Source organism: Pelagicoccus sp. SDUM812002 (assembly GCF_031127835.1).
In the GTDB taxonomy this organism is placed as follows: Bacteria; Verrucomicrobiota; Verrucomicrobiia; order Opitutales; family Opitutaceae; genus Pelagicoccus.
In genome coordinates this window covers 1-57,671 of record NZ_JARXHX010000015.1, presented here as the reverse complement: position 1 = coordinate 57,671, position 57,671 = coordinate 1, and the positions used below count along the sequence as shown (strand labels likewise).

Here is a 57,671-nt window from a genome sequence, read left to right as displayed (position 1 = left end):
CTCGAGCAACTACTCTGAAGTTCTAGGATGAAACAGGCATCACGATCTTGGATTTTCCTCATGGCCTGGCGGGATATGCGGCGGGCGAAACGTCAGCTCGCTTTGTTCGCGCTGGCAGTGGTCGCCGGAGTGGCAGCGCTGGTGGCGATTAATTCGTTTCGGGCGAATCTCGAGTCCGAGATGGACCGCCAGTCCCGCAGCCTGCTAGGCGCAGACGTGGAGTATGACGCGAATGTGCCTTTCAGCGATAAGGCGGAGGCCTTGATTTCGATGGTTCCCGCGGAGTCGATCGCTCGGGAAATCAAGTTTGCCACGATGGCATACTTTCCGACCAAGGACGACACGAGAATCGTGCGGACGCATGCCATGGAAGGGGGTTTTCCTTGGTACGGGAAATTGGATACACGCCCCGCTGGTTTGCGAGTGGCGGACAGCGACAGAGCTGTCGCTCTCTTGGAGGATAGCTTGTTGCTTCAATTCGATCTCGAAGTGGGCGATCCCATAAAAATTGGCGACCAAGAGTTTGAGATCATCGGTGAGGTCTTGCGGGTGCCGGGAGAGGGGTCGTTCACTGGCTCCTTTGCCCCCCGGGTGTTGATTCCCATGGCCTTCTTCGAGGCGACAGGCCTCTCCCAGTACGGCAGTCGTCTGCAGTACTACGCGTATCAGAAATTTGACGACTTGATGGTGGAGCCGAGTTTGGAAGTGCTTGAAGGCTTGAAGGACGAGTTGGAGGGAATGGATGTGGATGTAGATACGGTCGCGGATCAACGTCGCCGCATCGGTCGCACCTTGGATGGAATGAATAGCTTCCTCAGTATGGTCGGCTTCGTAGCGTTGCTGCTTGGTGGAGTCGCCATCGCGGGGGCGGTGCAGGTGTACCTCAAAGCTAAGACAGACGCGGTGGCTATCCTTCGTTGCCTGGGAGCCAGCACGAGTCAGGCAATGCTCATCTATTGTATTCAAATTTCCATCGTAGGTCTTCTGGGCTGTCTTAGCGGGGCGATTCTCGGCGTTTCGATTCAGTCATTTTTACCGGAACTCATGAAATCCTTCCTGCCACTCGAACTGCAAGTTGAGATCTCATGGAGCAGCATTTTCTCGAGCCTATTGTTTGGCTGGCTTTTCACTAGTTTGTTCGCGTTTTTGCCGCTGCTGCCTTTGCGTCGCATTTCCCCGTTGAGAGCGATTCGAGCCTCTGTCGAGGAGGGAGGCAAGGCCTGGAAAGACTTGGGGTTCCTAGCAGTCATGGCGGCTCTTTTGGTTCTGACAGGCGTGTTTACGGTGACCCAAACACAGACGCTTGGCCAGGCTTTGGGCTTCTTCGGCGGAATATTAGCTGCAATGCTTTTGCTAGCCAGTATCGGATGGCTACTTCGGTTCGCTTTGCGTCGAATGAACTTCGCAGGCTTACCCTATGTTTGGCGTCAGGGGCTGTCCAATCTCCATCGGCCCAATAATCGTACTACGATGCTTGTGGTAACCTTGGGGATGGGTGCGTTTTTGATCTATACGATCTACATCAGCGAACAAAGCATGCTCCGCCAGGGAGAGTTGGCTGACAATGAAGGGCAGCCAAACGTCATTTTATTCGATATCCAGCCCGATCAACTTCCGGGTGTGGAGAAGGTTATCGATGAGCTTGGCGTCGATGCCATTCGTCCCGCTCCGATCGTTACGATGCGCTTGCAGAGTTTGAACGGAGAAACGGCTCAAGAGTTGATCGACGATCCCGAGCGGAAGATCGAACGTTGGGCCGCTCATCGCGAGTACCGCTCGACTTATCGAGATTTCATCCGCGATGACGAGGAGCTTACGAGTGGAGTATTCACCGCGAATGCCTCGCTGGATTCAGGCAAGCCGGTTCCTGTTTCGGTTGAGCAACGCGTAGTCGATGCGCTGCAGTTGAAGTTGGGAGATCGGATCGTATGGGACGTGCAAGGTCTGCCCATCGATTCGGAGGTCACTAGTATCCGAAGAGTGGATTGGCGGGAAATGAAGCCGAACTTCTTTGTGGTGTTCCCAGCCGGGGTACTTGAGGCAGCTCCGGCATTTTACGTGACAGCGGCGCATGCTAACGACAAAGAAACACTAGTGGCGTTACAGTCCTCTGTGGTTAAACAATATCCGAACGTTTCTGCGGTGAATCTGACCATGGTGCTGGAGAGCCTGCAGGAGATCTTCGACAAGATCAGTTTCGTCATACGCTTCATGGCGTCCTTTACGATCGTGACAGGATTGATCGCTTTGATGGCTTCGGTGATTACCAGCCGCTACCAGCGTTCTCGCGAAAGCGCATTGCTTCGAACGATCGGCGCATCCGCAAAGCAAATACGCGGGATCATGGGAGTCGAGTATGCTCTAGTCGGCATCATAGCCGGCATCGCTGGGGTGGGGCTTTCGCTTCTTTCCGGATGGGCCGTGACCAAGTATGCCCTGAAGGTCGAGCTGTTTATCCCGTGGGGAGTCACGTTCGCTACGGTCGCGATTGTCGCTGCGATGACGCTGATAACGGGCATGCTCAACAGTCTTGGTATCGCCAAGCAGTCGCCAATGGAGTCAATCCGCAGCGACGGTTAGTCTTCGGAATTAGTAGAGAACGGCGGCTCTTGCATGGCGGACCGGGTGGAGCCTGTCCCTCCAGCGGAGGGAAGGTTTCCAGGTCGTTTGGGATGCAAGATACGCGTCGCAGCTGACCTAGACTAATCAATCGCTCGCCACGGTGCTTTGCGCTGGACCCAAGTAGCTAGGAGCGAGGCCTCCGGTGTTTATGATGATCTTTTGCAAGGTGGTGGCCGGATCTACCATGTAGATTCTCAACGTATGGTGTCCCGCTTTCTCGACTGTGTGTTGGGTAGTAGCGGGGCGAACGGCGGTCTTGACAGATTCCTGCCAAAGACCGTGAGCTCGATCTTCGTGCAGGTCTACGATTTGCGGCTTTTCACCGTTCAACGCTATGGCGAAGCGGAGGCCGCGATCGGGAGCGATAGGCCACGTTGGGTTCCAAAGCGTTTCGATTGAGATTTCACCTGAAGAGAATAGCGTGAGATCGTATTCAAGATAGGGTGCCTGGCTTGGGTCTTCGAAGGAGCGGTCGCCGATCGGAAAAACGGATACCGAGCTGCCCGTGCGCCCCAATTCTGGTATTTCCTCCCAAGAGAGTCCGTCGACGTCTCGCTTCGAGCTGTAGTTAGCTGCATCTATGGAAACGTAGCCATCAGCTTCGACAAAGCCTCTCAACTCCTCGTCCGAACGGTGATGGGCGGCGACGGCGATGCGGGCTCCGCCCCAACCAGTGCCGCGAACCAAAATGTGTCCATTGTGGGTGCCTTCGGGCAATTGACTCCAGTCGATAGATACTTGAACACGCTTGTCGGATTCTATTGTGCCAGCATCTTCGCTTAGCTGTATCCATTTGTCAGATGCAGTTGCGGAGAAGTCGAAGGGTACAGTGCCTTTGTTGAACACTTCGAAGTAGCGCTCCGTTTGTCCGTGAGGATCAAAGTCAGGCAACCGGTAGAACGCTCCTTCGGCTGGCCATGCGGAAACCATTCCTTCAACCGCGACTCCCATGTCGGCTACGGCATTGGGCTGATTTAAAGTGATGGGGGGCAGAGTATCCGCTGGTGGGTTGTTCCAGTGCGTGTAGCCGATGCGAGGTTGAGACATCATGTGGTTCCACTTTCCTCCGGTGGCGTCTCCGTGGTAAAGGTCCTGCAATTCCTTGTTCAAGGCGAAGTAGTCTTTGGTTTTCTCCGCAAACTCATTGGTGCTGGCTCGGCCTTGTTCGGCGTAGAGTTGGTTCTTTGCTTGGGCAATGTACATCTGAGTGATGGCTGCCGAAGCTTTCACTGGATAGTAGACGAGTTGGAAGAAAGCGGACTTGGCCTCCTCGGACGCGGAGGCGTACAGCCTTTCGGCTCTTTCGACCATGTCAGCAAGTTCCGCCTCGATAAGCTCCGCTTCGCGGTAGTTGAGCAAACTGTAGGTGCTCGCTTCTTGAAGCTCTGGCTTTCGGCGAGCATTGTGCCTAGTGTAAGCAGTGAGAAGCTCGCCAATATCCTCGGCATTTTCGGAGCCGAAAGCGCTTTCAGCAAAGAGCTTGGCGTATTCAGGAATGCGTTCCTTGGGCCAGTCATCGATGTCCCAAGCGAGATCGAGGAAGTAGGTGATCGGGTATTCTTGGGGTTTGAGGTCACCGACATTGGTCAACCAAATCTTGTTGGCGTCGTACTTGTCTGCGAGGTTCATCTGCTCCCAGACTTTTGCGATCTGGGTAACATTGGTCCAGCGGTAGGAGCGAGGTCCGCCCACGTAGTCGAAATGGTAATACACTCCTGCTCCTCCGGTGCGCTTGCGTTCCTCTGGAGTCGGGAGGCGGCGAATGTTGCCCCAATTATCGTCGCACCAAAGGAGAATAACGTCATCGGGCACTCTCATGCCGCTTTCGTAGTACCCCTGCACTTCTTTGTAGAGAGCCCAGACTTGAGGCACTTCAGTGATGTCTCGATCGTCGAAGACCTCTGTGAGGATTTCGCGCTGGGCGTCGACAATCTTTTCCAGCAAGTCAATATCCTCCGTCTCTGACATAGGAGTATCGGCTTGGCCGCGCATGCCGACCGTGTAGATGGAGTCGTAGGGCTTGTTGCGCTCAGCCCCTTCCTTCCAAAACGCGTCGAGACGGTCTGGGTTGCGAGCGTAATCCCATGGGCCTTCTCCGTGGCGGTCCCATTCCTTGTCGGCGCGCATCATGGGCTCATGGTGCGAGGTGCTCATGACGATGCCGTACTTGTGGGCGAGAATCATGTTTTGCTCGTCGTCATCTGCGAAAGCGTTGTTCCACATCGCCGGCCAGAGGAAGTTAGATTTCAAGCGTAATAAAAGTTCGAATACGTGGACGTAAAACTCGTGGGGGAAGTTTCCATAATTTTCATGGACCCATCCTGTCAGAGCGGGCGCTTCGTCGTTGAGGAAGATCCCACGGTACTGCACTTTGGGAGAATCTTGGATTCGAGTCCCTGCCTTGACGTAGAGCGTCGGCGACTGCTTTGCCGGAACATCGGCCCACCAATGCCACGGGGAAACGCCGATTTGCTCGGAAAGGTCGTAGACGCCGAATATTGCCCCCCGCATGTCGCTGCCAGCTATGACCAAGGCTTTTTTGATTCCTTTCGCTGGGTTTTCGACGAGCTCGATGTGATACCCCTCCCAAGTGCCTTGGATCGCGGATACGTCGATTTTGCCGTCGCCTGCAAGCTGGTCGATAAGTTTGGACTTGCCCAAGCTACCGACAATGACGGCTGTTTTACCCAACTTCTTAGGCGAATGGTGAAGCTCAGGTTTCTCGCCGGTGACGCGCTCGAAGTCGGCTCGCAGGTCTTCCGTTGCTCTTACGAGCCCCCAGTGGTCCTCCGAATCGACGTAGATATCGATGAGCTCACCATTGGAAGCAAGTTGCAGTCCGTCGGTCTCCTCGACGCTCGTCACGTATGCTGGATCTCCGAGGGAGAAGGCGTTTGAAGTCACTATCAGAGTGAAAAGAGTGGCGAATAGGATGCGGAATCGAGACGAGACGTTACAGTTATTGTGCAGCATTTTCAGTTGGGATGGGATATTACGTATTTAAAAGCGTGGCTTAGACCAGCGATTCACGGTTGAAAAATTCTTTTCTAGTCAACGTGCACCAATGTGGCAAGTGAAGCTAAACCTGTCGCAGCGCTTGAACCGGTGGAATTTGCCCAAATACCCAACGCTTCAAATTTTCGCGAGCGATGGTCTGATTGCTCGTTCTGAATGTGAGGTCGGGCTGGACTTGGAAGTCGAGTTTACGCAAATGTGCAGAGCGTGTACATGGACTTTGCCATAGCTCTTGGAATTGGAGTGATCCTCGATTTCGTGTTTGGAGATCCGAGAGGGATGCCACACCTCGTTCGTCTGGTGGGGGCTCTTGCCGTGAAGGGTGAGCAGTTCCTGGTTCGTTCGCTCGGACGCTCGATATTTGCGGGGGCGATACTGTGGCTTGGAATCACGGCTATCTGCACGGGCGGCTATTTGCTGCTGTCTTGGGGCGCGGAGATGGTAGGCCACTGGCTGAAGCTGCTGATCGATGGTCTGTTACTTTTTCAATGCATAGCCTACCGCGATTTGGTAAAGCATGTCGTGGCAGTAAAGCTCGGATTGGATCGTAGCCTCGCGGAGGGACGCCAGCGGGTCTCTTGGATTGTGGGGCGTGATACGGAACGCATGGAGGAGGAGGATGTTTGTAGAGCTGCCATCGAAAGCGGCGCCGAAAACCTAAACGACGCAGTGATCGCCCCGCTTTTTTGGTTCGCCTTGTTCGGTCCCATGGGAGCTTTGGTATTTCGAGTTTCCAACACCATGGACGCCATGGTTGGCCATCGAACGGAGCGATTTGAGAAGCTTGGAAAGGTGTCAGCCCGGATAGACGATGTCTTGAACGTCATCCCCGCCCGCCTGTGTTGCATGCTCGTCCTCAAGTTGGGCGAAGCGAGGCGTTGGCGGCGTTTGAAGTCTGACGCGACCCTTCACCCTAGCTTCAATGCGGGCTGGCCAGAGGCTGCTATGGCGAAGCGACTCGGCGTGGTGATTGGTGGCCGCATGTACGAAAAAGGGGAGCTCGTGCAGACGGCCGAAATGAATCGAGGAGCGCGGCAACCGATCCGGAAAGACGTCGTAAGGGCGACGCGTATCATGGGGATTGCATACGCTAAATGCTTGGCTCTCGTTCTCGCAGGATGGGCCTTCGCCTCTATGCTTTAAACTAATTACTAAATAGTAATTGATTAGGCTTGCTTATGTTTTTTGCATCCGGCTTAAGGGGATCGTTCTTTAAACATTGAATCGATTCGTCGACAGGAAACGCCGTTAGAACCGGCGACAGTCGCGCTACGGTAACAAGTCACAAGTCCCTGCAAGATTCTGGTAAGGTTTTGCGCTTCGCTTTTGCGGAGTAGGACGAGGTTTCTTCTTGAATCACAAGGGGATGCAAACTTGGAGTCCGACCACTGCCTACGAATCCTACCCGTCCCTGCAGTTGACTGCGGAGGCACACTAACTTGTCGCTAGAGCAAGAGGGTAAACGCGAATACTTCGCTTGGCAGTCGGCTAAAGGATGATCGATCTCGATTGAGAATTACATCCGTATCCCTCCGCCCTGTTCGATGTGAAGCGCCTTTTTCTAGCGGCGTTTCTCACATCGAATAATGAATCAAATATCTGAATACAAAACAAATACCGCCAGTGGACTTCTTGTCGCTGGTCTAAGCTTTGCTTGCTTGGCTGTTCCTGCGCGATCTCAGGAAAATGGCAGCGACGCTTTTTTCGAGCTCGATGCGATTTCGATTTCGGCGAATCGCATTGAAATTCCGGTCCAGCAAGTGGGGAGCACCGTAGACGTGCTCGATGCTTACGAATTGCAGAATGGTCAGGATATTTTCCTCGTCGACGCCCTCCGAGAAATTCCAGGACTGGTGTTACGAAACAATGGCGGCCCTGGGGGAACCTTTGGCATTACGACTCGAGGTCTGAGCTCCAATCGCCCAACGGTACTGCTCAATGGAATCGAAGTGAGCAATCCTTCGAACGGGCAGATTATGAATCTAGGGAATCTCTTCACGAACTCAGCCTCCAAGGTCGAGGTGCTTCGTGGGCCCCAGAGTTCCTTGTATGGAGCCGACGCCTTGGCAGGTGTAATCTCAGTCGATACGCTCGGCCCGGGAACCTCCAATGGTGGACGCGCTCTTTTCGGTTACGGTTCTTACGATACGCTGGACTACGGTCTTGGGCATTCCGGATCCAATGGCGCATTTAGCTGGCAGGTTGACGGCCTTGTCCACGAATCGGAAGGTTTCTCCTCCCAATCGCCCGAGTACGGCGAGGCTTGGGCGGACGACGACGCCTATGACAACACGACGCTCAACGGAGCGGTGAAGTACCAATTGAACGATAGCGTCAGCCTTCACGGCTCAGCGATATATATTGATACGTTTTCGGAGTTCGATCCCGGCGACCCTGCATGGATCTGGGGTGTTCCGAGCAGTGAAAACTATGCGACCACGGAACAGCTTTTCGTACGCACGGGCAGCGACTTTCAGCTCAGCGAGAAATGGGACAGTTCGGTTAATATAGCGTATTCGGATGTGGATACACTCTCTCAAACCGAAAGCGGTCCTTATTACGCAAGCGGAAAACGCTACAAGTACGACTGGATCAACACCGTCGAAGCGAACGAGAGATGGACCATGGTCGCGGGACTGGAATACGAAGAGGAAAAAAACCTCAGCGACGTGGGAAACCGAAACGATACCTCCCTGTTCGTCGAAAACGTAATCGAATATAGCGATGCCCTAGATGTCACGATCGGGGCACGTTACGACGACAATAGCGCATACGGAGAAGAAACGACCTACCGAGCGACCTTCAGTTATCGTATTGAAGATATGGATGCGCGCATCCGTGGATCCTACGGTTCTTCCTTTCAAGCTCCTTCTTTCTACGAACTCTTTAACGCCACCTATGGAAATCCTTCCCTAAAAGCGGAGTCCGGAAAAGGTTGGGACCTAGGCATTGAAAAGACCTTGGTGAACGGAAAGCTTCTCTTTAGCTCGACTGCTTTCGGCAACAACGTAAAAGACAAGATCGCTTGGGACGGTGTTTACAGGAACCTGAACGAGTACGAGTCGATCGGTCTGGAAAACGCGGTACGTTACCAATTGAGCGATTCGCTTCGTCTCAAAGCGGCCTACACCTACAGTGACGCAGAAGAGGATAACAGCGCGGAAGCCCTCCGGGTGCCAAGAAGCGTGGCTTCGATAGGCGGTAACTGGTCAGGTATGGATGGCAAGCTAGGCTTGAATCTCGATGCCTTGTTCATCTCCAGCCAATACGGCGACAGCAGCTCGCGCTCTGCCGGTACGAAGCTCGAAGGCTACGAAGTCGTAAACGTTGCCGCCACTTATCAAGTAAGTGATTTGAGCACGATCTGGGTCCGTTTCGGAAATGTATTAGATAGCGAATACGAAGAAATATCCGGCTACCAAACCGCCGGAGCGAATGTGCACGCAGGTGTGCGAATGAACTTCTAGTTTTTCTGTGCGGGGGGCGTGCGTGTTCATTAGGTCGTGCTCATGACTGATGGATGGGTACGCTCCCTTCTACTTGCTCATTCTATGAAAGCCTTATATTTCTTCATCCTCTCCTTTGCGTGCGCGGCCCTCACCGCTTCGGAGCTTCGTTATGCCCAAAATTTTTTCATCGCAGACTCAGAGACTCACCGGGAAATCACAGTTCGAAACACGTGGGTCGGCGCGGGCGATCACGAACAAGTCTACGCTTTGGTCCCGCGAGGAGAGGACGTTCCTGATCTGCCGAAGGGTGCGGTCGTCGTACGCACTCCGGTCAAGCGACTCGCAATCATGTCGACTGTATTCCTAGGACCGATACGCGACTTGGACCTGTACGACTCTTTGATTGGGATCGCGTATATCGATTACGCAAACGATCCGCGAGCCCACGAGTTGGTAGAGTCCGGTGCGGCGAAACCGATCCAATCCGGTACTGGCATGGATGTGGAGTCGATGTTGATGCTACAACCAGACCTCATCCTCACGAGCACGACCGGAAATCCGACGTTTGACGTGCACCCACAAATGGTCAGGGCTGGCCTGCCGGTGGCTGTGACCGCTGCTTACATGGAGCAACATCCGCTTGCCCGTACGGAATGGATCAAGTTTGTGGCCGCGTTCTACGGAAAAGACGAGGAGGCGGAAGAGATCTTTGACGGAATAGCGAAACGGTACGAATCCCTCGTGGCTACTGCTAAGAATGTTAAGCACCGCCCGAGCGTTTTTTCCAGCGCTCCTTACTCAGGCGTTTGGCATGTTCCGGGAGGAATGAGCTATTCAGCCACTGCTTTTCGTCACGCGGGAGCGGACTACCTTTGGTCGGACACCGAGTCGACGGGTGGCATCCCTCTCGATACAGAGGTGGTCTTGCAACGGGCAGGAGAAGCGGACTTTTGGCTGAACCCCAGCCACTACGCTTCGATTCGTGCTCTGCTCGCAGCGGATAATCGTTTTGCCGCATTCGAGGCCTTGCAGAAGGGACGCGTTTACAACAACACGGTTCGGGTGAATGCAAATGGTGGAAACGATATTTTCGAACGAGGCGTTTCCCACCCAGATGAAGTGTTAGCGGACCTGATCAAGGTTTTTCACCCCGAACTTTTGCCTGATCATGAGTTCGTATTCTACGAGAAACTGAAGTGATGCCAGGTAGCGACACTTCCAGTTCACGCAATGCGTTGCTTTTTTCGATCTTGGGCGTCGGAGTACTGGCCTTGGCAGTAGCCAATGTATGCCTCGGTTCGGCTACCATCTCCCTGGGGGACGTCTGGGCGGCTTTGGTAGATGGAGAGAGTGGTTCGTCCGTCACGCGTCAAATCGTGGTCGACTTTCGCCTGCCTCGGGCGATGACGGCACTGCTGGCTGGCTCTGCTTTGGCTGTATCCGGATTGCTGATGCAGACGATCTTCAGAAATCCCTTGGCGGATCCTTTCGTGCTCGGCGTTAACTCTGGAGCAAGCTTGGGGGTGGCGATCGTTCTCTTGGTGCTTGCTCCTGCGGGAGTCAGTCTTACGCAAGGTCTAGAGCTCAGCGGCCACCTCTTGGTAGTGCTTGCAGCTACCGGCGGAGCGGCGGTGGTGTTGGGAATTGTATTGTCCTTTGCTCAGAGGGTTGACGTGATGTCATTGCTGATTCTGGGGCTGATGCTTAGCTACGCGGTGGGCGCGGTCGTGAGCGTGCTCATGTTCTATAGTATGGCGGAGCGCCTGCAGTCGTTCTTCGCGTGGTCTTACGGGACATTTGGAAATGTGGCGTGGAGCCATATGCGCGTTTTCGGAGCCTGTATCGGCGCCGGTGCCGCCGCATCTTTGTTCCTCTGCAAGCCGCTTGATGCGATGTTGATGGGAGAGCGCTTCGCGGAGTCATTGGGAACGAAGGTGAAGTCGGTCAGGATTCTTTCGCTAGGGCTTGCTTCCTTGATGGCGGGTACGGTCACCGGATTTTGCGGGCCGATTGGATTTCTCGGAATCGCTGCTCCGCACCTGTGTCGCTACTTGTTCAAGACGTCTCAGCACAAGGTGCTCATCCCCGCGTCCCTTCTCGGCGGAGCGGGTATCGCTTTGGCGGCGGATCTTGTTGCCAAGGCTCCGGGGTTCGATGGAGCCTTGCCGCTGAATGCGGTTACGGCACTGGTGGGCGCTCCGGTGATAATAGTTGCGCTCATTCGGCAGCGGAACCTCAGGAAGGCCTTCGGATGAGCGTGCCCTTGGAAGCGATCGGGCTAAGCGTAGGCTATGAGGTCAAAGGTCAGGCCGCTCGGCATGTCGCAAGCGACCTATCCGTTCAGCTCAAGGCCGGAGAATTTGTCTGCTTGCTGGGTCCGAATGGAGTCGGGAAATCGACCTTGATACGTACCTTGTCGGGAATGCAAAAGCCCCTCGCAGGGCGTATACGCATTTCGGATACGGAAATCGAGCAAATGAGCCCGAAGGAAAAGGCGAGGGCAGTGAGCGTGGTGCTGACCGATAGTCTGCCTCAGGGAATGTTTGATGCCTATTCGGTGGTGGCTTTGGGACGGCATCCTCATACGAGTTGGACGGGCAGCCTTGGAGACAAGGATCGAGCGCGTATCGAATGGGCCTTGAAAGCGGTCGGCGCGACTGAGCTCGCCTATCGGCAGGTTTCGGAATTGAGCGATGGCGAACGCCAAAAAGTAGTGATCGCTCGCGCTCTGACCCAGGAGACGAACTTGATCCTGCTCGACGAACCGACGGCATTCCTTGACCTGCCACGCCGAGTGGAGCTCATGCGAACCCTGCGCGACCTGGCTCGGGTAGAGGGACTAAGCATTTTGTTGTCCACCCACGACCTCGATCTCGCCTTGCGAAGCGCGGATAAGCTTTGGCTGCTCGACGGCGCCGGAAAGCTGACTACCGGCATGCCGGAGGAGTTAGCTCTGGACGGCTGTATCGCGAGCACCTTTACCTCGAACGAAGTTGACTGGGATTCCGAACAAGGAGCCTTCCGCATGCACAATCACACTTGCGCCACTGTCTCGCTCGAAGGGAACGGGGCGGCCGCGGTTTGGACGAGACGAGCTTTGACGCGGATCGGCTACGAAGTCGTTGATAATGCAGATGCCTCCAAATTGCGGATACGTATTGTAGAAACAGATGGAGATTTAAACTGGGACCTCGAGACGAACGGTGAGGTGAGTCGGAAGCCGACATTGCAATCGCTCGTTCGGCATCTGCTCGGCCAGGAGCACATAGGTTTGTCTGAAAGATTATGAAAATTGGCGAGTACTACGATGCAGTGAATGTCTTCCGTGCGGAGAAGATTGTCTACGCCCTCTTCTTGAAGCCACATCGAGTCCTGTCGACTTGCCGCTTGAATGGCGGTTTGAGGGAAGATTTAGACTACCTGTACAATCATCAGTCGTGCGAACCGCGAGCCCATACGGGAACGGATCTTTGCCAAGTGGCAGTAAAGGAGCCCGAGCGCTACCAGAAGCGGATCGCGAGCAAGGCCGGAATTGACTTCGCGAAGAGCGCTTCGCTCGGCACCGCTGCGAACGTCAACAACGCGGCCTTCGCTGTCGAGAAGTACATGGGACTGGAAGTGGTAGCGATAACGACGGCGGGTGTGGGTGGAAACGGAGGCCGTGCCGGCGACCCCGCCTCCTACTACGCTTCTGAACAGGGCACTGTTATCTTTGATCGTCCGCCTCCGCAGGCGGGCACCATCAACACGATGCTGCTAATAAATCAGGAGCTGAGTAACGGCGCTTTGGTCGCGGCAAGCACGATGATGACCGAAGCGAAGTCCAGCGTATTGCAGGAGCTGATGGCGCCGTCTCGCTATTCGGAAGGGATTGCGACCGGCACTGGAACTGACCAGATCGGCATCGCCTGTCTGATGGGTACGAGTATCCAACATACGGATGCGAACAAACACTCGAAGTTGGGAGAGTTGATTGGATTAGCGGTGAGGCGTTCGCTTTTTGACGCGCTCAACCTGCAGTCAGGATTGACGCCGGATTCGCGTCGCTCGAGCGTAGCTCAACTGCAACGCTTTGGTGAAACGCAGGACTCTTTTATCCGTTCCATCAAAGAGCAGTTGGAAGCGGATGCAAGAGCTCTTTTCGAAGCCAACTTCCTGTCCGCGAATCACGATCCAGTCACCGTAGCAGCGGTACAAGCCCTCGTGCATGTACGCGACCAATTTGTTTGGGGTGTATCGCCGCTTACTTGTATTCACGAAATCATGATTTCGCACGCGGCTTTGATTGCTTCTGCCGTGGGCGGGCGCGAGATTGGTCGTGAGGAAATGCAGGAGCGTTTAAGAGATTACGTAACGAGTTTGGAATCGGCTTCGCTGTTGGAGCTTATCCATCGAAGCTTTGCGATCGGTTATACCATGAAGTGGAGCGGACGTTTCGAGGATTGAAGCGCGACTCAAAAAATTGGAGAACAAGACTATGCCAAAAGGAAATATTTCAACACGTTCGGGCGATAAGGGAACCACGGGAGTGGGAGGTGGAGGGCGCGTCGATAAGGACGATGCCCGAATCGAAGCGCTCGGCGATCTCGACGAGACGAACAGCGTGATAGGCGTTTTGCGCAGTGTATTGCCGCCCGAGCATGATTGGGAGTCAGGACTGCAGCGTATCCAAACCGAAATGATGAATTTAATGGGACACGTCGCTACGCCCTCTACCTCAGAACGGCAGCCAAACATCCCATTACCCGACGAGTCCTCGCTTTGGATGGAAGGGTGGATGCGAGAGATCGAGGAAACGCTAGCCGACGCGACGGAGTATTTTCTGCTACCGGGAGGCAACGCGATCTCCGCTCAATGTCACATGGTCCGCACGGTATCCCGCAGAGCGGAACGGCGTTTGGTAACGCTTAACAAGATCGATCCGGTTGCTCCGAGCATCCTCAAGTTCGTGAATCGTTTGTCTGACCTAGCCTTCAAGCTGGCCCGACAGGAAACGCACCGGAAGGGCCTGACCGAAGATCGCTGGCGTCTGTTTAAGCCGGAGCGATGAAGGCCGTTTCAATTCTGGGCACCTCTTCCAACGCGGGGAAAAGTTGGGTGGCGACGGCGCTTTGCGCTTGGCTGCGTCAACGAGGGGTGAAGGTCGCTCCTTTCAAAGCCCAGAATATGGCGAATAACGCATTCGCTACCTTGACCGGTGGCGAAATTGGTGTGGCTCAAGCGGTGCAGGCCGAGGCGTGTGGGCTGACCCCGCGGGTGGAGATGAACCCGATTTTGCTGAAGCCGAATGGGCGGGACGGGGCTCAAATCGTACGCTTGGGTGTAGCGGGCGAAACCTCGACCGCCCGTGATTACTACCGGACGATCGAGGAAAATTGGGCAACCGTCCGTGACACCTTGGATGGATGGAAATCGGAATGCGACGTGCTAGTGTTGGAAGGAGCAGGTAGTCCCGTCGAGCTGAACCTGATGGATCGCGACATCGTCAACTTGAGACCGGTCGAGTACCTTGACGGGAGATGGCTACTTGTATCCAATATCGAATACGGCGGAGTTTTCGCTCAAATCTTCGGAACTTGGAGCTTGTTGCCAGAGCCAATGCAGCCGCGAGGGCTGGGCGTGGCCGTTAATCGGTTTCGGGGTGATTTAAGTTTGTTCAAGGGAGCGAAGGCTGAGATCAATTCAAGAATCGAGCTTCCGTACCTGGGAGTTTTGCCATTCGACTCGAGATGGGCGATCGACGATGAGGACAGCTTAAACGCCTGCTCCGAACGACCTCGTGGTGACGTTCCTCATATCGCTTGGATTAAGTATCCACGAATCTCGAACAGCCAAGACCAGTTTCCTTGGAAAAACGACGAAGGTGTGCAATGCGTTTGGACTGAGTCCGCAGCGATCGTGCGTGGAGCTGCTGCGGTCGTATTGCCAGGCAGCAAGAATACGCTCGAGGATCTGAAGTGGCTGAAGGAACACGGGCTAGCTGAAGCGGTGAAGGGCCTTGCTAAGGCCGGCGGAGCGGTGGTGGGGATCTGCGGGGGGAAGCAAATGCTTGGGAATAAATTGTTAGATCCAGCGACCGGTGAAAGTGCGGTGGGGCTGGGTTTGTTGCCGATTCGGACGGAGTTTTGTGAAACGAAGCGAGTCGTGCGGAACGAGGCCAAGTTTAAGGGACGTGTTTGGGAAACGTTCGAGATTCACACCGGTGAGAGCTGGTTGGAAGGAGGTGCCGTTTCGGAAACTCTGCTGCTAACGCGCAAGGCAGGAGAGGGCGAATTTAAGAGGGATGGGATCAGGTGCGGCAAGGTTTGGGGCAGCTATCAGCACGGACTCTTTGATGCTCCGGAATTAAGGCAGCTTCTAGCCGACCAAGCTGGCATTCGCGACGTAAAAATCTGCAAGATGGATTGGAAGGCGAAGCGAGCTTTAGTCTATGATAGGATGGCAGATGCTCTGGATCGGTATTTGGATTTGGATACGGTGAAACGGTATTTGGGTTTGTGATGGTTGTAGGGTCTGGCGCTTGCGCCATGCCGCGGTGCAAACTTGGTTTGGGACTTGCGGCGTGTCGCAAGCGACAGCCCTACATTGGTCTGTTACTACGGTCGCTGTACGCCGCAAAAAAGCCGGATCCATGCTAAACGAGTCCGGCCTTTTTTTGAGGATGAGGGCAACCCTGGGGGTTGTTTTCTTGTATTTGCTATTCGGCTACGATGAGTTCGCGACCTTTGGATTTAAGGTCGTCGAGGCTAATCTCGCCATAATCGACTTTTGCGAGGAGGGCTTTTTGGGCTTCGTAGTCTTTGTTAACGACTCCGGCATGGCTTTGTAGCATACGCCAGGCTTTGCGGCGCTCTATGTTGAAGAGTACCATTTGGCGACTCATCTTCATGGGGATGTGCTTGCCGTTGCCAGCGTCGTACTTGATGTAGACTCCGTAGTCGGGGATGTAAGCCCGGTTCTTTGGGTCGATAAATCTGCGGTATACCACGTCTTGCTGAGTGACGCGTAGGAGAACATCCTCGAGGTGTTCCATGCGCTCAACTTCTTCTTCGCTCGCCTTCTTGATGTGCTGGCGGAAACGGGCTTCGGTGCAGGCCCAATGGGCAATGGTGAAGGAGTAGAGCTCCTTGGTTTCGCTGTACTTGGCCTGCCACCAGTCGCGGTCGGGATTTTTGTTTCCCTTGAGGCTGAGTGCCTCGTGGTAGGATTCGCCGAGTTGCGGATTGAATACGAACTCTGGCAAGCAGCGGCTTTCACGAGCGAAGGTCGCTTGATTAGTAGCCATGTTGTCGGCCACGCCGTGCTCCGGCTGGCAAGTGGTGTAGCACTGGAAGAATGCGGTACCGCGGTACTGCAGTCCTTCGAGCAAGCTGTTGTAGAGCTTGGCAGAATCCGCCATGGAAACTTGGGCTAGGTAGGGAGAGCCGTGTCCGTTGAGGAAGCACTCGGTGATGTTTTTCATCTCGTTGAGCTTTCCTTGGGAAGCGGCACCCGCTTGGTTCATGTCGAAACCTCCGGTCATCGGGCTGTGGTCGGAGTTTTGGCCTCCAGTGTTTGAATACACTTGAGTGTCGAGCATGAGCAACTTCACGTTAGGACGATTTTGTAGGATGACCTTGGATACGTTCTGAAATCCGATGTCCCCCATGCCGCCGTCCCCCCCAACGCACCAGACCTTGGGTAGCTCCTTGATTTCCTGGTCGGTCATCAGGGCGTCGGTGAAGTGGGTGTAGCTGAAGTAGCTGGTGTCGTCGAGCAAGTCGCCATCCATCAGGTGGTCGACCATGCGTTCGGGGACCACGGAGCGACGGGCGTTTTCCGTCATGAAGCTCTCGCCCATCATCCAAGAGATTGTGGCTCCGTCTTGGAAGAGCGAGTTGAGCCAAGGGTAGGGATGTGGGTTGTTGGGCGGGGTCGAGCCGTAGACGGTGTTGCAACCCGTGTGGGCGCCCATGGCCATGACGGACATGCCGTTTGCGAGGCGGCCGTCGATGGACTGGAGGTTTTTGTGGTTGAAGGCTTCTTTCTCGAGCACGAGGCAAAGGGCTTCGATGAGCTCTGTATCCGATATCTCACCACGGGCGGCGAGGCGGACGTTTGTATCTTCATCGGAGTCTCCTCCCAGTCCCATGATGACGTGGGAAACGATACGTCTCCAGGTGGCGTAGGACTGGGCGTCACTTTCAGCGAGAGCTTTGAGTTTAGCTGGTCCCTCGGCTTTGAGCTTGGCAACCTTTGCAAGGAAGCGATCCGCTTTCTTATGGTAAATGGGACGCATGTAGGCCTCGGTCACGGAGGCAAGGGCGTGCAGGACGGGTTTTTCGCCGCAGCCCGCGCAAGCTCCGTCGCCGGAGACGAGGGCGTCGTAGTTGCGATTGACCATCATGTGGTTTCGCCATGCTGCAGGACGCGAGTCTTCCGGAGTTTCGTCGTTGTAGAGGCCGAGGTATTTCTGGCGGGTATCGGGGAGCAGCTTGAGAAAGGCGGTGGCGGAGAGGATCTCGGCGTTGTATTCCTCGGTGTCTTCCACCATACGGAGGGCATCGTGGTCGCCGCACTCTTCCACGCAGAGACCGCAGCCTTTGCAAAGGTCGGATACGAAGATGGAGAAGATGCCGCCCATTCCTTTTTCCTTTCGCTCTAAAGAGTAGAAGACGGCGGGAACCTTGAGGTAGGCGAGCGGCAGGATTTTGAGAATGGCGTCGAGTTCGTCGGCAGCTGCGGCTGAGATCTTTTCTTCCGAGCGCACGAGCTCCATGACGAGATCGCGAACGGATTCGCCTTCCTTCTTTTTGGCGTTGTCCTGCATGCGGCCGCGTATTGCTTGGTCGACATCGGGGATGGCGGCGGCGATGAGCGTGCGTTGCTCGGGGTCGCGGACATAGTTGTCCACAGCCGTGCGAAGAATGGTTTGCAAATCCTGAGCTGTGTTGGGCAGGGCGGTGTCCGGACAAGAGGTGATGCACTCCATGCACTGGGTACAGTTTTCGGCGAAATACTTGGGCGTTTCGCGGCGCGCTCCGTATTTTGAGGAAGTGGCGCCGGTGGCGGAGGCCATAACACCCACGGCGGAAAGCGGCGAGGCTGGCTGGTCGTAGCCGAGGCCGGCCCGGAATTCCTTGTCGAACGCTTTTGTGCGAAACATGGGAGTGCCAACAGGTTGGTCCTCTTGAGGAGCGCATCCGCAGGCGCCGCCGCAATCGCTGTTGGGCAAGAGCATTTCGCCGCGCATGGCTGAGAGGTCGGGAGCGTCGATCGGGCCGTAGGGCACTTCGATGATTTGCGAGCCGCCTTGAGTCATGACTTCCATGTTGGAGTCCACGACCGCTTCGCCGAACTTGCCGAACTTCTTGTTGTATTGGGCTCTAACGACCTCTTTGAAGTGGTCTTCGTCGATGCCGAAGGTCTGCAGGAAGGGCGAGACTTTGAAGAAGGCGCCGAGGAAGGAGTTGCCCTGCATGCGGAGCTGCAGGTCGGGGCGGTTGGTCGCTTTCTTGGCGATGTTGAAACCAGGAAGGGTGTAGATGCGGATCTTCTTATCGATGATCTCTTGGCGATACTTTGCGGGGATGCGTTGCCAGGCTTGCTCGGGCGATTCGGCCGATTCCCAGATGAAGGCGCCGCCTTCCACGAGTCCCTTGATCGGATTGATATGGGTGAAGGCTTTCGGGTCGCAGCAGAGCACCACGTTGACGTGCTTGAGGTCGCAATTGACGCGGACGCGCTCGGGAGCGGCGGTGAGGAAGTATTCGGTGGGAGAGCCTTTCTTTTCCGAGCCGTACTTGGGATTGGCGGATACGTGAACGACCTCCTTGGGGGCTCCGTTTTCGTCGAGCTCCCGGTCGCGTTCCGCAACGAAGGTGCCGAGTTCGCCGATGATTTCGGCGAGGTTCTTGCCGGTGGTGATCATGCCCCAGCCGCCGATGGAGTGGAGGCGAACGGCGATGGCGTCCTCGGGAAGGAGGGATGGCGTTTCGTTGGCGCAAACTGAATACGGGTGGTCGACGCCGAGGTTGAAGAAGGTGACGCCGTCTTCTGCGGTCTTGCCGTCTTGGCGAGCGCGGCCTTCAGCAACGAATTCGTAGGCTCCGATGATGTGCTCTGGACGGAAATCGCGTGAACCGAGGCCGTAGACTCCTGAGTAATTACGAGGGACCTCGCTTTGCTCGATGGTGGGAAGGCCGTCGCGATGAGCGAAGCCCGGATGGATGTAGCTCTTGGTGAGGGCGGCGCGAACTTCGCGCGCGAGTGGGTTGTCGCCGGCGAGGGGTTCGTCGGTGCGTTCTAGGATGATGCAGGCCTTCTTGCCGCGGAGGGCGTCCACGATGGCGGCTTGTGGGAAGGGACGAAGGACGTTGACGTGTACGGAACCCACTTTGACGCCCCGCGTTTTGCGGAGGTAGTCGACGGCAGCTTCTATGTTTTCTGCGGCAGAGCCGAGCGAGACGAAGGTCACTTCGGCGTCGTCGTTGCGGTATTCGGATACGAGGCTGTAGTGACGGCCGGTGAGGGTGCCGAACTCGTTGTAGGCGTCCTCGATAAAGCTGAGGATAGGCTCCACGAAATTGTTCCGGCGAGCCACCACGCCGTTCATGTAGTGCTCTTGGTTTTGCACGGGACCGATGAGAGCGGGGTCGGCGAGGTCGATGACCTTGGGAATGCGACGACGAGTTGGTCCGAACAACTCCTTTTGGGCTTCGGTAGGGCATTCTACGATGTCGTCCGGCGAACCGAGAAATTCGCGCAGGAGTTCCGATTCGTGCTTGAGGAACGTGCGTTCGAGGTGGGAGGTCAGGAAGCCGTCCTGGATGTTCATGCCCGGGGTGAGGGCCTTCTCGGTGACCTTGCGAAGGATGACGGCTTGGTCGGCAGCTTGTTGGGCGTCCTTGGCGAACATCATGATCCAGCCCGTGTCTAGGGCGGCATAGATGTCGTCGTGGCCGCAGTGGACGTTCAGAGCATGCTTGGTGAGAGCTCGGGCAGCGACTTCCAGGACCATGGTGGAGAGCTTGCCCGGTGCGTGGTAGTATTGCTCGATGCCGTAAACGATTCCCTGTCCGGAGGTAAAGTTGACAGTGCGTTTCCCAGTGACCGATTGGGCGATGGCCCCGCCTTGAGCGGCGTGTTCTCCCTCGGTCTCGATGGCGAGGGTGGGCTGTCCGAAAACATTCAGCTGCCCTTTCGCTCTGGCGAACTCGAACATTTCGCCCATCTCAGTGGACGGGGTGATGGGGTAGAAAACACCGGCTTCCGCGATGCGAGCCTCTGTGTAGAGAGCGACCAGCTGGTTGCCATTGGTAGTGATGCGGACGCCGGGGTATTTCGGTTTCGAAGCGATCATAGTGCGGTTTGTTGGCTTTTGAAATTTGGTTTTCAGAGCTGCCCTGCCTATCGTCCAAACACGTAACTTACGGCGACGTTCGAACGGTGAATTGGGGGAGGAGTAGATCTTCCTCCATTTTACCCGTGATTTAAAGATTAAAATATCTTTAATTATTATCGTTGGAGAAAATTTTGGCGGAACGTCGCTCTGGGGCGGGATCAGGCAGAGAAGCGGTAGCTGCAAAGGAAGATGAAGCTTGAACCAGCGCGACAAGCTTGTCGTTTTACTCGGCTTTACGCAGATGACAGTAAGGGAACAAGACGGTTTAGGACGCATACTGGAAGGAAGCGCTGAGACGCTGGCCGCCGCAAAGGCTGCGTTTGAGGCGACTCCGATCGATCAGGATTGGTCAGCGGACGAGCCGGCACCAAGAATTGAAAGGGGCATGACCATAGCTCGTCCGGTGGAGGTAAGTGCCCCGGGTACGTTTTCGAAAAACTCGATTCGCACCTTGAAACTGGAGCCCACGGAACTGTCTGGATGGTGGCTTCAACGCTGCGATATCCCGGACTCCCGTCCCATCAAGGTATCGATCCGCAATGTGTGGACGACGGGCGAGATCGTGAGCAACATCGTGCTGCGTTCTGGCTCAGCCCACAATTACGTTCGCTTGGTCGAGCATATCATCGCCCTCAAGGCGGGCATGGATGTCGACAATCTCCTCATCAAACTCGATTCGGGTGACCCTCCACTTTTCAACGCTGGCAGCAAGGAGCTGGTAGAGGCGATCAATTCAGCGGGGCGCAAGGTGATCGGCACTCCTGTCCGCTACTTCACAGTGAAGGAGCGAGTGTCATTGCTCACGCCGCACAATGGCCTGCTGATGATCGATCCTGCGGACGAGGGAAGCCTCCGTCTCGACATCGATTGCGTGCGCGACTTTCCCAATGCGATTGGCCGTCAACGGATACGTTTCGTTAACAACGAGCGTTCGTTTCTGCACGGTTCTACGGCTCGCACGAATACCACGGCCCGCCAGAAGTTATTAGTGACAACGTTTGGTAAGCTTTTTCCGGAGTCGCGAAACCTTGGATACAACAGCAAAAATGTGCTGATCGCCGGCAAAAAGCGCTACAGCAACGAGCCTACGCATGTGAATGAAGGCAAGTCCCTAGAGGCCGCTTGGCATCGTGCGGTACTGGACCTGTTGGCTGCATTGGCTTTGATCGATGAAGGACGATTTGTTGGAAAGATCGTCGACTACAAGGGCGGTCATTATCCCGATGTGGAAATGGTGAAGCTGCTCTACGCTTACGATTTGCTGGTCGAGGTCTAGGCGTATCGCGTCCTTGCCTTGGGGATACGGAACTGAGAACGTTGAAAGATGCTCAGGCCATTTTCCCGCAAGATTCCCTTTTCCTTTTCAGCCGCTGCTCTTACTGTATTGCTGGTTGCTTGCTCCTCGTCGACACGGGAAAATGTTACCATCTACGAGGCGGCTTCGGGCCCAGTTAAAGGCTGGAGCCATATCGTGACGAATCCTGAGAAATTCCCGCTAATCGCATTAGCCAAGGATAAGTACGCAGTCGACGATCGAAGTGTTTCTGTTGATGAAGCTTCGTCAGGAAAAAGGGTTTTTCGAACGGTGTTGGTTCGCAAGATGAGTAACTGGGGGCAGCAGCACGCGAATGGAATAGAACCTGTCTTTTTCGACCGACCACTCAAGGTTGGCGATGTCGATACGGTGACGCTTCGTATCAAGCTGAACGCAGAGGATTCCATGATCCCGACGCCTTCCGACCTCAGCGAGCATTATGGGGGACACTTGAGTGAGGAGCAGGTATATCAGCTGGACAGGGGGATTCCTTGTCTCGGTCTCACGTTCGTGGAACCTGGATACAACGACCAGAGCGTTGAGTCGCTTAATGCGGTGTATTTTCTAGAGTTTGATCCGGAGCGTGATTTCGATCGCTGGTTGGAGCTGACCCTACCTTTGTCCGACTTTACCTTTGGATTCGAAGAGAATTACGCGTTCAGGAAGGTAGCACGGTCGGAGGTGCAGGATCGCGAGCTGATCGGGTTTCGTATCAACCCAGAAGCTACAGGCGGTGGAGTCGCCCGCAATTTCATCGGTGACGATTGGGACGATTCTGTGCCTGAGCTTTACAAGGAGCTGTCGATCTCGCTGGAAAGCGTAACTGCTTCGGTTCAACGAGGCGGAGAATAACGACCCTGCGTCAGCGGAAGTTAGACTTCTGAGTCGTTTTTGATGTACTCGATAAGCTCATCAACTTGCGTGAAGGCAACCGCGCAGTAGGTGTCGGCTGCTCCGTAGTAAATGGCGATCCTGCCGGTCGGGGCGTCATACATGGTTGCGCACGGAAAGGCTACATTAGGGACGAAGCCGGTCGTCTCGTACTGCTTTTCGGGAGTTAACAAGTAGCCCCGTGTGCGGTAGAGGACCTTGGAGGGGTCTTCGAGATCGAGTAGGGCGGCACCAATGCTGTATACGAAGCCATTGCAGGTGCCGGAAACTCCGTGATAGAAAAGCAGCCAGCCCTCTTTCGTCTCGATTGGGATAGGTCCAGCACCAACCTTGGTTCCCTGCCACCAGCCAGAGCCACCTGCCGCCATGACGTGGCGATGCCTTCCCCAATAGGTCAGGTCTGGAGAGCGACTGAGGAAGATGTCGCCAAACGGCGTGTGAGCGCTATCCGAAGGGCGGCTGAGCAAGACGTATTCGCCGCCGATCTTTCGTGGAAATAAAACGCCGTTGCGATTGAAAGGCATCAGAGGGTTCTCCGCTTTCACGAAGGTCCTAAAGTCCTTCGTGTAGCCCAGGCCGATAGACGCGCCCTTCAGATCGTCGCACCAAGTTATGTAATAGGTGTCTTCGATTTTGACGACGCGTGGGTCATAGGCGTACGAATTGGGGTTTGGGTTGCCGTTTTCGTCGACCCAATCGATGCGTTTATCCTCTAACTCCCACTTGATGGCATCGTCGCTCGTGCCGAAATGGAGCCCCGCTCTTCCGCTTTTATCATCGATGCGGAAAACGCCGACGAAACTGTCACCGTAGGGAACCACGGCGCTATTGTACGCTCGCGCTCCGCTTGGAACGGGGTTCCAGCCGATAATCGGATTCTGGCTGAAACGCCAAACAGGATCGTTGCAACAATCGGGTTTCTCTTCCCAAGGTATGTTGGGAAGGGCACTGCCTTTGATAGTCGAGGGATTTGAGTTTTCGCTCACAGGTTTTGAACTATATTATTCGCAAGTTGTTGATTTAGATAAGCTTGCGGAAAGCTTCGAGAAGGAAGCACCTAGGTGTCTAGGATATCAATCTAATTTGGGCGGCTCTTGCCAAAAACTTCTTCGCTAGCATTGCCAACAGCTAGGGTAAGTGTTTACTTTATCTACCCAGTTTGTTGACTTCTCGTTTTTGTAACCCGTACCTTCAACCCCCCGTGTTTTGTGAATTGTTCAAGCGCTAAGCGCACCTTCGCTTTTGGAATTAACGCAGCGGTTTGGCGGAATAACGATAGGACGTCTGTAGATAAAAGACCGACGTTACTAAGATGAGGGCAATTGATCGTGTATTCGCTCGTTATCTGGGTGCGACTGTTTTAGGTGTAGCAACGGCGATCTTCATTCGTGCTACGTTACCTGAGGTAAACTTATATTTGAGCCTGATGCCCATGCTTGTCGCACTCTCGGCTTTGCTCGTTTTGCGCGTTCTTCGAAAACAGGGATCCACGGAGCATTTGATGGAGGAGGCGTACGAGTTTGCTCCAAGCCATTTTCAAACTGCTCTGTCTGCGGCTGGGGTGGGATCGCTGCTCTGGAGCTTGGAGTCCAGCGCGTTTCACTGTACTGAGAATCTTTACGAAATCTTAGGGCAGAAAGTTGATGAGGCAGAGTTGACCACTAACAGCTTTATGAGGTCTATCCACCCCGACGACAGAAGCGCATTTGAGTTGGCGGTCGAGCGAGTGAAGAGTGGCAGACGACGAAGCTCGCTCGACTGCCGTTTCGTAAGGCCAGAAGGCGGAGTGGTTTGGACCGAGCTCACGATGCGCCTTGTAAATGGAGGAACGGACGGGCCGATGATGGCTGGCGTGATTACTGACGTAACTGAGCGAAAACAAGTAGAGTCGCAACTGAATCGGGGCGTAGCGTACTTGGAGGCTATTCTGGAGAATACCAAGAACATCATATTCTCCTTCGACTCGCAATATCGACTCACCGTATTCAATTCCCGCTTCCAAGCAAATCTCCGAGCTTCATATGGAAAGAAGTTCCACATCGGAGACAATCTTTTGGAATCGACCCCACCTGAGTTGGTCGCCGCTTGGGAGCCTCGATTCGAGCGAGCGCTAGCCGGCGAATCCTTTCAGGTAGTGGAGGAGATCTTGGTCAGGGGTAAACGATTTTACTTCGATGTATCCTTAAATCCGATACGAGAATCTGGTCAAGTGACAGGTGCCACTGTTCACAGTCGCAACATTACCGAACAGAAGGTTCGCGAACGCGAGTGGGTGGAAGCGAAGGAGCGAGCTGAGGAAAGCGACAGGTTGAAGTCTGCTTTTTTAGCTAACATGTCGCATGAGATACGCACACCGTTAAATGCTGTTATGGGATTTGCCCAGCTGCTGAGGACAGGCGATGGAACCGCCGAGGAACGAGACAAATTCTTGGACATCATACTATCCAACGGAAACCACTTGTTGAGGATTTTGGGCGATATCATCGAACTTGCGAAAATCGAATCCAATCAACTTCGAATGGAGCCGGTTAAGTTTGATCTGCAAGGTTTGCTGGCGGAGACCTATTCTGCCTTTCATGATCGGATAGTAACAGAGTCTGATAGCTTGGTTGAACTTGTAGTAGATAAACAAATACAGTCACAAGACTGCATGATTTGCGACGAGACTCGACTAAGGCAAATCATCTACAATTTAGTATCCAATTCGATTAAGTTTACGATGAAAGGGACTATCAACGTAGGCTATGAGAGAAAAGAGAACGGTTTCGTCGAGTTCTATGTCGCAGATACGGGGCCTGGGATTCCCGCGGAAATGAGAGAGCGGGTGTTTAAAAGATTCCGACAAGGCTCCGTGAATACGGGGCGACGTAACGATGGAGTCGGCTTGGGCCTGTCGATATGCCAAGGACTTGTGTCGCTTTTGGGTGGAGAAATTTGGCTGGATGAGAACACGCCAAATGGATCCGTATTTCGCTTTACCGTTCGCGACCATGCCGACGCGGAATCAGTCCAAGCGCCGAAGAAGAGTGGGACTATCGAGGGTTTGAATGGGAATAGCCGGAATAGAGGTTATGAAGGGAGCAAGGTGCTGGTCGCCGAGGACGACGACATGAACTTCCGAGTCGTGGGTGAGGTTCTGCAAAACGAGAACCTAGTGGCCGTTCGCGCGACCAATGGAGAAGAGGCTATCGCGGCCGTGGAGCAAGATCCAGAGATCAAGCTCGTGGTAATGGATATCAGCATGCCTGTACTCAACGGACTTGATGCGACACGCCGGATCAAAAGCCTTCGGCCGGATCTTCCGGTGATCGCCCACACGGCACATGCCATGCAAAACGACCTCGACAAAGCGCTGGACGCAGGCTGCTCCGACTGCCTTGTGAAACCGATCAACATCGATTTGTTTAGAGAGCTTCTGGCTCGATACATTTGATCTTGAGGCACTGCGTGAGCTTCGCACTTGACCCAAGCGTACTCCGAACTAGCGTTATCTCCCAGTATGTCGATCGCAGCTAACTATTCGTTTTGGTTTTATTACTTCTGGAATCTCCAGGGGCGTGATTGACGTATCTAATTAGAACCAAGCAAATCCGCACAAAGCCCTGGCATTCCCCGTGAATTCCAGGGCTTTTTGCATGCCGTAAACCAGCATCTCACCCGATTGAAACGACTAAAACCGCAAAGCAAGATATGAACTCTACGCTCCCTTCCGTACAAGATCCAGATCAAGATGATATCAATTCACCGACACTCGCACAGACAGAGCCGATCCAAGTTCCGTCCAAGATCAAGCGAGATATTCCCCTTTCCGAGTCAGCCAAGACTACGGTGGCCAAAGCGCGGCAGGAAATTTCCGATATCCTTACGGGCAGAGACGAAGAGCGTATGGTCGTGGTTTGCGGACCGTGTTCAGTAGACGACGTAAACGCCGCTCACGTTTACGCTGAACGCCTGCGCAAGCTCTCGGAACGCGTCGATGAGAAGCTCGTCGTCGTAATGAGAACTTACTTCGAAAAGCCTAGAAGCGTCGTCGGGTGGAAAGGTCTCCTCTACGATCCTCTCACAGAGGTTCAGAACAGCCCAATGGCTGGGATTTGCATGGCGAGGCGTCTCGCTGCTAGAATCAACGACTCAGGTCTTCCATGTGCCACCGAGTTTCTTAACCCGCTCCTCGCTCTCTATTTGGAGGACTGCATCTCCTACGGCTCGATCGGGTCCCGGACAGTGGAGAGTCAAATTCATCGCGAACTGGCGAGCCGCCTCGCCCTCCCGATGGGCATGAAGAATGGGATGAGCGGCGAAATGGGTTCCGCGACCAACGCGATTGAGTCCGCTCGTTCCCCCCACCGCTTCTTCGGTTCGGGGATGGACGGGGAAGCATGCGTGGTCGAAACGAAAGGCAACCGTAATACCCATTTGATACTGAGGGGTGGCTCGAACGGGCCCAACTTTGAAGCGGAATCGGTACAGGCCGCGGCTGACGCGGGTCGCCAACTAGGACTCTCTAGGCCTGTCGTCGTAGACTGTTCGCACGGCAATTCGCAGAAGAACCATCGGAACCAAGCAACCGTAGTCGAAGAGGTTATTCGGCAAGTGGCGAATGGACAGAAAGGCCTAGCAGGTGTTATGCTGGAGAGCTATCTGGTAGAGGGTAGACAGGACCTCGCTAGAGGAAACACTCGTTGTTTCGGACAGTCTATTACCGACGCTTGTATTGGTTGGAAGGATACCGAATACCTCGTTTGTCGACTTGCGAAAGCCCTTTGAGTAGAATCTGCAGATTGGATGGTCAAAGTGCACCAAGGGAGCTTGGGTTGGTTGCTTCTGCGGTTGATTCCGGAAGTTCCCCAGCTCCAAAAGGGAGAACACATCAAGTTTTGACCGAGTTGTACAATTTGGAGTTTAGCGCCCGTAACTGTGGGCATGCAACGCAGGAGCTCTCAATCCATTTTCACAACCTCAAAGCTGGCGAGAACGATCGCCGTTTTCGCTTTCTTTGCCCTAAAAGCTGCGGCAAACGCGGAGGACTTGGTCCTCAGCTGGACCGACGACTCAGATAACGAAGACGGCTTCAACATCGAGCGGGCGATCGGCGACGGCCCGTTCGAGGAATTCGCCCAGGTCGGTACCAATGTTGAAACGTATACCGACACTACCGCTATTGAGGGAGTCGACTACAAGTACCGCGTCAATGCATTCAACATCTACGGCAGTTCAGACTACTCGAATGTGGCGAGCCACTACATTAATGTAGCGCCGACGCTCACGGCTTTTCAAGACGTCGCTATTGAAGAGAATGAGACCTCGGCTGAGATTTCATTTACAGTGAGCGATATCGAGACCGCCAGCTCTGAGCTCAACGTCTCGGTTGCCAGCAGCAACTCCGGATTGCTTAATAGCTCAGACGTCGTTCTCCAAGGGACTGGGGCGGAGAGAGCATTTACCCTGACCCCGGAACTGAATGCGTCCGGCGAGAGCGTTATCACCGTAACCGTTTCTGACGGAGAGGATTCTATCAGCCGGGAATTCTTGTTAACCGTGAGCTCCTATGACTTCCCAACGCTACAGCTGGCGATAGAGTCGATCACCAGCTCGCCACGAGCTGGAGAATCGTTCACGGTGCAAACATCTGCTTCTGATAATTCCGACATCGCTTCAATTAGTTATTGGATCGACGAGGAACTTGTGGAGACCGTTTCGAGTGCTCCATACGAAGCCTCTTTGGTGGTCACAGAACAAGGCAGCTACACGATCACCGCAGTCGCATCGATTGTGGGCCGTGCGCAAACCGTCATGGTAGATCGAGAAGTCGTAATCAGTGCCGCGCCAACTGGCTCGGATATGGCGAACCATCTAGCGACTCAATCCGTAGAGGATTCCTCCAATGAAGGCTCGGCGAGCTATGACTTAGCTAGCGACACTTTCACACTCGAGGACCTGAACGGAGAAATCGGAGGTATTTCCGACTCGCACCGTTACTACTACCTCCAGGCTCAGGGTGATGTTTCAATCGAAGCGCAAGTTTCTTCACTCGAGGCGGGTGCAGGGAGCACGGTTGCTGGCTTGATGGTGAGATCCGCTCTATACGGCAAGTCTCCCCAGGCTTCGCTTCTCCTGAACGGCAACTCTGAATTGAGTGTACGTACCAGGACCTCGAGAGGTAGCGATACCCAAGTCAGAGCGGTAGGAGCGAGCGGCTCAGCGAGCCCGTGGTTACGAATCGAAAAGACTAGCTCCAGTGTTCGTTACTACACCAAGGCCTCATCCGGTGACAGCTGGTCGCTGGTGGCGAGTGATGCCCTTGCCCTAGGAGAGAAGGTCTTCCTCGGTTTCGCTTTGGCAGGTGGTTCGACTCAAGGAATCGTGGCCGCCGACTTTACCCGAGCTAATTTTGATGGAGCGGTCGTCGTGATGGGAGACGATGCGGTGAAGCCGAACATCCCGAGTGGGCTCCTGATATCTAGCAAATAGAATTAGCCATAAGATTCGCCGAAGGGCGTTCTGGTCACCGACACCGGAACGCCCTTTTTCTGGCGTCTACGGAGCAAAATAAGCGTTAGTCCGTCCTGACGTACCCCCCAGAATTCAAATTATGCGATTACGAGAAGACGGGGCTTCTCGCATTCATCACGATCCTGCTCGTACCACCACTGCCTTCGCAGCGAAGAACAGAGTGCTTGTTGATGCCAAAGCAAATCAGTCGTAGCCTTCGTTTTCGGTAGTAAGGGCTTACTGTACAACCTCTCGCTCGAAGGATCAAAACTCACTAAGATCGACAAGCAGTAGCTTTTCGTAAGGGCTACGAAAGCGTTTCGATTAATCGTAGCGGCAGATCAGACTCTCCGTCGCGATAGAGAATCTGCAACCCCTGGCTTGCCCCGTTATCAAGGTGTATCGGAATTGTAAGCACGGGCGTTCGTGCAACACTAGCTGGAGCAGTGATGGCTAGTAGTTCATTGCGAAACGTGTCCGTATGCTCCGTCGCTTTGATCGCTGGGGATTGAGTCGCCGGAAGCACGATAAAGTCGTAACTTTCGAAACACCGCGCGAAAAATCCTTTGGTAGCTTCTTCGGCTTGGATCGCCTTCTTAACCTGCTCGTCGCTCCAGTGGCGAGCTCGGTCGAGACGAGCCCATACAACCGGATCGTAGCGCTCCTTGTATTCGTCGAGCCATTCTCGATGAACCTGAAAAGCGTCCCGGCTCTGCAAGACGGCATAGCTGAAAGGAGAGTCTTTCGTGTCTCGGTAATACGCGTCAAGCGCATCGCTTTCGCTTGAGAGGTTTAGTCGGTCTAGTATATCCGCAGATCGGATACGAAACGAAGGCGTCAGATTTGACACCGCACCAATCAGGTTTAGTCCCTTGGGTTCTGAAGAAGAAGTCCTCCTGGGGACAAGCAGTGCGTTAATGGCTATGGCCATGTCCTCGGAGGTGGCTGTCATCCATCCAGCCGTATCGAACTTAGGGGCTAGCGGGAAGCATCCCTCGGTCGACCACTTGTTCGGAGCGAACCGAATTCCCCAAAGTCCGCACCAGGCTGAAGGCACCCGAATGGAGCCGGCAGTGTCAGTTCCGGTGGCGAGCGGGGCGATGCCGCTTCTCACAGCCCACGCAGAACCACTGCTAGACCCGCCGCTGAGGCGGTCGGGGAAAACAGGGTGGGGACAGTCGCCAAACGTAAGGTTCTCGCCAGATAGTCCGTAAGCGAACTCATTGAGATGTGTCTTGCCAGCAAACACCGCACCTTGCGTCCTAAGGTCCATTGAAAGGGCTGATTCCGATTCACTTGGCGGTCGCACCTCGGTCAGGAAACTTGAAGAGGCAGTGGTAGGGTATCCAGGAAAATCATACAGATCCTTGAGGAGGAAAGGTACGCCAGCGAGGGGACGGATCGCCTGAGATTTGGACACCGCAAAGGCTTCGACAAGTTCGTCGTGAGATGGGAGTGCGGCGAATACCCGCCGTTTGGCTTCCTCCGGAATCGCCTTGAGGGAGTCCGAGTAAGCGCAGGCAGCGGCCTCTGGCGAAGCGCTGGCTAGCTCTTTCCAATCTGCTATGGACTTGTGCTTGGGTGGCGTTTGCCCCATTTTATCTTAATCTTCGTCGTTTACGATGGGCAGGTTCGCCTCTTTCCATGCCTTGATACCGCCCTCAAGGTTGACCAACTGATCGTAGCCTTTGGACTCAAGCAGCTGTGCAGCTTGGCCGCTGCGATTACCGGAACGACAATAGAGCAAAAGAGTCTTGTCCTTGGGAAGCTGTAGAACTTTTTGGGCGAAGTCATCTGCGTAAAAATCGAACTCGATGGCCCCTTCTATCTTTTCCTGTCTCGTTTCATCTGGAGTTCGAACGTCAACCAGCAAGGTGTTCTCTTTTTCGATGAGAGCAGCAAAGCGATTCGCTTCGGCTTGCTCGGTTTCGGAAAAGAGTGGGGGAGCGAATGAGAGGAACAAACTGATGGCGCTGAGGAAAACTTTCATACGGAAGCTTATTTCAATCGGTGTCGTCGGAGCAACAACTGTCGCACGACTCGGTGAAACATTCATCGCAGACAGGTAACTTGCTCTCGCTCGGTAGTAGCGCTCCACAGCTCTGGCAGGCGGGTACTGGCTGGTTGTCTTTTTCTTCCATCGGTCCGTGGTGGTTGGGCAAGAAAAAGCCGTTCTCGTTTTGATGCGAGAACGGCTTTGCGGAAATTTACTATTCGAAGTGGTTGCGGCGTTTTTCAACGACACGCGACATTTGTAATTGTTGGCCGGATACCCAAGCCTTCTTGAGCATTTTGAGCACTTCCTTGGGCATGCCCTTGGGAAGGTCGACAGTGCTGTGGTCATCGTAGATTTCGATCCGGCCGATGAACTTTGCCTCGAGTCCCGCTTCGTTGGCGATAGCTCCCACGATGTTACCGGGCTTCACTTGATGATTGTGCCCAACTTCGACGCGGTAACGCTCGATGTCACCTTCTGGAGGTGGTGCCTCAGCACGACGTTCCGAGCGTTCAGCGCGCTCAGGTCGACTGCGTGGAGATTCGAAATCACGATCGCGGCTCGGGCGTTCGCGACGTGGTCCACGGTCGCGGTCGAAGTCTCGGTCGCCTCGTGGTCCGCGAGATTCGCGGAAATCACGCGATTCGCGCCGCGGTTCGCGGTCGAAGGAAGCAGCACTGGAAGAGCTGGAAGGTAGGGCTTTTCCGGCCTGCAGCATTTTGAGCAGGGCAGCGGCGAGTGTTTCAGCGTCGGTTTCGAGGCCTGCGAGGGCATCGGTTACGGAGGTGAGTTCGCGGCTGATTTTGCCCTCGGTTATAATCTCCCCGATTTGCTTTTCCAATTTGGTCTGGCGGATTTGGGCGATCAGCTCCCTCGAAGGAGGCGGCATGGGCTGCATTTGCTGACGCGTCGTGTCCTCAATGTTGCGGAGCTTGCGGAAGTCTCGCTTGGTCAGGAGGAGGATGGCTTCGCCGCTGCGTCCGGCTCGTCCAGCGCGTCCGATACGGTGGATGTAAGGTTCGGCGTCGTCGGGTATGTCAAAATTGAATACGTGCGAAATGCGGTCGACGTCGAGGCCGCGAGCGGCCACGTCGGTTGCGACGAGTATGTCGATCTTGCCTTCCTTCAACATCGAGACGGCGCGTTCGCGCTTGGCTTGGGAAATGTCACCATGGATGGCTTCCACAGAGTGGCCGGATCCGGCAAGCTCGTCTGCGATTTCGCTGGCGGCGGACTTGGTGCGGGTGAAGACGATAGCGGCGTCGCGCTCCTCCGTTTCAAGCAGGTTACCCAAAACCTCAATCTTGTGCCGCATGCCGTTGCACTTGATGAAGCGCTGGCGAACAGTCGAGACGGTGGCAGTACTTGTCTTAATAGCGACGGTGACTGGGTCCTTTAGTTGCTTCTTAGCGATTGCTGCGATCCGTGGAGGCATGGTCGCCGAGAAGAGCGCGGTTTGACGATCGGCTGGCGTGTGCTCGAGAATCCATTCGACGTCTTCGATGAATCCCATGCGCAGCATTTCGTCAGCTTCGTCTAGAATGACGTGCGAGATGCGTGACAGGTCGAGGCTGCCGCGGCGGATATGGTCCATGATACGGCCCGGAGTGCCGACTACGATTGCCGGCTTGCGCTCGAGGGCACGGAACTGGCGAGTGAAGTCGGTGCCGCCGTAGATGGCGGTTACGCCGAGCTTCTTGACGTTGCGTCCATAGTTCGAGATCGCTTCGGAAACTTGTAAGGCGAGTTCACGGGTTGGAGCGAGGATGATGGCCTTGGGGCCTTCGTCCTGCGGGTCCAGCATCGATAGCAGAGGCAATGCAAAGGCTGCGGTCTTACCCGTGCCCGTTTGCGCCTGACCGATGAGGTCGCGTCCAGAAAGGACGACGGGAATGGCCTTGGCCTGGATAGGCGAGGGCGTTTCGTAACCGATCTCGACGAGGGCGTCTTGTACCGGTTGACTTAGAGATAGATCCGCAAAGCGGACAGAGTTTTTCTGTTCGATTTCTTGTTCAGACATGGTCTGCTTTTGGCTAATTGACCGAGTCGGCGATACGCGTCGTGCGTTGCCCAAAACGATCTGATTATAAGCCGGCAGCCATAAATTGTCCCAACAAGTAGCCCCAGCTCACGATGTGAAGGTGCGGTCGATGACAGGGAAATGAGAAACCGCAAGGTTTATTTTTAAGTTGGCTTGTTTACAGCGAGCGGGCCTTGTGGATGCCGCTATGAGTTTTGACTACGAGGAATTGGATTATCAGCCGACTGAATTGGGCGATTTGATGCTACGCAGACGACGCCTTCCGCAATTGGGCGATCTTGATATTTTCGAAGTGAAACTAGGGGAATACTTCTTGATGTCCTCGCTGTATCATGAAGCGGAGTGGCAACTATCGAAACTTGGGCTGGCAGCGACGGAAGGCGAGGAACTGGACGTCGTAGTAGGCGGCCTTGGACTGGGATACACTGCGGTTTCAGCGCTCGAGGATAGCCGGATCAACTCGCTCGTGGTGGTGGATTATCTAAAACCTGTGATCGAATGGCACCAAAAGGGACTGGTGCCGATGGGAGAGACTTTGAATTTGGACGAGCGCTGCAGGCTCGTGCATGAGGACTTCTTCGGCTTGTCTAGCGATGTTAAAAAGAGTTTCGACCCGCTGTACCCAGAAAAGAAGCACGATGCCATCTTGCTGGATATCGACCACACGCCCACCAACGTTCTCCATCAAACCAATACGCGGTTCTATACGGAAGAAGGGCTTCGCGAGATGGCGACCCGCCTAAAGCCGCGCGGTGTATTCGCCTTGTGGGCTGACGGGGAGCCAGAGGAAGGTTTTACTCAACATTTAGGAAAGATTTTTGGTGAAGTTCAGGCCCATAAAGTTGTATTCGCAAATCCCGTCACCAAGGGAAAATCTTGCGGCGCGGTTTACGTAGCCAAACGTGTTTGAAATGAACTTATTGCTGAAGCGTTGTACCGAAGGAGTTAGGACAAACTTATTACCTGGGCTCATCCTTCAGGCAATAGCATGTGTCGTAGTCGGTGTGTATTACTTGCGGCCAGAAGCCAGAGGCGCCTACGAATGGATCGCTGAGGTGAAAGTGGAGTACGGATACTGGTATTCGATGCTTTCGACTGGCGTATTCGGAGGCTTGATTCCGTTCCTTTACCTAGCATCCGTAGGGAAGGTAGAGCGCTCTGACTTTTGGGTGGTAGGGGCGTTTTTCCTGGGAGTGTGGAGCTGGAAAGGAATCGAAATCGACTTCCTCTACCGAATGCAGGCAGTGATGTTTGGCGACGACACCCAAACGCTAACCGTCGTTAAGAAGGTGCTCTTCGACCAATTCGTTTTCTGCCCCATCTGGTCGGCCCCTGCAACTGCCTTGCTTTACCGTTGGAAGGATTGCGGTTTTTCGTGGAGGCGTTTCACGAAGGAGTTGGACAGGGATTTTTTCCTCCTAGAAGTGCTGGGCGTTCTGGTGGCGATATGGGTGGTTTGGATTCCCGGGACAGCCTTCATTTACTCGATGCCGAGTCCGTTGCAGCTACCGCTCTTTCAACTCGTGCTTTGTTTCTTCGTGTTGTTGGTGAGCGTAATCGGCAGGAAACGAGTGGAAGCGATTGGCTAGTTCTACAGAGATTTTTTGATTGTTGCTGCCCAAGGAGGGAGTACGTTTCTGGCATGTCCGAAGAGTCAATACATGAGCGTCGTGAAGTCGCTTTGCGCGAAGAGTACGTCGAGCTTAACAAGCTGCTGAAATTCGAGAACATCGTCATGAGCGGCGGAGAAGCGAAGCAGCTGATAGGCTCAGGACATGTTTCTGTGGATGGTGAAACGGAAACCCGCGTTCGCCGAAAATTGGTAGCCGGAAACCGGGTACAAGTCGCTGATTTGGAAATCACGATCGTGGCAAAACCAGAGTGAGCTTCGTCCCCCCAGGCTATTGCCCCAATTGTGGGGAATACGTGGAGGAGGGTGCCTCCGCCTGCGAAAGCTGCGGAAGTTGCCCGGAAACGGGATGGAACGAAGATGCTATGTACGACGACCTCGACCTGCCTGATGATCAATCTGAGCGTGAGCCAGAAAACGGCCGCATCCTTGGGACGATCATCACGCTAGGCCTACTTGCTTTGCTCGTCTATGTATTCGTTTTGCGCTGACGTTTCTTGCGTAGCTTTGATTCGCACGAAATACGGCGACGCACCAGGGATAACGTCAATCTGATATAGGCCCTGTCCTAGTTCTGCCACTACGGACTCGATGTCGATCCAGCCGACGCTTGCCAAAGTGGCTGATGATTGCGCTCTCAAGTCTTCCTTTGGACCGGAATAACTTACTCGCAGCCGTAGCGTACTATCGCCAACGAGTTCAACGCTGAGCATATCAACTTGGTTCACCTCCTCTGCGACCATAGCTAGGTAGTCGATCTTCACGTTCTCGGTGTCAGAAACCGCAAATGCAATTGTTTGGGTTGCGTAACCTGCTTTGCTGAATGTCACGCTGTACGCCCCATTTCCGGGTAGCGGAACCGCGTAGGCACCTTCGCTTGAGCTATCGGTGTAGAAAAGGGCGCCGTCCACTTCAACTCGGACCCCACCTAGTCCCTCATCAATATCGTAGAAAGCGTCACTGTCACTGTCGAGAATCGTGACTCCTACCAGAAAAGCTGAGTCGAATCCGCTGCGAATGCCGAGGTTTTGCGTCACGATCATCGGCCCCACTGATTCGTTTGTTCCATGGATTATACCCACGCCGATCTCGCGATGGCCTGGAGTGTGAATGTTGTTTCGGTGTCCAGGCGGGTCTTGCATTCCTCCCACGCTCAAACCAGTTGAGCCGCTTGTTCCCCAATCGATATCGAAGCCAGCGTGCATATGCTCGTAGGACTTCGCGTATGCATAAACGTTTTCTCCCACGCTCCCCACAAAACCGTTCTTGGTAGTTCGCTGGCCTGGTCCATCGCCCGGCGAATACGGATCAGGTGGCGAAGCTGAAGAAGTGTGCCCTTGGAATTGATTGTCGAACATATCCAAACTATGGAGACGGGAAGCTGCGGTCAGGCGCTGGTTGATGGCGAGTGGGTGCGTCGTCTGCTGAAGAGTTGCGAATTGGGCATCCATCAAGTCGAGATCTACATCGAAGAAATCAATCGCGTTTACGACATTTGCTTCCGTTAGGTTCCTCAGCCGCGTCGCTTCAGCGACCGCGTCTGCTCGGGACCGATTGATCATTTCAACAATCAACACTTCGGCGGCACTCGGATTACCCACCTCGCTATAGGGATCAGCTGCTATGCTCGTACCGATCTGAATGTTGTCGATCACCCAGCCTAGGTCTGACTGGGTGAATGCACTGCCTCCGGTGAAATCGTACACAAAGCGAATCGAAACCGTCTGCCCGACAAAGTCGGCCAAATCGATCTCTACGAGTTCGAACCCCCCTTGAGTCGGTGCGGATCCGTCGCTGTTTCCCGCCCGCGACCACATTTCGGTAGGTGTTCCGTTTACCAATACCTGCAAGCGCGCGACTTGGTTCGGCGTCGCGAAACCCAACTGGCTTTGGAAAAAGAGTTTCGTGCCGCTTTGAACCGTGATCGTAGGTGAGAGCATCACTGAAATGTCGCTGAAACCTACGTTGGCTAAGCGAAACGCTGAGTCTCCCTCCGCCACAGTGTCCGACTGCAATACGGAGTAGGGATTACTGTTGCTCTGCTGGATGATGATTTCGTCGGTCGATTCCGCCTTTTCAATCCACACTCTCACTGGCCCGCTAGTAGCCGCTAATCGAAAGATTTGGTCAGGTTCCCAAGTCGCTATTTCGTCAGATCCGAAATCCTGCGGCGCGCAGATTGGCTGAGGAGGCGCGGGAACGGCAGGAGGCATCTCCCTCTCTGCCATCGCTTCGGGATTCGCGAAAATGGTTGCTGCTGATAGGAAGGACGCGAGGGACAAGCATTTCATTGTACAGATGGGGTAAGACACTGTGTAAAAGACCGTTTCAAGTAGGGTCTTCGCGGTAGGTTTGGAAATAAGCGTCCCGCTGGCGATTCCTCTTCCTACCTCGTTGCCATCGAGAGATAGGGGAAAGTCAAGCAAGCAAAGTAGTGGAACAAGTTAGTTGAAACGACGAAATTTACAACGGCTAACGCAGTTTACTCATTTAGCGGATTAGGCGAATTTGCTTTTGTGGTCTGTCAGTTAACCTAGGGTGCCCGAAATGCCAGTAGACTCTCATACTGTAAAAAGAACCTTCCGCTGGGATTGCGTGCGCGGTGGACTTTCCGGAGTCGTAGAAACTGGATATGGCGGGTTCGCGCTGATCGTAGCGATAGGTGTTTTTCAGGCTCCGGATACGGTCAAAGGAATTATCGCAGCTGCAGGACCGCTAGGGTTGTTGCTCAACCCAATAAGCCTCAGCATTTTTTCTCGCACAAACTGCACGGCTAGTCAGTTGAGTGCATGGATCGCCTACCTGGCGGGTGGCGCACTCTTGATGGCGAGCTTCGCTGAAAGCCTTTTGGGTTTTCTGGTTCCGGCGTGTTTCGCTTTCGCTTTGTCGGCGCAATCGATGCCTTTGCTCGTGCAAATTTGGACTTACAACTACCCTTCGAACAAGCGAGGCGCTTATTTGTCGATTAGCATGATGGCAAACGTGGCGGCAGCGTTTGCTTTCAGCGTAGCCGGTGGCTGGATACTCGATGCTAATATCAATTCCTATCGATGGGTATTCGTCGGAATATCATTAGCCTACCTTTTGTCAGGCGTAGCGGTTTCACGAATACCCTCTAACCCCGTGCAGAAGGGAGTGGCCCAGAACCCACTGCGAAACTTAGGATACGCGGTGGAGGACAAAAAGTTCGGCGTCCTACTGGTCAGTTGGATGTTTTTAGGCTTCGGAAACTTGATGGTGCTGCCTATAAGGGTGGAGTATCTCTTGCAGCCGGAGTACGGGATCCTCGCGAGTAAGCTTACTGTGATGATGGTGACGATCGGGATTCCCGCTGCGTTCCGTTTTCTGACCTCACGAATTTGGGGGTACTTGTTCGATAATTTGGATTTCATGCTGCTTCGCATTGTTTTGAACGCGATGATCATGCTCTCTATCGTCCTCTTTCTTACCACTGCCAACATGTGGATTATCTACAGTTCCGCAGCGGTCTTGGGAACCGCCATGGCGGGTGCGAATATTTCATGGAGCCTCTGGGTGACCAAGTTCGCTAAACCGGAACGCGCTTCGTCTTACATGAGCGTACACGCCTTCACCACCGGATTTCGTGGCATCTTGGCCCCGTTTCTGGGTTTCTATCTGATCTCAGGACTCGGTGCAACAAAGACGGCGATTGTCGGTGCTTCCTTGGTGCTGGTCTCGATCGTTATGGTGTCGGCAATGTACGTGACCCTTCGGCGGACAGGTCGACCCGTTCAGGCATAGGCCGAGAGTCCTAGAACAGAAAAAGGCGCCTCCCGTATGGAAGACGCCCGTGAAAGAGAACTAGCCAATTCGAATTTTTTAGCCCTTGAACTTGAAAGGGACGTTGATCTTGCAAGCGATTGCAGATCCACCCTTCTTGGCTGGGTTGAAGCGCCATTGCTTGACCGCGTCGAGGACTTCCGAATCAAGCGTAGCATCTGTCGACTTAGCAATTTCGGCACCCACTACGAAACCCTTTTCATCGATATTAATAGTGGCCATTACCATGCCGTCGAGATTGTTGGGGTTTTCAGGAGCGACGCTCTTCTTGACCGACGGTTGCTCGTCCCAGTCAGCTGCGTTGGCAGCGGGGAGCAGGGAAAAGGCTAGCGCGGCAAGCAGGAAGGCGTGTATCGCAGTCTTAAATTTCTTCATGGTAGTTGATTTGCTGTTGAATTTGAGATGATGGGATTTTTCGAGCGCAAGGCTTGAAAGAATAGACGCTTCATATCATCGGCTTCTCGCGAAACTTCCGTAGCAAATCGATTGGAAATTCTTTCGAATTTGGGGTGATCGCCCCTTTTGCTAGTCGCTTAGTCCCTCGTCAACGAGTGGGCATGAGTAGATGACTCCACCAGCCGGTGTGAAACGCTACCTAGGATCCCGGCGCAGGACCAGGCTGCGAACGGTTGAGCCTTCGTACGGCGAAGGAGCGCTGCTTGGATCATCGTCGCTGGTTTCAGCAGTTGGATATGGGTCTGATTCTACCCCCCTAGATTGGGGTCGCTGTGTCTGGGATATTCAGGAAAGCAGGAGGCCCTCGGGATCGATCCGTTTGCGTGAGTGAGAGTCTCAGAAACTGGATACGCGATTGGAAAGAATGCCTCGTTTCGAGCAAGGCGCTGCCAGCCGATTTAGTCGATTTTGAGCGTGAACTATCCGAGGCGGCTGCAAGGATGGCGCTGATGAAGATTCTGAGGGCTTTCTTGTTTTCCGCTATAGTGTTGTTTTTCCTGGCCTGCACGGCCCAATCCGCGAAAGAGAAGGCCGGTCCTCCGCTGAAGGTAGCGGAAAAGACACGCGTCGCCATCCCCCATTCTGCTTTGGGAAATGAGTACATCTTTTCAACTTCCCTGATTCCACAGTCGGTTGCAGCTACCAGTAAAGGCATGTTGGGAAGAGTTGTCTTCTTCGAACTTTTCGAGGACGGGCTCGACATGTACGAAACGACAAAAGGGCAAGTAGTGACGACCGACCTTCCCGCGAGAAGGCTTCTCGCGACGTTCCCCGTCATTGAGGATTCCGGGCGGGACATCGTGATCGACTTCAATGCTGGTATGCGGCGACTCGCTTACGGCAATTGGTATTCGATGGATACTCGATACGACGCTCGACAATTCGAGCGCAGCGCTGAATTGCCTCAGGCTCGAGTCTTCGAAGTCGTAGCTGAGGGTGATACTCTTTCCATCCGTCAAGCAGTACAGGCGAGAAGCCGCGTCAACGATCCCGATCTAGAGACTCGCTATGAGATCCGCTACTTCTTGCAGCCGTACGAAACGAGCGATTTCGAGCCGATAGAAATGAATGCAGAGGAAAATCGGTACCTGCGTTTCTTTGAATCAGCTGGTTTGTTGGAACTCGAATCGGGCCGCATATCGCGGAAGATCAGCCGCTTCGACATCTCTGAGCCCATCGTGTTCTATTACAGCGCGAACACACCCGAGAACCTTCAAGAGGCAGTCGAGGAAGGGATACTCTATTGGAACAAAGCCTTCGGAAAGGACGTTCTTGAAGCTCGTATTGCACCAGAGGGCGTGACGGCTCCGGATTCGAGCAGGAACATCATTCAATGGGTCCCCTGGGACTTAGCTGGGTTCGCATATGCGGACGCTCTCGTCGATCCTTTGACGGGGGAGATGTTACGCGGTCAGGCATACGTCACGAGCGCTTTCGACTTTCGCGGCAAGGATAGGGCGAGGAGACTGCTTAGATCGCTTCGCTCCCTGATTGACGAAGCCGAAGAGGACGAAGACGACGACAGCGAGGAGGAATTGCATGCGTTGCAACTCGGACATGCTGGATGCCGCGTGGATCCGATAGCTTTCGCAAAAAAGATGGCTGAAGGACTGGAAGAAGTCCTATCGGACCCCGATGTCACGGACGAGGCGATCGACAGGATCGCGAAAGCCTACGTGCGCAACGTTACAGCCCACGAGGTAGGACACGTGCTTGGCCTTCGCCACAATTTTGCAGCCAGCATGGACGCTACAGTTAGTCCGAAGGAATTGGATACCTTCGTGCAGGATTTTGTCGCGGGCAACGACCTTTCTAAATACGAGGACAAGCGCACGTCGACCTCAGTCATGGAGTATCCGATTTTCAAGGCTTCCATTTTTGATGGATGGAAAATCCTGCAAAGCGCCGAGGCGCTTGATCATGACGCAGCTGCGATTCGTTTCGCTTACCTCGATGACGATAGCATCAAAGATGCGAAACTGAGCTTTGGATCCGAGGAGGAGACCAATCGCTATGCGGATGTCCTTAGGCGCGACTTCGGCCTAAATCCAATCGAAGCCAACTATCGCGAGCTTTCGGTCGCGGCGAGGAGCCTACCGAACGCCGTCATTGAGCGTTTTATCAGTGATCGAGCTCCCGTGGATCCGAGGGACCGCAAATCGCTTGAGGCTGTCGAGCTAAACGCCAGCGGTTTTGCCCGGCGTTTCTCGGAACCCGTGAAACGTATGCTGGGATGGTTCGACAAGAATACGCGCTCGTTGGTCGTGGAAAGGGAATTTGAATACGTTGGGGACATAAATGAGGCTGAACGCTACGAAGCCCATTGGAAGAGGCTCGAATCGAGCTTAGACGAGCTAGGAGGCGTCGATCAGGTGATTTTCGCTCATTTGCCAGCAAAGATCAGCCTCAAGTCGAAGGACGGGCTCGAGCGACTCGAAAAGGCACCGAAACTGGAAGCTACCAACCTTATCGATTCGCTGAAAGAACTTCTGGATACGGACGCATACTCCACGTTCGTCGGCTTAGATGGCGAAACCTACACGTGGACTGTCGAAGAGAAGGAAATAATCGTAGAACGAAGCAGCGCACTATTTGAGAAGCTCGAAGAGGAAATTCTGCTGCAGACCTTGAGTCTCTTCGAGAACGCGACGCGAGATCTCGGTTTGGCGGCGACCGGAAACCTCTCCGACGAAGACAATATAGCAATTCTAGAAAAACGAATAATCGCGTTGGCGAAGCACATCATCCTCAAGCGAGACAAGGATTCTCGAATTGAAGGCAAGGTCGACAAAGCCTATGTGGAAGTTCCAGATTTCGAATACAAATACGAAACCCGCATGGCTGCCGCTAAAGCTTTGAACGATAAGACAGGGTCTTTCGAGTATTGGTCGAAGGAGGCCAAGCAATCCTTGCATGCAGACTTGAAGAGTGCGGTGGAGGGATCGCTGAACATCGACCTGTTCAAAAATTTCGATGACAAGATCCTATCGCGGTCATTGAGGGAGTGGTACTTGCAACAGCAAAACCTGCTCAAGATGCTTCCGCCCGCTCCAAAGCAATAGCTTTGGTTGGGAATTTGAAAATCGTCGATGGGTTTGACTTTAGAGCTAAATCCTACAATTGTAGGATATGAAGGAAAACGCACTGAAAGGGGAGGCTGAAAACGCTGATGTCAACATTTCACCACTGATCGACATGGTCTTCATCCTGTTGATCTTCTTCATCGTCACCACAGTTTTTGTAGAGGAAAACGGACTACATCTTGACACACCGGAAATCGTCCCTTCGAAGGACACAAACCCAACGGAGCCGTTCGTTTTAAAAATCAGCGAAGAGGGCTCTGTCTTCTTTAAGGGAGAAGAAATCGGCAGCTATGGTGTGAAGAGATGCATTCAGAACGCGCAATCAATGGGCCCGCTAGAAAGTATAACGCTTGAGGTACACCCTCAAGCGTCCGTTCAGATCGCAGCTATGGTTCTCGGACTCTGTAGCAACGCCCAAGTAGACAAGGTGACCATGAGGACTCGTCTTCTCGAGGAGTAAGCTGGCGATCGAGCCGCAACCTAAGGCTGCAGCCCATTATGCCCTACTTATCTGGCTTCCTCACGAGCTCTTCTCTGCGCGTAGGCGTCTCGGACGGAAGAGTATGGGTCGATGGACGAACGACGCATCGAATCGTACAATTCCATTAAAGCTGGCAGCCGATTCGTTATGTCTACGACACGGATAATTAAGCGGTCTTGCGAATCGTCAATTTGACTCCACGGCGTCGGAATCGGATCTACGGCATCGTCTCCGAAATCGGCTACAAAGTCTCTCAAGCTTGTAGGTCCCATGAAGGGTATGATCACGTAAAAACCATGGCCAATTCCCCAGGTGCCGAATGCTTGGCCGATGTCTTCGTTGCTGGTCTGCAAGCTGTCAAAGCGATCGCTCGGGCGGAACAGGCCTCCGAGACCAACGGTCGTATTCAAAACAAACTTACCCGTTTCCTTGCCAGCTTGCCCGAAGCGAGCTTGCAAGACATTCCCAGTAAAGCGGGAAGGGAACTTAAGATTCCTAAAAGCGTTTGCCAAGCCACGCTCCACCCGGTCAGGCATAACATTAGAGTAGGAACGAGCCAAAGGACGAGCGACCTTATCATACACGCCGTCATTAAAATTGAAGATAGCTCGATTAACCTTCTCGAACGGATCGTTAATGGAGACGGTTGATTGTTCCTCGAAGTCGTCGTTGAACAAATCGTCAAGGTCTATCCCGTCTTCTTGAGCGCCTACTGTGGCAGAGAGCGCTGTCGCCAGAATTAGAATACCGGAGTATCGTCTAGATTTCATGGTTGGTATCCTTTGTTACTCCTTGAGCTTACCTCGGAGCATCTCCAGCAAATCGGCAGCTGACTTAGTTTGGAAGTGTTCGTCAAACTGTTTTCGGTAGTTTGACACCATGCTGACGCCCTCGATCAGCACGTCGTAGACTTGCCAACCTCGGGACTTGACGTTGGCTAGCCGATAGCTGACGGAGACGAAGTTGCTTTTGTAGCGAACGCTCGTCACGATCTCGATTTTGTTGGATCCGAGGTCGTCTGTCTTGACGATCGATATATTCGGCTTGGGGCCGTTCTCCAGTTCGCGCGTGTAGGCGCGTATCAGCAAATCGGATATGAGCACCGTGATCTGATCTTGCTGGGTAGCGGAGAGTTCGTTCCAGTTTCTGCCGAGCGCTCTGCGAATGATGATATCGAATGAGAAGCGTTCTTGAAGAAGCGTCAGAATCTGAGTCCGCTTGGAATCGAGCGAGAGTTCCTGTTCAGGGGCGTGCAGCAAGTCCAGAACATCTGAGATCGTTTGTTCGAGCAGTTTTTCAGGCGACTCTTCTGCTTTCACCTCTGTGGTGGAAGCGAAGATGAGGGCGATAACAGCTAAGGAGCTTAGGAAGGTTTTGTAGCTCATGGTAGTTTGTAGTTAGTTCGTGAACGTTTGCGGGACAGGCTTGACTGAAGCTTTTTCTACTCCTCCGAAACCGACCCGAATGCAAATCGGCTGATGAGGCCTTCGATGTCGATCGCGGGTTCCGTATCGACGATCGCCCCGTCCAAGGGCATACCGATCCCGGGCGTTCCCGGATAGATTGCAATGTATTTGTCTCCGATCAGACCATTCGTCTTGATCGCGGCTGTAGCGTCATCGAAGAGCTCTATATCCTTGTTGATTCGCAATTCGATTTCAGCCTTGAGGGTTTCCGGATTGAGGATGATCGGACCTACTGTCCCTATCTTGACGCCCGCCACAGTTATGTTGCTGCCGGAACTTAATCCTCCGATATTGGTGAAGATGGCGGTGACCCTTTGGTCGTCACTACCGAGAAAACGGGCACTGCCGATTTGCACGGCCATGTAGACGATGGCGAGTAGGCCGACGATGACGAAAAGGCCTACTGAGAAGTCTATTTTCTTACTATTCATTTTGATAAATCGAATTGCGGCTTAGGCGGGCGATAGCTGCGGGTTAAGGAAGGGCTTCAAGTCTTCAGGTGGGTTGGCGAGCAGGTCGTCAGGAGTTCCCCAGTACTTGATCTCTCCAGCGTCGAGCCAGGCGATCTTGTCAGAGATTTCGAATACTTCAGGGACATCGTGGCTGACCATTATGACCGTAAACCCAAAGCGCTTGCGGTAGCTGCGGATCATATCGAAAACGCTGTATTTGCGTTGCGGGTCGAGGCCAGTAGTCGGCTCGTCGAAGAGGATGATTTCGGGATTGGTGATAAGGGCGCGAGCCAAGGCGACTCGCTTCTTCATCCCGCCGGAAATTTCAGCTGGATACTTTTTCCGGGCAGCGGTCAGGTCCAATTGTTCGAGGAGATCGGAGACACGTTTCTTTATTTCCGTGGCTTTGGCTTTGCCTTTCTCGCGAAGGGGGAGAGCTACGTTTTCCTCAACTGTCATGGAGTCGAAGAGCGCGTTTTGCTGAAACATGTAGCTGCATGGAGGAGCCCCCTTCTCGTCGCCTGCGGCGATGCTGCCGGCATCGGGAGCCATTAGCCCTGAAATGCACTTCAACAGCACCGACTTGCCGGTACCACTTTTACCGATGACGGTAGTGTGGCTGCCTAGCGGTATGTCCATGTCTATGCCCCCGAGAACGACCTGTTCGCCAAATGCCTTTTTCAGGCCGCGAAGTTTCAGTGTTGTTGCCTCGCTCACGACGCCATTTGGAAAGAGGTTATCAGGTAGTCGAACATCAAGATCGCGATACTCGAATAAACCACCGCTCGCGTCGTGGTTTGGGAAACCCCTCGAGCGCCGGGAATATCCGACTTGAGATGGGTGTAGTAGCCCTGGAACGCGCAGATCATTGTCGTAACGATTCCAAACACGAGGGCCTTCAAAAGACCGTTCACTATGTTCTGTACGCTCACTGCCTCGTAAATGCGATTCCAGTAAGCACCGGGATCGACTCCGAGCAACTCAACGCCAGTGAGGTAGCCACCGTATATTCCGATCAGGTCGAAAAAGGTAGTGAGGATGGGGAAGGCGATGATGGCAGCCCAAAGTCGCGGGGAGACGAGGAAACCGATAGGATTTATCTGCATGGTGTGCAGAGCGTCGATTTGCTCGGCGTTTCTCTGGATGCCGATTTCCGCGGAAAGGGCGCTGCCAGCTTGGCCGACGATCATGATTGCGGTGAAAACGGGGCCTATTTCCAGTATAATAGAAAGCGCCACCGCCTGACCCAGGAGGCTTTCCGAACTGAATTTGGTGAGGACGTAGTATAGCTGCAGCCCAAGGACAAGACCGGTGAAAAGCCCGACGATCAGGGTGATGGGCACGCAACGCACTCCGATTTCGAAAATGGAGCGGGTCAGCTTCTCCATTATGTGCCGCTGGCCAGGGAGTGCCACGGATGCCTTACCGGAAAATCCGGCAAGTTCTCCCAATTCGCTCACCAAGCGTATGCTATGCCTTCCTACTTTGCTGATCATCTATTAATGAATCATCTAAATTTGACTGAGACTCTCCTTCGTACGTTTGGCAGGCCTCATCGATTCGGTAAATTCGCTGAGGAGGCAACAAAAGGATTCCTGATAGACTGTCACCCACAAAGTTTGTGCTAAAAAGGATACTTTTTTATTGGGTTCCAGGCTCCAGAGCCTGCATGGGCCCAACTACTTAGAGCCATCCGGCCAACCCCCACGAAACGTTCAGAACCCTAGACTTTTGACTTCTGACCACGAGTCGTGTTGTCTCAGCCCACAATGAATCGGGTCTTCGTAACAATCTTGCTACTGACGCTCTTCGCCCCTGTTTGCCAGCTCATGGCTGGAGGCGAGGGTGAAAAGGCGGTTTCCAGCAAGCAATTTGGCCCCTATCAAGCGCTTACCTTCGACGCCTCGATCCTTCGCGACGTGAAATACGTTCCCGAAGAACAAAACGTCTATCTCCAACTTTTCCCGGATTATAAGGAAAAGGAAATCATCGTTAAGCTCTCCCATGACTCCTTCGCCAACTACCGCGAGTGGGCTCACGGAGGCTACGAGCTCGTATCGCCGGTCAACCAAGGGAAAGTGCCCTACGGTAGGACCGACTTTGTCAACACCTCTGCCAACTTCATCGAATATTGGATGGATGGAGAGGTCTTTCTACATTTGAAGTGCGTTAAATAGGCACCCGCCGACTTTTTAGGAGGTTAGCTGTCGCCCAATAACAAGGGGAATCAGGGAATCATGAGTCCAGTTCGCAAACCAAACATGTCCTTCTTAAGTGGGGTTAGTCTCGCCAAGAAAAGTGACTACCAGACTTGGATGTTCGCCGCCGCCGGCCTAAGCCTGCTTTTTATCGCCGTCTACTCAGCGTTCAGCGTCGTCGAAAACATCATCGAAGACTCCGAACACTACGAAGAGGTGCATCTGCCGAACTTCGCAGCGATCACCACCGGCAACGATCGCAAGCAGGCATTCTTTGACTTCCTCGAACCCTTCGTGGCGGAAGCCAATGGCAACATTCTCGAAGAGCGTGCCGCTGCCCTGAAACTCGAAGCCTATTTCGAGCGAAACGGCCGCCTCAACGGCAGTCGGATGGAGGCGTTCAACGATCAACGCCAAATCTACAAGCTCGATCCGGTCGAGTCGGCAAGCTCTCGCTCATTCGAGGAACTGCTCAATCGGGTGGACACTATCCCTGCGTCGTTGGCTCTAGCCCAAGCGGCAATCGAGAGCGGGTGGGGCACTTCTCGGTTCGCTCGCCAAGGAAACAACCTTTTTGGCATGTGGTGCTACGAACCAGGTTGCGGGCTCGTACCCAAGCGCCGGTCCCCGGGTAAGACACACGAGGTCACGGTCTACCGCAGTCCCCGCGAATCATTCCTCGCCTACCTGCGCAACTTGAATACCGGCTCTGCCTACACCGCGCTCCGCGACATCCGTGCGGCACATCGGGAGAATGGCGTCGAGCCTACGGGCCGCGATCTGGCGCCCGGACTCGTGCGCTATTCGCAGGAGCGTTGGACCTATGTCGACAAGGTGCGCGGCATGATCTCCGCTAACGGCCTGGACGAGCGTTGAGCGGCGGAGGATGGGAACCGAAGCGTTTCCCTCGTGATACGCCAACACCAACGCGTAGCGGTGCGCTTTGCTTCTCGCGCTTTGCGGATTGAAACAGGCGCCTAAGTAACTCGCAAACCTGTCGCTCGGTCGCAGAAGGCATCGCTTAGCCTGTAAAGCGCAAGTGATCAGGGTGTTATGTGCTTGCGCAGCCTCAGTGGCTATTCGCTTGGCGCACGCATTGCGGTCAAAGTCGAGGCAGAGTAGGCTGAGCAGCCCATCGATTGTCTTAGTATCCTACCTGCCTGAGCCGCTGCGGGCGTGCCTCCGCAGCAAATCCAACTGAAAGATAGGGAGAAACAAACGCATGAATACACTGACACGATACCTAAACGCAGGGCTCGCAGCAGCAGGCCTGGCGACGTTTGCGGTTGCCGCACCGCATCACTGGGAACTGGAAGGAGGATACGTCACCGGCGACGCCGACGTCGATAACGTCGACGTCAACGAAGACAACATCTCGTTCAGCGCAGCCTACTACTTTAAGGCCTTCGATCCGTCCGGACGCTCTATCCACGAAGCTCCTTATCTCGACCGGTCTTCGTTCATAAAATTCGGAGCCGACATAGAGGAATTTGACGATGATTTAGACAATCTGGTGGAGTCGGACATTTATAATTTTAGCGGCGCCCTTATCGATCCGGAAACCGGATGGTACGGGAAACTGGGATACATCGACGCAGACGCTGACATGTCGGCCGGCGAAAGCCCCGGAATAGCGGTCGTAGGCTACCGTCCTGCCTACGACGGCTTTGCCTTAGCTGCAGGTAAGTACGTTGCGCAGAACACGACCTTGGAACTGGAGTATGCATCGGTAGACGTCGACGGAGACTTTTTCATACAGAGCGGGAGCGGCTCGGATACGGATTTGGTCGGCCTCGGGTTCAAACACTACGGACAGTTCACCGATGCGGTCGGATTCAGTATCGAAGGGAGCTACTACTTCGTGGACTTGGATGTGGCTGATTTCGAAGACCTCGACGACGACCCGTTCGACAGCAGCGGCGAGGTGTACGACTTCACGTTCACACTGTATCCGGTTCGCGAGCTAGCCGTTGGAGTTTCCTACTCGGATGCGGACGACTTGATGGGCACTCCGTACTATTCAGCCAGTTCTCTGGTGAAAGACGGCCTAGGCGTATTTGGCGAGTGGTACTTTACCGAATCGTTTGCCTTAAGCGTGCTTTACAACGACCAGAGGTACGACATCGCCAATCCGGACGACTTCAACGATCCCGGAAAGGTAGAAGGCGATAGCCTCATGTTCGCCGCAAAATTTCGCTTCTAGGGACTGTCCTAAAGCCCAACCACTTCCATGCCCTCCGCCCGCGTCAGAGCAGAACACGGGCGGGGGGGGAGGCGGTATATTCGCTGGTCCGTCGCTTAGAAAAAACAGCATCGGCGTCAGGTGACAGCGCCGACAAGGCTGCAATTGCTTAGCGGCAACACCCAGACTCAGTGCTTGACGCACCTTACGTGTATGCTCCTAGAGTCTGTAATCCATTCCCTGTCATAGGGATTGGGAGGAGATCGAAACTTGTTCTGGCCGTAGCCTCTAGTAATTCTACGGATTCGAGCCCCTCCTCCCGCCAATGTCCCACCCCACCTGTTAGGATTCCTCTTTTCGATGAAGGAATCCGAATCCACTCCTCCCGCCTCTGAGCCCTGTTACGCTCACACGCATCCCGAGTTTCCGCGTCCCAAGGACGCGGAAACGCACTGGGAGAAGTTGTATACGGAGTGCTCGAGCGGGACCTGTACGGGGCTCGATGATTGTTGTTCGAAATGCGGTCATCTCGATAAGGTGGCGCGACTGACTGCCAAATTCGCGGAAGAAATGTTTCCGGAGGGAAGCGAGGAAGCGAACTCAGCAAGAGAATGGGGATGGCTGGCGGGCCTGTGGCACGATCTAGGGAAGTTCGCCCCGGAGTGGCAGGAGTATTTAAAGAGGAAGGTGAGCGATGCTCACCAAGACGAGTGTATCGGAAAAGTGGATCATTCTACGGCGGGGGCTCAGTGGGCGGTGTCTCGGAATGCGATGTTGGGGCACTTGTTTGCATACGCGATTGCAGGGCATCATAGCGGCTTGGCTGACTCCGAGAGCGAATCGGCATGTTTGTCGAAACGATTGAAGAAGTCAGTGGCTCCGCTTGGAACGATCCCTGACGCGCTCGCTCGACTGGATGTACCCAAACTTCCGCCAGCTGTTCAGCGACGGTTTCGAGATCCTTTGCTTCCCAATGCGTCACCCGTTTTCGCTCTTTATTCTCGGATGCTCTTCTCTTGCTTGGTCGATGCGGATTTTCTGGCGACGGAGTCGTTCATGAATCCCGGTCAGGCAAAAGACCGGAGCAAAGCGCCTTCGTCTTTGATCGAACGGATGGACCAGATTTTGACGCAGCACGTTGAGGATTTTGGGGTACCAAATTCGAGCGTCAACCAAGCTCGCTCTGCAGTCCATCAGCAGTGCCTGGAAGCCGCTGAGAACCCCGTGGGGCTCTTCACCCTGACAGTCCCGACCGGTGGAGGCAAAACCCTGTCATCGCTCGCCTTCGCGCTGCGACACGCAATTCGTCATCGGCAGAGAAGGGTGATCTACGTCATCCCGTTCACTTCCATTATCGAGCAGAATGCCCAGGTCTTCGCCGAGGTGTTTGATGCGCTGTCGAAGGAGTTAGGCATTCCTATCGTGCTCGAGCACCATTCCAATCTATCGCCCGAATCGGAAACGATACAGACGCGGCTGGCTTCGGAAAATTGGGATGCACCGATCATTGTCACGACAGCGGTTCAGTTCTACGAATCGTTGCACGCGGCGAGAACTTCGAGCTGTCGTAAATTGCATAACATCGCCAACTGCGTCGTCATTTTGGACGAGGCTCAGTGCCTGCCGAGAGACTACCTTCATCCGTGTTTGGATGTGTTGCAGCAGCTCGCGGCCATTTATCACACTTCGGTGGTTCTTTGCACTGCGACGCAACCGGCGATCAAGAAGTCTGAGGCGTTTCCGATTGGAATCGGCGAGTCGTTAGAAATCATCTCCGACCCTCAGTTGTTGTTCGAAGACCTTCGCCGGGTTCGAGTCATAAACCGTGGTCCGCTTGATGATGAGACGGTCGCTGGTGAGATGGATGCTGAACTCCAGTGTCTGGCAATTGTGAATACGAGGAGGCATGCACGAGAGTTGTTCAATCGCCTTTCGTCCGTTGGCGAAGCGTTTCACTTGTCCACGTTGATGTGTCCGATTCACCGTAAAAGTATTTTACGTGAAGTGCGCGAGCGTCTTGTAATGAAAAAATCGGTACGGCTTGTCTCCACGCAGTTGATTGAAGCGGGCGTGGATGTAGATTTTCCGAGGGTGTATCGCTCGATGGCGGGAATCGACTCGATTGGACAGGCGGCAGGGCGTTGCAATCGAAATGGGAAATTGGAATCGCTGGGGGAGACCCATTTGTTTGCCTCGGAGCATCAACGCTCGGAATCTTACTTCAGGGAGACCACGAATGTGACTTCGCAAGTTCTGGCGCTGAACGAGGATCCATTGTCACTCTCAAGCGTCGAGCAGTTTTTTCAACTCTACTATCACGAACATCGCCCCGCGAACGGCAAGCGGTGGGACAGCAAGGAGATCTTGGAAGACTATCGCTTGAACCAAGACCGCTCGCTTCCGTTTGGATTCCAGTTCCGGGAAGTCGCAAAGAAGTTTCGGCTCATTGAGAACGACCAGACTTCAATCGTTATCCCTTACGATGGGGAAGCGAAGGCGCTTATCGAGGAATTGCGAAACGAGGTCATTCCCCTCCATCGCGATCTTCTGCGCAAGCTTCAGTCGTATGTGGTTCAGCTGCGAAAAACGGAGTTTCAGAAGAATCACCAACAGTTCGAACGCGTACGCGACGGGCAGTTTCATATCTTGATCTGCCCCGAGACTCACTATTCGCCGCACTTCGGCCTGCACTTCGAAAACGCGAACCAAGATTTATTGATATGTACGGAATAAAACTCGAAATCTCGGGCGACTACGCCTTGTTCTCTCGGCCGGAAATGAAGGTCGAACGCGTCTCCTACGACGTGATCACTCCATCTGCAGCTCGCGGTATTTTGGAGGCGATTTACTGGAAGCCGCAGATCCGTTGGGTGATCGACCGGATTCACGTTATTAACCCAATCCGCTTCACCAATGTGCGGCGGAACGAGATTTCGTCGAAGATTCCGATAAAGGGAAAGTCAGGAGTCAGCGCTGCGATGAAGGAGGGAAAGGGAAACCTTAGCATCGATGTGACCGACCACCGGCAGCAGCGCGCTTCGATGCTGCTTCGAGATGTGCGTTACGTGATCGAAGCGCATTTTGAGATTCTCGACCGCCGATTTGATCGCGGTGGGCCTGAACTTCCGGAGAACCAGGTTGCGGGGAAACACCTCGACATGTTCAAGCGTCGCGCGAAGCGGGGACAGTGCTTTCAGCAACCTTACTTTGGATGCCGAGAGTTTCCGGTTCGGTTTACCCTGTTGGAGGAAGAGGATGCCCTGCCGGTTTCGGACGAGTCGTTGAGCGGCGAGCGGGATCTAGGTTTTATGCTGCACGACATCGATTTCGAGCAGGATCATCAGTCCAAAAAAGTCAGATCGACGACTCCGCGTTTTTATCGAGCCCGCATGCGAGACGGCGTGATCGATGTCAGGGATTCGCTCGCTCAAACCTCAACCGTCTCCTAAGCGATGATCCTTCAATCATTATATGAACTGTACGGTCGTCTCGCGGATGATCCGGCCTTCGAGATATCGGAGCCGGGGTTCTCGCCGCAGAAGATCTCGTTCAAGATTTGGCTGCATCCAAGTGGGGAGTTGCACGATATCCTGGACGCGAGGAAACCGAACGAGAAAGGAAAAATGCTTCCGGATCGGATTCAGGTTCTCGGTGAATCCAAGCCTTCAGGCTCCGGGATCAACCCGTGCTTTCTCTGGGACAATCAGACCTATTTGCTGGGCCGTACGCCTGACGGGAAAGATGCGAGTTTCGCTCAGCTGAGATTCGAAGGATTTCGAGAAAAGCACCTTGCGGCTGAAGAGGAAATTAACTCGGAGTCCTTTGGCGCAGTTTGTCGCTTCCTAGAGAAGTGGTCGGCAGAGAGGCTTTCTGGATTCCAAATACTGAATGAAGTGGGGACTGGATTCGGTGTATTTCAGATGGTCGGGGCTACGCGGCCAGTACATGAATCCGAAGATATTAAACGGTGGTGGCGTGAGAACCTGCCTTCGAACGAAGCAGCTGACATGGGACAGTGTCTGCTCACTGGCGAGTCTGCTCCGATTGCTCGCTTGCATCCGAAGATAAAGGGAATCGCTGGAGCTCAATCGGCTGGCGCATCTCTGGTCTCCTTTAATGACGCTGCCTACGAGTCTTATGGCAAAACTCAGAGCTATAACAGCCCAGTTGGCGAAGATGCGGCCTTTCGCTACGGCACAGCATTGAACGCAATGTTGAACGGTCCGAAGTCGCACAAGCATCGTATGCGAATCGGGGATACAACTTGTGTTTTCTGGACGGATCGAGAGAGCCTCGTCGAAGATATTTTCGCGGAATTTGCCAGCGATGGTTCGCATGCGGTGGAGCAGGTGCAAGATCCGCAGGTGCGTCAGAAGCTGGAGGTATTTCTCAAGGCGCTGCGACAGGGTCGGGAAGCGGATGCTGAATTGGACTCAAGCCCAGACGCAACGCGATTTTATCTGTTAGGACTCGCCCCCAACGCAGCTCGCTTGTCGGTGCGGTTCTTTTATCAGTCATCACTCTCTGAGTTGCTGAGCAACCTGCGAGCTCATCGTCGCGACTTGGAGATCATTCGCGAGTTTGAGAGTCCAGTAGGAAAACGTCGGGCAGATTCGGACTTTCCTGCTTATTGGGAGTTTCTTCGTGAAACGGTTCGGCAGGGCGACGACCCATCGCCGCTGTTGGGCGGTGCCATGTTGCGGTCTATCTTGGAGGCGACTCCGTATCCAGAATCTCTATTCACGGCGATCCTTCGTCGCGTTCATATCGAACGATCCGTAAATTATATAAAGGCCGCGGCTATCAAGTCCGTGCTCGTTAGGAATCACAAAAAATCCATCCACATTATGCTCGATCAAGAAAACAAGGAATCCTCCTACCTGCTCGGCAGGCTATTCGCCATCCTCGAAAAAATCCAAGAGGAGGGCCATCGCGAACAAACAGGGCGCAGTCTCGATAAAACGATTCGAGAGACCTATTTCTCCACCGCTTGCTCGACCCCTGCAGCTGTGTTTTCGCGCATTGAGCAGTTATCGACGCACCACCGACGCCACCTGAACCCGGGGCGGAAAGTCCAATTTGATCGCATGATCGCAGACGTCAAATGGCCGCAAGAGCCGAGCGTCGGTATCAAGAAATCCCATAACCTAGAGGAGCAAGGTTTGTTCATTCTCGGTTATTATCACCAGCGAAGATCGCTATTTTCCAAAGTAGAAGCCGATTCAGCCGTTGCGACTGCTTAACCCTCCACAACGAATCCTCAGAATATAATTATAATGAAAAACAGATACGATTTTGTCGTTCTCTTCGATGCCCAAGACGCGAACCCAAACGGTGACCCGGATGCGGGCAACCTACCTCGAGTCGATGCAGAAACGGGGCAGGGCTTAGTGACTGATGTTTGCCTGAAACGTAAAATACGGAACTTTGTACAAACAACCCGACCGGACCATAGAATTTACTTTGGCGAGAATATCGTTCTCAACGACCAAAACGAAGAGGCGTACAAGGCTCTCGATTTGGGAGATCCCAAGAAATCAAAGCAGGCTGAGCGCGACAAAGCTAGGGCGTGGATGTGCGAGAACTTTTACGACGTCAGGGCCTTTGGCGCAGTGATGTCTACCGAGATCAACTGCGGTCAGGTGCGCGGTGCGACACAGTTGTCTTTTGCGCGTTCCATTGACCCTATTGTGACGAGCGAACACGCAATTACTCGAACCTCGGTTACAAACCAGAAGGATATCGAGAAAGGAAGAACGATTGGTCGAAAATTCACAATTCCCTATGGCTTGTATCGAGCTCACGGATTCGTGAATCCTTTTCTGGCGGATCAAACGGGCTTTTCGGATGAAGACCTTGAGCTGCTGTTCACGGCACTTGAGAATGCCTTCCAATTCGATCAATCCGCTGCCCGGCCTGCTGGAAGCATGGCGATGCGCGGTCTACTGGTTTTCAAGCACGACTCGCAGCTTGGCAATGCTCCCAGCCACAAGTTGTTTGATCTTGTGACTGTGGCGAAGAAGGAGGGAGTGGAGGTTCCTCGCTCTTTCTCCGACTACGAAGTATCCATCGACGAAGCACAGATTCCGGAAGGAGTGACTTTAATCAAACGAATCTAGGATTTGGAATCCGTGTCTTCAGGTTCGGTGGAGCGCAGCGGCGAGGATAGCCTCGTCGCTATTTCTGCTTTGCAGCATTGGCTGTATTGTCCGCGTCAGTGCGCGCTTATCCATTTGGAAAGGGTGTGGTCCGAGAATCGCTTCACCTCGGAGGGGAAGGTGATGCACGAGCGAGCTCACGATGGGCCGGACGAGCTAAGAAAGGGCGTCCGGATTGCCCGTGGGCAGCATGTGCGGTCACTCGTCCTAGGCCTCACTGGGCAGTGCGACATTATCGAATTCCACTCTGATGGAGGGATCGTGCCGGTGGAATACAAGCGTGGTAAGCCTAAGGCCCATCGGGCGGACGAGGTCCAGCTCTGCGCTCAGGCGATTTGCCTGGAGGAGATGAAGGAGACGAGCATCGGGCGCGGCTTTCTCTACTACGGGAAGAACCGGCGTCGGCACGAAGTCGCGTTTGACGACGAATTGCGTTCGCTGGTGGCGAAGACCGCTGTGGAGGTGAACGAATGCCTAGAAGGCGGAAGAACTCCAAAATCTGAATACAATAAGAAATTGTGCGAGGCTTGTTCGTTGATCGAGCAATGCCAGCCGAAGGTGCTCGGTCGCTCGGTATCGAGATGGTTCAAGGACAACCTAGAGACTCAAAACTGATATACCGAACCTCAACCGTGTAGAACATTATGAAAACCCATTTGAACACGCTGTTCGTTACTTTGGAGGGCGCTTACCTGCACAAGGACGGGGCTGCGGTCGAAATCAGGCACGAGGGCGTATCTAAACTTCGGGTACCGCTGCACAACCTGGAAGGGATCGTTTGCTTCGGTTGGAATACGGTGGCGTCCGCGGGTGTGATGGCAGCGTGTTCGGAGGCTCAGGTGTCATTGTCGTTTCACAATCCGAACGGACGTTTCTTGGCGGCGACTCGGGGCTTCGCCTCGGGCAATATTCACCTGCGGCGAGAGCAATACCGCAAAGCGGACGATGCTGTTGAAAGTTTGCAGATCGCGACGCACATGGTGGCCGCCAAACTATCCAACAGCAGGACAGTGCTGCTCCGAGCGCGGCGCGACCACGGGGAAAAGGAGCCGGAACGGGCGAGTCGCCTGCGAGGCGCGGCTGACGAGATACGCAAGAGCCTTCGCTACTCGATGGAAGTGGCGGACCTGGACTCGCTGAGAGGAGTCGAGGGAGACGCGGCGGCGGAGTACTTCGGCGCGTTTTCCGATATGATCTTGCTCACAGGCGAGCGGATGCAGATGCGCGGGAGGAATCGGCGGCCGCCTCTGGACCCGATCAACGCTTTGCTCTCCTTTTGCTACAGCTTGCTGATGCATGACTGCCGCTCCGCCTTGGATAGCTGCGGGTTGGATCCACAATGCGGATACCTGCATCGCGATCGACCGGGTCGCCCCTCCTTGGCTCTGGATCTAATGGAAGAGTTTCGCGCGTACGTCGCAGACCGTGTGGCGTTGAACCTGTTGAACCGCAGGCAGATTACGGAAAAGGATTTCGATTACGAGCCTTCTGGAGCGGTAATGATGAAGGAGGACTCGCGGAAGAAAGTCCTGGTTGCATGGCAAGAACGCAAGAAAGAGGAGGTGCTGCATCCCTTTACCAAAGAGAAGTGCACCTTAGGGCTTTTGCCACACTTGCAAGCGCGGTTGCTGGCTCGCTTTATCCGAGGCGACTTGGACGCGTATCCCGCTTTTCTGTGCAGGTGAGGGGATAGGTTCCGGAGTTGAGACTTTTGAATAGGGAAGGAATAGGGAAATGTATGTGCTGATTGCTTACGATGTATCGACTTTAACGCCAGCAGGGAAAAAGCGTTTGCGGCACGTGGCCAAGGCGTGCCTTGATTACGGGCAGCGTGTGCAAAACTCCGTGTTTGAGTGCAAAGTCGATCCGGGGCAACTTGTTGAACTAAGAGCGCGGTTGCTAGGGATTATGAAGGAATCGGAGGATTCGATTCGCATCTATAACTTGGGAACGAACTGGCAGCGGCGCGTGGAGCATATGGGCGCTAAGCAACCCTTCGATATCGATGGGACGCTCTTAGTCTAAAAGCGCGAACCCCAAGTGCACAATAGCCGAGGCGGCGGTTCGCAAGTAGCGTAAGCTCTTTTGCTACAGGTTCTTTGACAGTCAGCTACGTTTCGAAAGAAACGAGCAATTAAATTTGCCACGGGGTTCGCAACTCGTGAGTCTTAAAACGTTGGCGGATAGGAGCCTATCGTATCCGCCGTCGCTCCCTTCACGGGAGCGCGGATTGAAACACCGTCAAGGACGCGAAAACAGCAGGGCTTTGGGGTCGCTCCCTTCACGGGAGCGCGGATTGAAACTCAAAAACCGATCCAGAACGGAGGCGTAAGCCGGTCGCTCCCTTCACGGGAGCGCGGATTGAAACTATCGATGAGGTTGTTAGAGATTTTTTATTATGGTCGCTCCCTTCACGGGAGCGCGGATTGAAACTTTCGGTGCCGCTCCGCTTATTGGCCTTGCAGGTCGCTCCCTTCACGGGAGCGCGGATTGAAACATCAAGCACGTAGTAGCAACCGACGCCCTCCTGTCGCTCCCTTCACGGGAGCGCGGATTGAAA

At 54.1% G+C, this 57,671-nt stretch carries 44 protein-coding genes and 1 CRISPR repeat array; of the genes, 31 read left to right on the top strand and 13 right to left on the bottom strand.

Features of this window, described 5'->3' with window-relative positions; all coding sequences use genetic code 11:
• Positions 1-27 precede the first annotated feature (27 nt).
• Entirely contained in the window at positions 28-2,580 is a 2,553-nt protein-coding gene (locus QEH53_RS18335) for an FtsX-like permease family protein (protein ID WP_309024671.1), read from the top strand.
• 126 nt (positions 2,581-2,706) lie between these two features.
• On the opposite strand, the gene QEH53_RS18330 is transcribed toward QEH53_RS18335, so the two are convergent.
• Positions 2,707-5,595: a glycosyl hydrolase 115 family protein gene (locus tag QEH53_RS18330; RefSeq protein ID WP_309024670.1), complete on the bottom strand. Its 2,889-nt coding sequence runs from the start codon at positions 5,593-5,595 to the stop codon at positions 2,707-2,709.
• 255 nt (positions 5,596-5,850) lie between these two features.
• Between QEH53_RS18330 and cbiB the strand changes: the two genes are divergently transcribed.
• The 8 genes from cbiB (at position 5,851) to QEH53_RS18290 (ending at position 15,587) form a co-directional block, all read left to right on the top strand.
• Positions 5,851-6,780, top strand: coding sequence for an adenosylcobinamide-phosphate synthase CbiB (gene cbiB, locus QEH53_RS18325; protein WP_309024669.1), 930 nt, complete (start codon positions 5,851-5,853; stop codon positions 6,778-6,780).
• A 443-nt stretch (positions 6,781-7,223) separates the two neighbouring features.
• On the top strand, positions 7,224-9,104 hold the full coding sequence (locus QEH53_RS18320) for a TonB-dependent receptor (protein WP_309024668.1): 1,881 nt from the start codon (positions 7,224-7,226) through the stop codon (positions 9,102-9,104).
• 84 nt (positions 9,105-9,188) lie between these two features.
• Positions 9,189-10,286 carry an ABC transporter substrate-binding protein gene (locus QEH53_RS18315; protein ID WP_309024667.1) on the top strand — a complete coding sequence of 366 codons (1,098 nt, stop codon included), beginning with the start codon at positions 9,189-9,191 and terminating at the stop codon, positions 10,284-10,286.
• Complete coding sequence (locus tag QEH53_RS18310) at positions 10,286-11,341, top strand: iron ABC transporter permease (RefSeq protein ID WP_309024666.1); 1,056 nt, start codon at positions 10,286-10,288, stop codon at positions 11,339-11,341. The genes QEH53_RS18315 and QEH53_RS18310 overlap by 1 nt, the downstream gene beginning before the upstream one ends.
• Positions 11,338-12,375, top strand: coding sequence for an ABC transporter ATP-binding protein (locus QEH53_RS18305; RefSeq protein WP_309024665.1), 1,038 nt, complete (start codon positions 11,338-11,340; stop codon positions 12,373-12,375). Before QEH53_RS18310 ends, QEH53_RS18305 begins: the two co-directional genes overlap by 4 nt.
• Positions 12,372-13,532, top strand: coding sequence for an adenosylcobinamide amidohydrolase (locus QEH53_RS18300; protein WP_309024664.1), 1,161 nt, complete (start codon positions 12,372-12,374; stop codon positions 13,530-13,532). The genes QEH53_RS18305 and QEH53_RS18300 overlap by 4 nt, the downstream gene beginning before the upstream one ends.
• A 31-nt stretch (positions 13,533-13,563) precedes the next feature.
• Entirely contained in the window at positions 13,564-14,136 is a 573-nt protein-coding gene (locus tag QEH53_RS18295; protein ID WP_309024663.1) for a cob(I)yrinic acid a,c-diamide adenosyltransferase, read from the top strand.
• Positions 14,133-15,587, top strand: coding sequence for a cobyric acid synthase (locus QEH53_RS18290; protein ID WP_309024662.1), 1,455 nt, complete (start codon positions 14,133-14,135; stop codon positions 15,585-15,587). The genes QEH53_RS18295 and QEH53_RS18290 overlap by 4 nt, the downstream gene beginning before the upstream one ends.
• 196 nt (positions 15,588-15,783) lie before the next feature.
• On the opposite strand, the gene QEH53_RS18285 is transcribed toward QEH53_RS18290, so the two are convergent.
• Positions 15,784-20,427 carry a 2-oxoacid:acceptor oxidoreductase family protein gene (locus QEH53_RS18285; RefSeq protein WP_309024661.1) on the bottom strand — a complete coding sequence of 1,548 codons (4,644 nt, stop codon included), beginning with the start codon at positions 20,425-20,427 and terminating at the stop codon, positions 15,784-15,786.
• A gap of 283 nt (positions 20,428-20,710) precedes the next feature.
• Here QEH53_RS18285 and QEH53_RS18280 point away from each other — a divergent pair, with 283 nt between their 5' ends.
• On the top strand, positions 20,711-21,745 hold the full coding sequence (locus tag QEH53_RS18280) for a UDP-3-O-acyl-N-acetylglucosamine deacetylase (RefSeq protein ID WP_309024660.1): 1,035 nt from the start codon (positions 20,711-20,713) through the stop codon (positions 21,743-21,745).
• 48 nt (positions 21,746-21,793) lie between these two features.
• On the top strand, positions 21,794-22,636 hold the full coding sequence (locus tag QEH53_RS18275) for a hypothetical protein (RefSeq protein WP_309024659.1): 843 nt from the start codon (positions 21,794-21,796) through the stop codon (positions 22,634-22,636).
• A 20-nt stretch (positions 22,637-22,656) separates the two neighbouring features.
• Here the strand turns inward: QEH53_RS18275 and QEH53_RS18270 are convergent, their stop codons facing one another.
• Positions 22,657-23,661 carry a glycoside hydrolase family 130 protein gene (locus tag QEH53_RS18270; RefSeq protein ID WP_309024658.1) on the bottom strand — a complete coding sequence of 335 codons (1,005 nt, stop codon included), beginning with the start codon at positions 23,659-23,661 and terminating at the stop codon, positions 22,657-22,659.
• A 326-nt stretch (positions 23,662-23,987) separates the two neighbouring features.
• Here QEH53_RS18270 and QEH53_RS18265 point away from each other — a divergent pair, with 326 nt between their 5' ends.
• The 3 genes from QEH53_RS18265 to QEH53_RS18255 all read left to right on the top strand — a co-directional run bounded on the left by QEH53_RS18265 (position 23,988) and on the right by QEH53_RS18255 (position 29,146).
• Positions 23,988-26,108 (top strand): ATP-binding protein, encoded by a 2,121-nt coding sequence (locus tag QEH53_RS18265; RefSeq protein WP_309024657.1) that lies wholly within the window; start codon positions 23,988-23,990, stop codon positions 26,106-26,108.
• A 257-nt stretch (positions 26,109-26,365) separates the two neighbouring features.
• Positions 26,366-27,442, top strand: a complete 1,077-nt coding sequence (locus tag QEH53_RS18260; RefSeq protein ID WP_309024656.1) for a 3-deoxy-7-phosphoheptulonate synthase — start codon at positions 26,366-26,368, stop codon at positions 27,440-27,442.
• A 156-nt stretch (positions 27,443-27,598) separates the two neighbouring features.
• Positions 27,599-29,146, top strand: coding sequence for an Ig-like domain-containing protein (locus QEH53_RS18255; protein WP_309024655.1), 1,548 nt, complete (start codon positions 27,599-27,601; stop codon positions 29,144-29,146).
• A 328-nt stretch (positions 29,147-29,474) separates the two neighbouring features.
• Here QEH53_RS18255 and QEH53_RS18250 read toward each other — a convergent pair whose 3' ends face one another.
• From QEH53_RS18250 to QEH53_RS18240, 3 genes are all read right to left on the bottom strand, one after another.
• Positions 29,475-30,764, bottom strand: a complete 1,290-nt coding sequence (locus QEH53_RS18250; RefSeq protein ID WP_309024654.1) for an amidase family protein — start codon at positions 30,762-30,764, stop codon at positions 29,475-29,477.
• A gap of 6 nt (positions 30,765-30,770) precedes the next feature.
• Positions 30,771-31,157: a rhodanese-like domain-containing protein gene (locus QEH53_RS18245; protein WP_309024653.1), complete on the bottom strand. Its 387-nt coding sequence runs from the start codon at positions 31,155-31,157 to the stop codon at positions 30,771-30,773.
• Between the two features lie 220 nt (positions 31,158-31,377).
• Entirely contained in the window at positions 31,378-33,183 is a 1,806-nt protein-coding gene (locus tag QEH53_RS18240) for a DEAD/DEAH box helicase (RefSeq protein WP_309024652.1), read from the bottom strand.
• Between the two features lie 208 nt (positions 33,184-33,391).
• Between QEH53_RS18240 and QEH53_RS18235 the strand changes: the two genes are divergently transcribed.
• The 4 genes from QEH53_RS18235 to QEH53_RS18220 are packed head-to-tail and all read left to right on the top strand — an operon-like array spanning position 33,392 to position 35,325.
• Positions 33,392-34,114 carry a hypothetical protein gene (locus QEH53_RS18235; RefSeq protein ID WP_309024651.1) on the top strand — a complete coding sequence of 241 codons (723 nt, stop codon included), beginning with the start codon at positions 33,392-33,394 and terminating at the stop codon, positions 34,112-34,114.
• Between the two features lies 1 nt (position 34,115).
• Positions 34,116-34,793 (top strand): hypothetical protein, encoded by a 678-nt coding sequence (locus QEH53_RS18230; protein ID WP_309024650.1) that lies wholly within the window; start codon positions 34,116-34,118, stop codon positions 34,791-34,793.
• 53 nt (positions 34,794-34,846) lie between these two features.
• Positions 34,847-35,089: an RNA-binding S4 domain-containing protein gene (locus tag QEH53_RS18225; RefSeq protein WP_309024649.1), complete on the top strand. Its 243-nt coding sequence runs from the start codon at positions 34,847-34,849 to the stop codon at positions 35,087-35,089.
• Positions 35,086-35,325, top strand: a complete 240-nt coding sequence (locus tag QEH53_RS18220; protein ID WP_309024648.1) for a zinc-ribbon domain-containing protein — start codon at positions 35,086-35,088, stop codon at positions 35,323-35,325. Before QEH53_RS18225 ends, QEH53_RS18220 begins: the two co-directional genes overlap by 4 nt.
• Here the strand turns inward: QEH53_RS18220 and QEH53_RS18215 are convergent.
• Positions 35,287-37,125: a CAP domain-containing protein gene (locus QEH53_RS18215; protein WP_309024647.1), complete on the bottom strand. Its 1,839-nt coding sequence runs from the start codon at positions 37,123-37,125 to the stop codon at positions 35,287-35,289. The two genes, QEH53_RS18220 and QEH53_RS18215, sit on opposite strands and share 39 nt — an antisense overlap.
• A 256-nt stretch (positions 37,126-37,381) precedes the next feature.
• Here QEH53_RS18215 and QEH53_RS18210 point away from each other — a divergent pair, with 256 nt between their 5' ends.
• On the top strand, positions 37,382-38,596 hold the full coding sequence (locus QEH53_RS18210) for an MFS transporter (protein WP_309024646.1): 1,215 nt from the start codon (positions 37,382-37,384) through the stop codon (positions 38,594-38,596).
• Between the two features lie 78 nt (positions 38,597-38,674).
• Here the strand turns inward: QEH53_RS18210 and QEH53_RS18205 are convergent, their stop codons facing one another.
• Positions 38,675-39,010 carry an energy transducer TonB gene (locus QEH53_RS18205; RefSeq protein ID WP_309024645.1) on the bottom strand — a complete coding sequence of 112 codons (336 nt, stop codon included), beginning with the start codon at positions 39,008-39,010 and terminating at the stop codon, positions 38,675-38,677.
• A 404-nt stretch (positions 39,011-39,414) separates the two neighbouring features.
• Here QEH53_RS18205 and QEH53_RS18200 point away from each other — a divergent pair, with 404 nt between their 5' ends.
• Together QEH53_RS18200 and QEH53_RS18195 are read left to right on the top strand one after the other, a co-directional pair.
• Positions 39,415-42,153, top strand: a complete 2,739-nt coding sequence (locus QEH53_RS18200) for a zinc-dependent metalloprotease (protein ID WP_309024644.1) — start codon at positions 39,415-39,417, stop codon at positions 42,151-42,153.
• 67 nt (positions 42,154-42,220) lie between these two features.
• On the top strand, positions 42,221-42,634 hold the full coding sequence (locus QEH53_RS18195) for a biopolymer transporter ExbD (protein ID WP_309024643.1): 414 nt from the start codon (positions 42,221-42,223) through the stop codon (positions 42,632-42,634).
• 47 nt (positions 42,635-42,681) lie between these two features.
• On the opposite strand, the gene QEH53_RS18190 is transcribed toward QEH53_RS18195, so the two are convergent.
• Genes QEH53_RS18190 through QEH53_RS18170 form a run of 5 tightly spaced genes read right to left on the bottom strand, consistent with a single transcriptional unit; the run spans position 42,682 to position 46,069 of the window.
• Positions 42,682-43,425 carry a VacJ family lipoprotein gene (locus QEH53_RS18190; protein ID WP_309024642.1) on the bottom strand — a complete coding sequence of 248 codons (744 nt, stop codon included), beginning with the start codon at positions 43,423-43,425 and terminating at the stop codon, positions 42,682-42,684.
• A 15-nt stretch (positions 43,426-43,440) separates the two neighbouring features.
• On the bottom strand, positions 43,441-44,040 hold the full coding sequence (locus tag QEH53_RS18185) for an ABC transporter substrate-binding protein (protein ID WP_309024641.1): 600 nt from the start codon (positions 44,038-44,040) through the stop codon (positions 43,441-43,443).
• A gap of 56 nt (positions 44,041-44,096) precedes the next feature.
• Complete coding sequence (gene mlaD / locus QEH53_RS18180; protein ID WP_309024640.1) at positions 44,097-44,552, bottom strand: outer membrane lipid asymmetry maintenance protein MlaD; 456 nt, start codon at positions 44,550-44,552, stop codon at positions 44,097-44,099.
• A gap of 21 nt (positions 44,553-44,573) precedes the next feature.
• On the bottom strand, positions 44,574-45,290 hold the full coding sequence (locus QEH53_RS18175; RefSeq protein ID WP_309024639.1) for an ATP-binding cassette domain-containing protein: 717 nt from the start codon (positions 45,288-45,290) through the stop codon (positions 44,574-44,576).
• Positions 45,287-46,069: an ABC transporter permease gene (locus QEH53_RS18170; RefSeq protein ID WP_309024638.1), complete on the bottom strand. Its 783-nt coding sequence runs from the start codon at positions 46,067-46,069 to the stop codon at positions 45,287-45,289. The genes QEH53_RS18175 and QEH53_RS18170 overlap by 4 nt, the downstream gene beginning before the upstream one ends.
• Before the next feature lie 273 nt (positions 46,070-46,342).
• On the opposite strand from QEH53_RS18170, the gene QEH53_RS18165 reads away from it, so the two are divergent.
• The 10 genes from QEH53_RS18165 to cas2 all read left to right on the top strand — a co-directional run bounded on the left by QEH53_RS18165 (position 46,343) and on the right by cas2 (position 57,136).
• Positions 46,343-46,750: a hypothetical protein gene (locus QEH53_RS18165; protein ID WP_309024637.1), complete on the top strand. Its 408-nt coding sequence runs from the start codon at positions 46,343-46,345 to the stop codon at positions 46,748-46,750.
• Between the two features lie 60 nt (positions 46,751-46,810).
• The gene (locus QEH53_RS18160) at positions 46,811-47,647 is read left to right on the top strand and encodes a glucosaminidase domain-containing protein (RefSeq protein ID WP_309024636.1); all 837 of its coding nucleotides are present in this window, start codon (positions 46,811-46,813) and stop codon (positions 47,645-47,647) included.
• 346 nt (positions 47,648-47,993) lie between these two features.
• A complete protein-coding gene (locus tag QEH53_RS18155) occupies positions 47,994-48,974 on the top strand; it encodes a hypothetical protein (protein ID WP_309024635.1) in 981 nt (326 codons plus the stop codon).
• A 339-nt stretch (positions 48,975-49,313) separates the two neighbouring features.
• Positions 49,314-51,686 carry a CRISPR-associated endonuclease Cas3'' gene (locus tag QEH53_RS18150; protein WP_309024634.1) on the top strand — a complete coding sequence of 791 codons (2,373 nt, stop codon included), beginning with the start codon at positions 49,314-49,316 and terminating at the stop codon, positions 51,684-51,686.
• The gene (cas5c, locus tag QEH53_RS18145; RefSeq protein ID WP_309024633.1) at positions 51,674-52,402 is read left to right on the top strand and encodes a type I-C CRISPR-associated protein Cas5c; all 729 of its coding nucleotides are present in this window, start codon (positions 51,674-51,676) and stop codon (positions 52,400-52,402) included. The genes QEH53_RS18150 and cas5c overlap by 13 nt, the downstream gene beginning before the upstream one ends.
• Positions 52,403-52,405: 3 nt before the next feature.
• Positions 52,406-54,196 carry a type I-C CRISPR-associated protein Cas8c/Csd1 gene (gene cas8c / locus QEH53_RS18140; RefSeq protein WP_309024632.1) on the top strand — a complete coding sequence of 597 codons (1,791 nt, stop codon included), beginning with the start codon at positions 52,406-52,408 and terminating at the stop codon, positions 54,194-54,196.
• 33 nt (positions 54,197-54,229) lie between these two features.
• Positions 54,230-55,072: a type I-C CRISPR-associated protein Cas7/Csd2 gene (cas7c, locus tag QEH53_RS18135; RefSeq protein WP_309024631.1), complete on the top strand. Its 843-nt coding sequence runs from the start codon at positions 54,230-54,232 to the stop codon at positions 55,070-55,072.
• Between the two features lie 12 nt (positions 55,073-55,084).
• The gene (gene cas4, locus QEH53_RS18130) at positions 55,085-55,726 is read left to right on the top strand and encodes a CRISPR-associated protein Cas4 (protein ID WP_309024630.1); all 642 of its coding nucleotides are present in this window, start codon (positions 55,085-55,087) and stop codon (positions 55,724-55,726) included.
• A 29-nt stretch (positions 55,727-55,755) separates the two neighbouring features.
• A complete protein-coding gene (gene cas1c, locus QEH53_RS18125; RefSeq protein ID WP_309024629.1) occupies positions 55,756-56,796 on the top strand; it encodes a type I-C CRISPR-associated endonuclease Cas1c in 1,041 nt (346 codons plus the stop codon).
• Between the two features lie 49 nt (positions 56,797-56,845).
• The gene (gene cas2, locus QEH53_RS18120; RefSeq protein ID WP_309024628.1) at positions 56,846-57,136 is read left to right on the top strand and encodes a CRISPR-associated endonuclease Cas2; all 291 of its coding nucleotides are present in this window, start codon (positions 56,846-56,848) and stop codon (positions 57,134-57,136) included.
• 180 nt (positions 57,137-57,316) lie between these two features.
• Positions 57,317-57,671: direct repeats of the CRISPR family, unit length 31 nt; unit sequence GTCGCTCCCTTCACGGGAGCGCGGATTGAAA.

Excerpts from the sequence above, each read along its gene's own strand:
- QEH53_RS18335 (WP_309024671.1), top strand. The coding sequence starts at position 28 with ATGAAACAGGCATCACGATCTTGGATTTTCCTCATGGCCTGGCGGGAT.
- QEH53_RS18330 (WP_309024670.1), bottom strand. The coding sequence starts at position 5,595 with ATGCTGCACAATAACTGTAACGTCTCGTCTCGATTCCGCATCCTATTC.
- cbiB (WP_309024669.1), top strand. The coding sequence starts at position 5,851 with ATGGACTTTGCCATAGCTCTTGGAATTGGAGTGATCCTCGATTTCGTG.
- QEH53_RS18320 (WP_309024668.1), top strand. The coding sequence starts at position 7,224 with ATGAATCAAATATCTGAATACAAAACAAATACCGCCAGTGGACTTCTT.
- QEH53_RS18315 (WP_309024667.1), top strand. The coding sequence starts at position 9,189 with ATGAAAGCCTTATATTTCTTCATCCTCTCCTTTGCGTGCGCGGCCCTC.
- QEH53_RS18310 (WP_309024666.1), top strand. The coding sequence starts at position 10,286 with ATGCCAGGTAGCGACACTTCCAGTTCACGCAATGCGTTGCTTTTTTCG.
- QEH53_RS18305 (WP_309024665.1), top strand. The coding sequence starts at position 11,338 with ATGAGCGTGCCCTTGGAAGCGATCGGGCTAAGCGTAGGCTATGAGGTC.
- QEH53_RS18300 (WP_309024664.1), top strand. The coding sequence starts at position 12,372 with ATGAAAATTGGCGAGTACTACGATGCAGTGAATGTCTTCCGTGCGGAG.
- QEH53_RS18295 (WP_309024663.1), top strand. The coding sequence starts at position 13,564 with ATGCCAAAAGGAAATATTTCAACACGTTCGGGCGATAAGGGAACCACG.
- QEH53_RS18290 (WP_309024662.1), top strand. The coding sequence starts at position 14,133 with ATGAAGGCCGTTTCAATTCTGGGCACCTCTTCCAACGCGGGGAAAAGT.
- QEH53_RS18285 (WP_309024661.1), bottom strand. The coding sequence starts at position 20,427 with ATGATCGCTTCGAAACCGAAATACCCCGGCGTCCGCATCACTACCAAT.
- QEH53_RS18280 (WP_309024660.1), top strand. The coding sequence starts at position 20,711 with ATGACAGTAAGGGAACAAGACGGTTTAGGACGCATACTGGAAGGAAGC.
- QEH53_RS18275 (WP_309024659.1), top strand. The coding sequence starts at position 21,794 with ATGCTCAGGCCATTTTCCCGCAAGATTCCCTTTTCCTTTTCAGCCGCT.
- QEH53_RS18265 (WP_309024657.1), top strand. The coding sequence starts at position 23,988 with ATGAGGGCAATTGATCGTGTATTCGCTCGTTATCTGGGTGCGACTGTT.
- QEH53_RS18260 (WP_309024656.1), top strand. The coding sequence starts at position 26,366 with ATGAACTCTACGCTCCCTTCCGTACAAGATCCAGATCAAGATGATATC.
- QEH53_RS18255 (WP_309024655.1), top strand. The coding sequence starts at position 27,599 with ATGCAACGCAGGAGCTCTCAATCCATTTTCACAACCTCAAAGCTGGCG.
- QEH53_RS18250 (WP_309024654.1), bottom strand. The coding sequence starts at position 30,764 with ATGGGGCAAACGCCACCCAAGCACAAGTCCATAGCAGATTGGAAAGAG.
- QEH53_RS18245 (WP_309024653.1), bottom strand. The coding sequence starts at position 31,157 with ATGAAAGTTTTCCTCAGCGCCATCAGTTTGTTCCTCTCATTCGCTCCC.
- QEH53_RS18240 (WP_309024652.1), bottom strand. The coding sequence starts at position 33,183 with ATGTCTGAACAAGAAATCGAACAGAAAAACTCTGTCCGCTTTGCGGAT.
- QEH53_RS18235 (WP_309024651.1), top strand. The coding sequence starts at position 33,392 with ATGAGTTTTGACTACGAGGAATTGGATTATCAGCCGACTGAATTGGGC.
- QEH53_RS18230 (WP_309024650.1), top strand. The coding sequence starts at position 34,116 with ATGAACTTATTGCTGAAGCGTTGTACCGAAGGAGTTAGGACAAACTTA.
- QEH53_RS18225 (WP_309024649.1), top strand. The coding sequence starts at position 34,847 with ATGTCCGAAGAGTCAATACATGAGCGTCGTGAAGTCGCTTTGCGCGAA.
- QEH53_RS18215 (WP_309024647.1), bottom strand. The coding sequence starts at position 37,125 with ATGAAATGCTTGTCCCTCGCGTCCTTCCTATCAGCAGCAACCATTTTC.
- QEH53_RS18210 (WP_309024646.1), top strand. The coding sequence starts at position 37,382 with ATGCCAGTAGACTCTCATACTGTAAAAAGAACCTTCCGCTGGGATTGC.
- QEH53_RS18205 (WP_309024645.1), bottom strand. The coding sequence starts at position 39,010 with ATGAAGAAATTTAAGACTGCGATACACGCCTTCCTGCTTGCCGCGCTA.
- QEH53_RS18195 (WP_309024643.1), top strand. The coding sequence starts at position 42,221 with ATGAAGGAAAACGCACTGAAAGGGGAGGCTGAAAACGCTGATGTCAAC.
- QEH53_RS18190 (WP_309024642.1), bottom strand. The coding sequence starts at position 43,425 with ATGAAATCTAGACGATACTCCGGTATTCTAATTCTGGCGACAGCGCTC.
- QEH53_RS18185 (WP_309024641.1), bottom strand. The coding sequence starts at position 44,040 with ATGAGCTACAAAACCTTCCTAAGCTCCTTAGCTGTTATCGCCCTCATC.
- mlaD (WP_309024640.1), bottom strand. The coding sequence starts at position 44,552 with ATGAATAGTAAGAAAATAGACTTCTCAGTAGGCCTTTTCGTCATCGTC.
- QEH53_RS18170 (WP_309024638.1), bottom strand. The coding sequence starts at position 46,069 with ATGATCAGCAAAGTAGGAAGGCATAGCATACGCTTGGTGAGCGAATTG.
- QEH53_RS18165 (WP_309024637.1), top strand. The coding sequence starts at position 46,343 with ATGAATCGGGTCTTCGTAACAATCTTGCTACTGACGCTCTTCGCCCCT.
- QEH53_RS18160 (WP_309024636.1), top strand. The coding sequence starts at position 46,811 with ATGAGTCCAGTTCGCAAACCAAACATGTCCTTCTTAAGTGGGGTTAGT.
- QEH53_RS18155 (WP_309024635.1), top strand. The coding sequence starts at position 47,994 with ATGAATACACTGACACGATACCTAAACGCAGGGCTCGCAGCAGCAGGC.
- QEH53_RS18150 (WP_309024634.1), top strand. The coding sequence starts at position 49,314 with ATGAAGGAATCCGAATCCACTCCTCCCGCCTCTGAGCCCTGTTACGCT.
- cas5c (WP_309024633.1), top strand. The coding sequence starts at position 51,674 with ATGTACGGAATAAAACTCGAAATCTCGGGCGACTACGCCTTGTTCTCT.
- cas8c (WP_309024632.1), top strand. The coding sequence starts at position 52,406 with ATGATCCTTCAATCATTATATGAACTGTACGGTCGTCTCGCGGATGAT.
- cas7c (WP_309024631.1), top strand. The coding sequence starts at position 54,230 with ATGAAAAACAGATACGATTTTGTCGTTCTCTTCGATGCCCAAGACGCG.
- cas1c (WP_309024629.1), top strand. The coding sequence starts at position 55,756 with ATGAAAACCCATTTGAACACGCTGTTCGTTACTTTGGAGGGCGCTTAC.
- cas2 (WP_309024628.1), top strand. The coding sequence starts at position 56,846 with ATGTATGTGCTGATTGCTTACGATGTATCGACTTTAACGCCAGCAGGG.